We start from the raw sequence: 57,671 nt of genomic DNA on the forward strand, positions 1-57,671 counted from the left end.
GTGGATCGCAGCCGCACAACGTGTGCCGTACTCGGTGTGTTCGTTGTGATTTCCTTGATCGGGCTCATCCATCTGGCGCCGCTTGATCCTTACTATGCGCAGACGCTGCAGGCCTGGGAGAACGGGCGCTTCATCCGTTTCCATGGCCTGGCGCGTTGGTTCGGCATCCTGTGGCCCTATGTGGCCTTGGTCTGGTTGATCGGTCGTTTGTGGGGGCATGAAGCCCAGGAGCCTGCTGCGGCAGTGTGAATTTTCTAGAATGCAGACATGAGTTATTACCAGCGCCACATCTTTTTCTGCCTGAACCAGCGCATCAATGGCGAGGCCTGCTGTGCCGACCATGCCGCCAAGGATGGGTTTGACCACTGCAAGCGCCGCATTGCCGATGCCGGTGAGAACGGGCCGGGCAAGGTGCGCGTCAACAAGGCGGGGTGCCTGGACCGCTGTGCCGGTGGGCCTGTGGCGGTGGTCTATCCGGAAGGGACTTGGTACACCTTTGTCGACAAGGCTGACATCGACGAGATCGTGGACCGCCACCTCATCAAGGGTGAAGTGGTCGAGCGCCTGGTGTTGCCGCCTGACGTGGGGCGCTGAGCATCATGCTGGGACGCCCCGCCTCCAGCACCATCGACGGGCCGGCCGGCCTGCTTGAGGTGGTGGTTGAAGCCCCCGCGCACAGGCCGCCCCTCGGCCTGGCCGTGATTGCCCATCCGCATCCCTTGATGGGCGGCACGATGGACAACAAGGTGGTGCACACCCTGGTGCGCGCCTTTGTGCTGGCGGGCTGGCGGGCGGTGCGTTTCAATTTCCGCGGTGTCGGCAAGTCTGAGGCCAGTTGGGACGAGGGGCGCGGCGAGTCGGTCGATATGATGGCGGTGCTGGGGCATTTCCAGAGCGATCCGGCCTTGCGTGGCCTGCCCGTGGCGCTGGCTGGTTTTTCGTTTGGCGGTTATGTGGCGGCTCAGGTGTATGCCCGCCTGGCCCAGGCTGCGGCCAACCAGCCTGCCATCCAGGTGCCGGCCCAACTGGTGCTGATCAGCCCTGCTGTGTCCCGTTTCGATGTGCCGCATGTGCCGCCTCACACCCTGGTTGTCGAAGGCGAGCAGGACGATGTCGTGCCCCTGAGCAGTGTGCTGGAGTGGGCCCGGCCGCAGGCGCTGCCGGTGACCGTCGTGCCGGGGACGGGGCATTTCTATCATGGTCAGTTGTCGCGCTTGCGCGAGATCGTGCTGCGCCATTTGCTGGCCGATGCGGCCGTTCGTGCACAGGGCGGGGCCCAGGCGGTCAGCGCGGCCGGGAGCGAGTAAGCTCGCGGTTTTTCTGCCGTCCTTGCCCGCCCCGGGCGCCTTGTATTTGGTCCTGACGGCACCATATCGCTTCCATGACTCCTGTCCTGATGTCTCGCCGGTTGACGCTGGCCGTATCGATGCTGGCGCTTGCCGGCGGTTTGTCGTCGGGCGCGCAGTCTGCGCAGTCCGTCGATGCCCGCGCGGCCGTGGCCGCGCCTGCGGGTGGCTTTTTCGCCGCGCCCGCCGCGGCCATGCCCTTGCCGCCGGAAGTGGCCGCCCGAGCCTTCATCCTGCAAGACATGGGCAGCCGCCAGACGCTGGCTGCTCGCAACGCCGATGCGGCGGTCGAGCCAGCCTCCATGACCAAGCTGATGACGGCCTACATGGTCTTGCAGGCAGTGCAGGCGGGCAAGTTGCGGTTGGATCAACCGCTGGCGATTTCAGATCGCGCCTGGCGCACCGGGATGACGGGCGCTTCGCGTTCTTTTCTGGATGTGGGCAGCAAGGTTCGGGTGGATGAGTTGCTCAAGGGCATGTTGGTCCAGAACGGCAACGATGCGGCCGTGGCCCTGGCCGAAGGCGTGGCGGGCTCGGTGGATGCCTTTGTGGGCATGATGAACCGCCAGGCGCAGGTGATGGGCTTGAAGGCAACGCATTTCCTCAACCCGGAAGGCCTGAGTGCCAGGGGGCATGTCAGCACGGCGCGCGAGTTGTCACTCATCGCGGCGCACCTGATCACCGACTTCCCTCAGATCATGGGCTATGCCAGCCTCAAGGAATACAGCCACAACGGGTATCGCCAGGTCAGCCGCAACCTGCTGCTGTTTCGGGATCCTTCTGTGGACGGCTTGATGACGGGCTACACCGAGGCCGCCGGCTATGGACTGATCGCCACGTCCCGCCGGACGGTGCAGGGCGCCGAACGGCGTCTGCTGAGCGTGGTGGTGGGGGCGGCATCGCCCGAGTCGCGTGCCATCGAAAGCCAGAAGCTGCTCAACTGGGGCTACAGCGCCTTTGATGTCGTCAAACTGTTTGACGCCAACCAGAGTGTGACCAGCGCCCAGGTGTGGAAGGGGCAGGCCTCAACCGTGCGGCTGGGGCGTCCAACACCCCTGATGGTGGTCGTGCCGCGCGGCCAGGCCGGCGCCATCCAGACCAGCCTGACGCGCAACGACCCCTTGCTGGCCCCCCTGGCTCAAGGGCAGACTGTGGGCACGCTGACCATCAAGCTGGGCACGCAGGCCTGGCAGAACGTGCCCCTGCAGACGCTCGAAGCCGTGCCCAGTGCGGGCTGGCTGGGCCGCGCCTGGGATGCCATTCGCCTGGGTATCAAGTAAGCTCGCCCCCGTTTTGACCGGATTTCGCAGAAGAAGGAGGCCGACATGAGTCAGCCAGATCACACGCCCGCCAACCCCTACATCCCGCCGGAGCAGTCGCTCATCGAGTACCCGTGCGCCTTTCCCATCAAGGTGATGGGCGCCCACCACGAAGCCTTCGTGGACGCGGTGGTGGCCATCGTGCGCGAACACGATCCGGCGTTCGATGCGGCCACCATCCAGCGTCGGCCCAGCAGCAGCGGCAATTACCTGGGGCTGACCATCACGGTCACCGCCACGAGTCGCCCTCAACTGGACAATATCTACCGCAGCCTGACCTCCCACCCGATGGTCAAGTACGTGCTGTAAAGACCGGCTGAGCCGCCGCTCTAACGGCTGGCGGTAAGCCCCCGTGCGGGATGTCACGCCCGCCGCATACAATCGATTGGTTTTGGCCGGCGCGCCTGTCGCTTTTGTTGAGCGAGGTGCCTCGGCCCTTTGTTTGAAGGAACTTGCCGTGTTTATTTCCGAAGCCTATGCCCAGGCCGCCGCTCCCGCCGCAGGCGCACAGGGTGGTTTGATGAGTTTTCTGCCGCTGGTGCTCATGTTCGTCGTCTTGTACTTCGTCATGATTCGCCCGCAGATGAAGCGCCAGAAAGAAACCAAAGCCATGCTCGATGCCCTGGCCAAGGGTGATGAAGTGGTCACCCAGGGCGGCGTGATCGGCAAGATCACCAAGATCGGTGAAACCTTTGTCAGCGTGGAAGTGTCCAACGGCGTCGAACTGCAACTGCAGCGCGTGGCCATCGTTCAGGTCCTGCCCAAGGGCACCTACAAATAAGAACACAGCGCGAGCTGGCTGTCAGTCGAGGATTTCATGAACCGCTATTCCTGGTGGAAGTACCTGATCATTGCCGTGGCCCTGTTCATCGGCCTGATCTACACCTTGCCCAACTTCTTTGGCGAGGCGCCGGCCGTGCAGCTGTCCAGCGGCAAGGCCACGCTCAAGCTCAATGCCGAGTCGGTGGCGAAGGTGGAAGCAGCCCTCAAGGCTGGCGGTCTGACGGCTGACTTTGTCGAGTTCGATGGCAGCTCGGTGCGGGCCCGTTTCAAGGACACCGACACCCAGCTCAAGGCCCGCGACATCATCACGCGCGCCTTCAACCCGGACGCGACCGATCCGCACTACATCGTGGCGCTGAACCTGCTGTCGCGCTCGCCGGCCTGGCTGCGCGCCATGCATGCCCAGCCCATGTACCTGGGCCTGGACTTGCGCGGTGGCGTGCACTTCCTGATGCAGGTGGACATGAAGGCCGCACTGACGCAGAAGCTGGAAAGCCTCAGCGGCGACATGCGCACCCTGTTGCGTGACAAGGACATCCGCCACAGCGGGATCCGACGCGATGACCAGGCTGTGATTGTGCGTTTCCGTGACGACGCGGGGCGCAAGGCAGCCCGAACCCTGCTCACCGACAGTTTGCCGGATCTGCTGTGGATCGATGGCACCGACGACTCCGGTGACGTGACCCTGGTTGGCAAGCTGAACCCGAAGTCCGAGCGGGCTATCCAGGAGCAGGCCCTCAAGCAGAACATCACCACCTTGCACAACCGGATCAACGAGCTGGGCGTGGCCGAGCCCGTGATCCAGCAGCAGGGGCTGGACCGTGTTGTCGTGCAGTTGCCTGGCGTGCAAGATACCGCCAAGGCCAAGGACATCATCGGCCGCACCGCCACACTGGAGGTGCGCATGGTGGATGACGGCACCGAGGCGCAGGCAGCCTTGAGTGGGGCGGGCGCTGTGCCATTCGGGACGGAGCGCTATCTGGAACGTGGCGGCGTGCCCATCATTGTCAAGCGTCAGGTCGTCCTGACGGGGGACAACCTGACCGATGCGCAAGCCGGTTTCGACGAAAACCAGGAGGCTGCTGTTCACCTGACGCTGGACGCCCGTGGTGCCCGCATCTTCCGTGACATCACGCGCGAGAACATCGGCAAGCGCATGGCCATCCTGCTGTTCGAAAAGGGCAAGGGCGAGGTCGTGACGGCCCCGGTGATCCGTGGCGAAATCGGTGGTGGCCGCGTGCAGATCTCCGGTCGCATGAGCACCGAAGAGGCCAGTGACACTGCGCTGCTGCTGCGCGCCGGTTCGCTGGCTGCGCCCATGGAGATCATCGAAGAGCGCACCGTCGGCCCCAGCCTGGGCGCAGAAAACATCGCCCAGGGCTTCAACAGCCTGATCTACGGTTTTGCCGCGATCGCTGTATTCATGGTCTTCTACTACATGCTGTTTGGCGTGTTCTCTACCATCGCGCTGTCGGTCAACCTGCTGTTGCTGGTGGCGGTGCTGTCCATGCTGCAAGCCACGCTGACGCTGCCTGGTATCGCTGCTATCGCGTTGACGCTGGGTATGGCCATTGACTCCAACGTGCTGATCAACGAGCGGGTGCGTGAAGAGTTGCGCAATGGCTCGGCGCCGCAATCGGCCATCGCGGCTGGTTACGAGCACGCCTGGGCCACGATCCTGGACTCCAACGTGACCACGCTGATTGCCGGGCTGTCCCTGCTGGCTTTTGGCTCCGGCCCGGTCAAGGGCTTTGCCGTGGTGCATTGCCTGGGCATCCTCACCTCCATGTTCTCCGCCGTGTTCTTCTCGCGCGGTCTGGTCAACCTCTGGTATGGCCGTCAGAAGAAGCTCAAGAGCGTGTCCATCGGGCAGGTCTGGAAAGCTCAGGAATAAAAGGGAGTACACACCATGGAATTTTTCCGCATCAAGCGCGACATCCCCTTCATGCGCCACGCGTTGATCTTCAACGCGATCTCTTTCCTGACCTTCGCGGCCGCAGTCTTCTTTCTGGTGACGCGAGGTCTGCATCTGTCCATCGAGTTCACCGGTGGTTCGCTGATTGAGGTGCAGTACGCGCAGAGCGCTGACCTGGTCAAGACGCGTACGGCCATCGAGAAGCTCAACTACGGTGAGGTTCAGGTCCAGAACTTCGGCTCGTCGCGTGACGTGCTGATTCGCCTGCCTTTGCGCGGCGGCATGAAGCAGACCGAGGTCGTGACCAAGGTGTTTGGGGCACTGTGCCAGGCTGAGTCTGGCCAGATCGTCAACAAGGACACGGACAAGGGCCCCGCTGAAATCTGTGAAGCCGCAGGTGGCGTGCAGCCCGTGACCAAGCAGCGCAGCGAATTTGTCGGCCCGCAGGTCGGTGACGAACTGGCTCGCGACGGCGCCCTGGCGCTGGCCGTGACCGTGCTGGGCATCATGATCTACCTGGCGCTGCGCTTCGAGTGGAAGTTCTCGGTGGCTGCCATCATCGCCAACTTGCACGACATCATCATCATCCTGGGCTTCTTCGCCTTCTTCCAGTGGGAGTTTTCACTCTCCGTTCTGGCTGCCGTGCTGGCTGTGCTGGGTTACTCGGTGAACGAATCGGTGGTGATCTTTGACCGGATTCGTGAGACTTTCCGGCGGTTCCGCAAGCTGAGCACCGCGGAGGTCATCGACCACGCGATCACCAGCACCATGAGCCGCACCATCATCACGCACGGCAGTACCGAAATGATGGTGCTGGCCATGCTGATTTTTGGTGGCCCCACGCTGCACTACTTCGCGCTGGCCCTGACCATCGGCATTTTGTTCGGCATCTATTCGTCGGTGTTCGTGGCCGCGGCCATTGCGATGTGGCTGGGCGTTAAACGCGATGATCTGATTAAAACGGGCAAAAAAGACCTCGATCCCAACGATCCACACGCTGGTGCCGTGGTGTAGAGTCTTTGGCAGTTAGTTGAATAACCAGATCGGCCGGGGATGGCGAAGTAACCCGGTCGGCTGAACGGCTGCCAATCACATGACTGTTGGTTCACACCGCGCGCTGGCCCTGACAGCTCGCGTCTGCTTTCTGGAGTCCCTGGCCAAAGGCGTTGGTGCTTTGGTGCTGGGCTCTCTTGAGGGCGCCAAGGTGCTGGCCAGTCAGTCGGCGGAGCCTGCATTGAGGTTGCGCCGCCAGGATCTGGTCCTGGATCTGCCTCGCGCCATCTCGGCATGGCAGGGTGACATCGACAAGCGCATTCATGATGCTTTGCGCGAATTGCGCACAGGCCGCACGGTCAGCGCCCGAGCGCCCGATGCCGGCTCGCTGAAAGTCGACATCCCCCTGAGCCTGGTGGATGACTGCGACATGGACCGCGAGCTGACGGCATCCCGCTTGTCTCAGGCCGTGTCGGATCTGACCGGCCAGGAATACACCGACCTCAACGCCCGCCTGCAAGCTGTAGGTGGCCAGGTGGACACCAGCAGTAGCCAGGTCGATGTGCTGGGGCCTGCCTGGATGGCCAAATGCGTGCTGGAGGGGTGGCTGACGTCGGGCATGACGATCGCACACTGGGCCACCTTGCAGACGGTGCTCCAGAACGAGGTGTCGCATTGGGCGCAGGAGGCGTATCACCATGCCAACCGTGTCCTGCTGGACCATGGTGTGAGGCCGGAGATCGATCTTCGGCCCTTCATCAGGCGCAGCCGGGATAGCGGTGTGGCGGGGCAAGCCAGGGTGACCATGCCTGGCGGTCTGGGCGGCCCCATGAGCGGCATCTCTGCTGCTGGGGCAGGGGGCGGGGCAGGCTTACGCCTGGATCCCAATGGCAACAGCGGGCTGCAGCCGCTTGGGCGCGCCTATGACGAAACCCAGATGTTGACCCAGACGCCGGGTATGCGTGCCGCCGCACAGCCACAGGTGGTGCTGAGCAAGCTCAATCAGATCGTGGCACGTCAGGTGCCTGGGTTTGCGCCGACCGCTCCGGTGCAGGCGCCTGTGGCGCTCAGCCCGGGCTTGGGGCAAGCCATTCAATCTGTGGGGCAAGCGGTTCGAAGCCATGCCGATGGTCAGGTGGGCGGCGTGCTGACCTCGCCGGCCGCCGCACTGCAGGAGTTGCAGCACAGCAAGCAGGCCTTGAAGCAGGCGGCGTCTACACCCGTCGAGCGCGCCACGATTGAAATCGTCGCCTTGTTGTTCCAGTCCATCTTGCAGGAAGAGCGTCTGCCCGCCACCATTCGCGTTTGGTTTGCCCGTTTGCAGATGCCGGTGTTGCGCGTGGCGGTCAGTGAGCCCGATTTCTTTGCGACCACCAGCCATCCCGCGCGGGTGCTGATCGACCGCATGGGTGCCTGTGTGATGGGTTTCGTCACGGGCTCGCAAGAGCATGACGACGCCTTGCACAAGGAGATCAAGCGCATCGTGCAGGTGGTCGAGGCCTATCCGGATACGGGCCGGCGCGTGTTCCAGACGGTGCTGACCGAGTTCGAGCGCTTCCTGGAAAGCTATTTCCGCGAGCACAACGAGGCCAGCCGCAAGGGCGTCTCACTGGCGCAGCAGGTCGAGCAGCGCGAAACCTTTGCCATCCAGTACACCATCGAGTTGCGCAAGATGCTGGAAGGCATGCCTGTGCACGAAGGCGTGCGCGAGTTCCTCTTCAAGGTCTGGGCCGATGTGCTGGGCCACAGCGCGGTGCTGACCAGCCAGGCCAGCGATGAAACCCGTGCGCTCAAGAAGGCCGCGGCCGATCTGATCTGGTCGGCCAGCGCCAAGACATCTCGCGAAGAGCGAGCCGATGTGCTCATGCGCCTGCCCCCCTTGCTCAAGGCCGTGCGTGAAGGGATGGCCCAGTCCGGCTTGCCCGTGGACAAACAGGACGAGCACATCCAGTCCCTGAATGCGGCGCTGGCCGCGGCGTTCTCTGCCAGATCGGCGGCCTTGTCTGCCGCACACCTGAAGGCGGTGACCGACCGCCTGGCGGCGCTGGACGACGTGTTGCCCGACATCGGCGAGGTTGAGCTCGACGAGCAGACCTTGCGTGATTTGTCTGGACATGAGAGCGATAGCCTGGAGATCGTGGCGGAAGGCGGCACGATGCCGACGCCAGCGATGTTGGGCTGGGCGCGCGATCTGCACGTCGGCTCCTGGTTCAAGCTGGAGTACCGCAACCAGACCGAATCGGTTCAACTGGCCTGGCTGGGCCTGCAAAAGCAACTGATCCTGTTTGTGTCGCCCAGCGGGCGTGGTGTGCTGTTCCAGTTGCATCGCCTGGCGGCCTTCCTGCAGGCGGGGCTGCTCGTGCCTGTTGAAGAAGAGCCCTTGACCACCCGTGCCACGCGTGAAGCGTTGGCCAAGCTTGACGCCGATCCTGCGCGCCTGTTGAGCTGAGCCTGGCCTGTCGCCCTCGGAGCTGCGCTTCCGAGAATTACGACACGAACTGGCTTCTATTCCTTCCACCTCGTGGAATCCCTTCTGTCAGCATTCCGATGTAAGAGTCTCGGAGTGCGGAATGTTTTTTCGTCGCCAGTCAGCAGAAGGTACGCAGTGGGTCACGGTGATCCAGGACGGATCGACTGTGCATGCCGCGCAAGTGGTGTACACGGCCGACGGCCGCCCACGCGTGGACTGGATGTGGCAACACGATGCGCAAGGCATGGACAGCGCTCTGCGCACGCTGCAGGGCGCCAAGCGACTCAAGGGTTGCGCGTTGGTGGGCGTGCTGGACCGTGCGCACTACCGCATGTTGGCCACGGACACGCCCGATGTGGCCCGCGAAGATTGGCGAGATGCCATGCGCTGGCACCTCAAGGAGCAGGTCGATTTCCCGGTGGAAGACGCCGTGCTGGATGTGCTGGAGGTGCCTCAGGCTACTTCGCGCAGCAGCAGCGCCGTGATGACCTTTCTGGTGCCGCGTCTTGACTACTCCACGGTTGAGCTGGCGGCCGATGATCTGGGCCTGAACTGGACGGCCCTGGATGTGCCCGAGACGGCCTTGCGCAACGTTTGTGCTTTGGCAGAAGACGGTGAGAAGGCTCATGCGTTGATGGTCTTCGGTGACAGCCACGGCATGCTGGTCATCACCTTCAAGGGCGAGCTCTTGATGGCCCGCCACATCGAGGTGACCGTGTCTGCGGTGACCGGTGACGAAGAGGTCCGTGGGGCCGCGTTGAGTCGTGCTTCTCTGGAAATCCTGCGCACGGTGGACACCTTCGAGCGCATGCACAGCCAGGTTCAGCTCTCGGGCATGACGGTGGCCTTGCCGCCGGGTTGCGGCGCGGGCGCGCTGGAGATGCTCGCCGAGCTGATTTATGTGCCGCTGCAGCCGCTGGGCTTGTCGGCCTGGTTTGATCTGGAGTTGCTGGGCGGGGATGCCGTGCCGTTCAGCGAAGGCATCACCTTCAGCGAGCTGTGCGTATTGGGTGCCGCCCTGCGCGCGCATCCGGCCTTGCTGGATCGCCCGCAACTGCAATTGCTCGACCCCAACAGCGTGTTGGGTCAGTCTCCGACTTGGGGCGCGGTGCTGGGTGTTCGCCTGGCTGGCGGTGTGCTGGCCCTGGGTACGGCTGCAGGCATAGGGTTGCACGCTGGCGCCGGTGGCTACAACTTGCAAGCCGGCCAGATCGAGCAGGAGATCAACACTTTGCGTATCACGGCTGCGGCCAATCCCCCGTCTCCGATCGTCAAGGAGCTGGAGTCCTTGAGGCAAAAGGATGCGCAGCAGCGCCAGGTGCAGGATGCCTTGCAAGGCAGCATGGCCTGGGCTTCGCAGGGCTACTCCGACTACCTGATGGCCTTGGGCCGTCAGACCCACCCTTCTGTCTGGATCACGGGTTTGAACGTGCACGGTGACGGGCGCGACATCATCCTGAGCGGCCGCACCGATAACGTGGCGGCCATGCCAGCCTATCTGCAGCGCCTGGGCTTGGAGGAGCGCTTCAAGGGCCGCCGCTTTGCGCAGATGGAGATGTCGGCGCTGGCCGGGCAAGACACGGTGGCGGGCGTGGTGCAGTTCACGCTCAAAGGGGTTCGCAAGGACGAGGGTGACACCACCACGCGTGAAGCCGCTTTGCGCGCGGTGGGCAAGATCCCTCCGGAATCGAACAAGGAGGCACCCAAGAAATGAACAGCACCTTGCTTCGTTCATGGTTGCCGCTGATCATGACGCGCTGGCGTCAAGGGCGTCGAATGTTCGATGCCCGCTTGGTCAACGAGCGCCGGTTGATCATCGTGGCGCTGGTCGCGTTTGTCTGGTTCTTGCTGGACTCCGCACTGGTGACGCCGTCCTTCCAACAGTTCAACCAGGCCGCCAAACGCAACAAGGCCGCCTTCATGGCGCGTGACGCCTTGATCGCAGAAGTCCAGAAGCGCAAGCAGGACATGACCCTGAAAGAGGCGGAGGCCTTGCAGGAAATCAGGCAGATCAAAGAACGCATCGAGCGCAGCAAACAAGCTTTGGCGCAACAGCAGGCGATGCTGGTACCCGCGCGGGACATGCGTGGTCTGCTGGAAGGCTTGTTGTCTCAAAGTGGCCGTGTGCAGTTGTCACTCATGCGGACCCTGCCGCCTGAAGAGGTCAAGTTCGCCCCTGTGCCGGGTGTGGCGATCTCGAACGCCTTGTTGTATCGCCAGAGTATGGAGCTGGCCGTCACCGGCGGGTTCATCGATGTGCTGACCTGGTTGCGCAATGTCGAAGCATTGCCACGCAAGCTGTTGTGGGACGGCATGATCCTCAAGACCAACGACATGGGTGAGCTGACCTTGACCCTGCAGGTTCACACCTTCAGTCCGGATCGTGATGCCCTGGAGATCACGCCATGAACAAGTTGGTGCATGTCCACCTCATGGGCCTGGCGGCGTTGGTGGGGGCTTTGTGGTCCCTGGCGGTCGCTGCCGTCGAGCCCGACCTCAAGGGCGTGATGGACCCAACCAGGCCGCCTGCAGGCGTGATGCTCAAGATGACTGGCGAGAACGCCGGGCGCGCCTTGAAGTCCGTCGTGAGCGATGGTCCTGCGGCTGCGGCCTTGGCCGCCATGCCGGCGGCATCTGGTGCCTCGGCTTCGGCGGGCGCGACATCGTCCCCCAATGATGGGTCGGCAGATCGCTGGGCCGTGACCTCGATTCGCATTGACCGGGCCTCCGGCGAAGGCGTGGCCCTGGTTGGTGACGAGCTGGTGCGCGTGGGTGACACCGTGCATGGCATGAAGGTGCTGGGCATCTCCTCCAGCGAGGTCCAGCTCAATGGGCCAGATGGTGTGCGGAAGTTGGTGCTTCCTGATGTGATCGAGCAGAGCAGGGCGAAGCCCGCCCGAGCCGCCAAGCGCGGACGAAAGGAAAAGCAATGAAGTCCTTGCAGACAATCCAGAAAGCACTGGTGATCGGTCTGAGCATGGCTGGATGGGGTCTTTCGCACGCTGCGGATGTCGATGATCAGGCCGTCGGCCGGATGAGCATGAGCCTGAGCCTGAGGCAGGTTGAATCCGTTCTGCATGCCAATCCACCTGGTGCTGGGGCGATCTCGTCGCGGGCTGCGGACGGCCGCTTTGACATTGCCATGCGCAATGCACCGGCTGCCCAGGTATTTGCACAGCTCGGTGCCGGCAGCCAGTACAACATCCTGGTGCCGCCCGATGTCACGGGCAACCTCAGCCTGAGCTTGAAGAACACAACCATGCATGAAGCACTGGAGACCCTGCGCGACATGTATGGCTATGACTATCGCATCACAGGCAACCGCGTTTTCATTTCGTCCAATGCCGTCCAGACGCGGCTGTATCGCATCAACTATCTGCCAGGGCGGCGCGTGGGTTCTTCGGAGTTGAGCATCGCCTCCGCTGCGACAGCCAACACGGGGGGCGGCAACGCTTCAGGCGCAGCATCTTCGGGCTCTTCCAGCGCGTCTGGCTCTGGGGCCAGCGGTGGTGGTGGCAGCGGTGGCGGCAACGGCGGTTCCAGTGCGACATCATCGGTGCGCACAACCTCGGATACAGATTTCTGGAAAGATGTCAGTGATTCGCTGGTGTCCCTTATTGGCAGCAAGGATGGCCGCAGCGTGACGATCAATCCCGGTGCGGGCGTGATCCTCGTTCGCGCTACACCAGCAGAGCTGAGGCAGGTTTCCGAGTACCTGCGGGCCGTGCAGGTCACGATTGAGCGCCAGGTCATGCTGGAAGCCAAGATCGTCGAAGTGCAATTGACGAAGTCTTCAGAGAGTGGCATCAACTGGGGCTTGTTCCGCAGCGATGGGTTCAATGGCGGGCGCCTGGGTGTGGTCGGCATGGTGCCGGGGGTGACACTGGGCTCCTCATTGACCAATGGCAACGTGACCGTGACACCCGGTACGGGGGTCACCTCCAGTGCCACAGGCAAGGGCTTTTATGGCCTGGCCCTGCAGACGCCCAACTTTGCGGCCTTGCTGTCCTTCCTGGAGACACAGGGCAATGTGCAGGTGCTCTCCAGCCCGCGCATTGCGGCGATGAACAACCAGAAGGCCGTGCTGAAGGTCGGTAGTGACGATACTTTCGTGACATCTGTCACCAACAACGTCACCGTGGTCAACAACACCACCGTGAACTCGCCCACAGTAGCAACCAAGACCTACTTCAGTGGCATATCCCTGGATGTGACGCCACAGATTGATGATTCCGGTACCGTGATGTTGCATGTGCACCCGGCCATCAGCGTGGCCACCACCAAGGATTTGTCGCTCAAGTTGGGCGATTCTGGAACCTATCAGGTGCCCGGTGTGGCGATCTCCATCAATGAGACCGACAGCATGGTGCGTGTGCGTGATGGCCAGATCGTGGCCATTGGTGGCCTGATGCAGCACTCTGGCAGCGATAGCCTGACCGGTGTGCCTGGCCTGGGTGAGGCGCCCGTGGTGGGGCGACTGTTTCGCTACAAGAACAACAGCAGCACCAAGCGTGAACTGGTCATCCTGATCAAGCCGACGGTGCTCAGTGAAGATGGTCTGGGCGCTGCCGCGGCAGAGCCTGCGACGCCCCTGTTGAGTGATGCCAGAAATTGAGGTAAGCCATGTCCCGCCCACAAAAATTCAGGCTGGGTGATCTGCTCGTTCAGGACAAACTCGTCACCGAAGAGCAACTGATGATGGCGCTGGGCGAACAGCGCGGCAGCGGCCGCAAGCTGGGCGAGGTGCTGGTTGATCATGGCTGGATCACGGAAGCGCAGATCGCCAAGGCGGTGGCGCGCCAGTTGCGTGCCCCCTATATCGATCTGGCGCATTTCCCATTGCGCCCGGAGTTGGCGCAGTTGCTGCCAGAAGCCCACGCCCGCCGCATGCACGCCATCGTGCTGGATGACCCTCCAAGCGGTTTGATGGTCGGCATGGCTGACCCGACCGATATCTACGCGTTCGATGAAATTGGCCGTCTGCTCAAACGCAGCATCGATCTGGCCGTGATCACCGAGACGCACTTGCACGCCGCGCTCGACCGGGTCTATCACAGCACCGAAGAAATCGAAGGCCTGGCGCGCGAGCTGACCAGTGAGCTGGCCGGTGCCGAGTCGGATCTGGGTGACCTGCTGGGCATGGACTCGACCAGTAATGAAGACGCCCCCGTGGTGCGCCTGCTGTATTCGGTGTTCGAGCAGGCCTTGCGTGTACGCGCATCCGACATCCACATCGAGCCGCAGGAAAAGCAGCTGCGCATCCGCTTTCGCATTGACGGCGTGCTGCACGTGCAGACCGAAGCCGACGCCAAGATCTCCAGTGCCGTGGCCTTGCGGCTCAAGCTGATGTCCGGTCTGGACATCTCCGAGAAGCGCCTGCCTCAGGACGGCCGTTTTGCTGTGCGCCTGAAAGACGGCACGGTCGATATCCGTATCTCGACGATGCCGGCGCAATACGGGGAATCCGTGGTGATGCGTTTGCTCAGCCAGAGCACCGGCATGCTCGATCTGGAAAAGATGAAGATGCCGCCGCGCATGCTCACCGCCTTGCGCAAGGCCATCGACAAGCCCAGCGGCATGATCCTGGTTACCGGGCCCACCGGTAGCGGCAAGACCACCACCTTGTATGGGGCGCTCAATGCCTTGAACAGCACCGAGCGCAAGATCATCACGGTAGAAGATCCCGTGGAATACCGCCTGCCCGGCCTCAACCAGGTGCAGGTGATGGAGAAGATCGACCTGGGTTTCGACCGTGTGTTGCGCGCAGCCCTGCGTCAGGATCCCGATGTGATCCTGGTGGGTGAAATTCGCGACAAGGCCACGGCCGAAATCGGCTTGCGTGCCGCCATGACGGGCCACCTGGTCTTGTCCACGCTGCACACGAACGATGCGGCTTCGACGCCGGCGCGTCTGATCGACATGGGCGTGCCGCGCTGGATGGTGGCGCTGTCGCTGCAACTGGTGGTGGCGCAGCGTCTGGTGCGCACCTTGTGTAGCGCTTGCGCCGTACCACATGAGCCGTCTCCGCAGGAGCTGGTCTGGTTGCGTGGCCAGTTGGGTGACGACGCGGACAACGCCACCTTCAAGTTCGGCAAGGGCTGCCCCGAGTGCAACCACTCCGGTTTCAGAGGCCGAACCGGTGTGTACGAGTTTCTGGAGATGACGCTGGGCTTGATTGATGCGCTCAACCATCCCGAGCCAGGCGTGTTCTCCAAGGCTGCGCGAGAAGCCATGGGGCGCCATACACTGCGTCGTGACGCTGCGCGGCTGGTGGTGGAGGGTCGCACCACGGTGGATGAGGCCATGCGCGTCAGTGCCGAGGTTGATGAATGAGTCGCTTCAGTTATGTCGCCAAAGGCCCGCATGGCAACATCCAGGGCACGCTGGAAGCAGCCTCTGCCTCGGCGGCTGCTAGCGAGATTCAGGCCAAGGGCCTGGTGCCGTTGACCATCAAGCAGGATGGCCCGGTCGCTGCGGCCGCCGCTGCCAGTGCCCCTGTGAAGATGCCGGAGTTCATGCAGCCCAAGGTCACGCAGATGGATGTGATGCTGTTTGCCAAACAGCTCTACACCCTGTTCAAGGCCGGCGTGCCCATTCTGCGGGCCCTGGCGGGTTTGCAGGAAACCACGCAGAACCCGACGATGAAAGTCGTGCTGCAGGACTTGCGTCGCGCGCTGGAAGGTGGGGTGGACTTGTCCACGGCCATGGCGCAGCATCCCAAATGCTTTGACGGCTTTTTTGTGGCCATGGTCAAGGTGGGCGAGTCTTCAGGTCGCCTGGAAGAGATCTTCCTGCGACTGGCTCAGCATATGGAGTTCGAGATGTTCATGCAGCAGCAGGTCAAGTCTGCGCTGCGCTACCCCAGCTTCGTCATCATGGCCATGACGGCCGCGATCGGTGTGATCAACGTCATGGTGATTCCGGCCTTCTCCGGTGTGTTCAAGGGGCTGGGCGCGGATCTGCCTGTGCCTACCAAGATCCTGATGGCCACGTCGGCGTTTTCCATCGAACACGGGTGGTCGATCCTGATCGCCGCAGTGCTGGCCTTTTTCGTCTGGCGCAAGTGGGTCAAATCGCCACAAGGCAAGCCGGTGTGGGATCGCTTCCTGCTTCGCATGCCCATCGTGGGGCCCATCGTGACCAAGGCTTCGCTGGCCCGTTTCACGCGCGCCTTTGCCTTGTCCTTGCGAAGTGGTGTGCCCCTGGAGCGCGCCCTCATCGGCGTGGCTCAGACTGCCGACAACGCCTATCTCACACAGCAGATTGACTCCATGCGAGAGCGCATCATGCGTGGCGAGTCACTGGCGCACTCCGCGGCAAGTGCCGGCGTGTTCACACCCATGGTGCTGCAGATGATCGCCATTGGCGAAGAGACCGGCATGGTCGATGAGTTGCTCGATGAGGTCGGGGAGCTCTACAGCGAGGACGTGCAGTACCTGCTCAAGACCCTGTCTCAGCAGATCGAACCCATCCTGATTGTTTTCATGGGCGGGTTGGTGCTGGTGCTGGCGCTGGGCGTGTTCCTGCCGATGTGGAACATGGGTGGCGCGGCCATGAAGCATTGAGCCAGTGCATTTGTGCACGAAAGCCCCAAACGTGAGAACTAGTTCCGCTTCAGGGGTGTATTGGATGTTTGCTTGATTTCTGTTTGGGCCACCATCTGGTAACCGCGCGATCCACACCAGGTTGTAACAACCCTAAAGTTTGAATGGGGTGGGTCGAAAAGTGAACAAACGTGCATTTATCTACAAGCCGGGATGCACGACAGGTACCCGGGCCAACGTGAACATGCAAGAGGTAATAGGTATGAAACGCTCGCAAACCGGCTTCACCATGATCGAGCTGATTGTGGTCATTGTCATTCTGGGCATTTTGGCGGCGACGGCGTTGCCCAAGTTTGTGGATCTGCGCAGCGATGCCGTGTCATCGGCTGGCAATGGCATGGCTGGCCAACTGGGTAGCGCCATGTCGATCAACTATGCCGGTTGCCAGGCCAACAACAACGTGGCGGCCGCCAACAAGTGCGTCACCATCAACAACTGCAGCCAGGCCGCAACCTTGCTGACGGGCGGCGCCTTCCCGACCAACGGTACCACCACCTTCTCGGTGGCGGCCGCATCCCTGACAACCACCAACGGTTCGACCGCCAACTGCACCCTGACGGCCACCAACGGTACCACCACTGCCACAGCGACCTTCACAGGCGTGGCAGCAGGCAACTGATGCGTGAGTGTGTGGGCCTGATTGGCGTCGCCAGCCAGGTCTTCGCGTTCGCTACTGAAGCTGCGGCAAGCTCCACCACGATGGCCTGTCGCGATCTTTTACTGACTTTTTAAGGCTCGAGGTGAACACCATGAAAAACAGGCAGACTGGTTTCACCATGATCGAATTGATCGTGGTCATCGTGATTCTTGGCATTCTGGCGGCGACGGCCTTGCCCAAGTTTGTGGACTTGCGCAGCGATGCGGTGGCCTCGGCCGGCGACGGCATGGCCGGACAGTTAGGCAGCGCCATGGCGATCAACTATGCCGGCTGCCAGGCCAACAACAACGTGGCGGCCGCCAACAAGTGCGTCACCATCAACAACTGCAGCCAGGCGGCGACCTTGCTGACTGGCGGCGCTTTCCCGACCAACGGCACGACCACCTTCTCTGTTGCCGCGTCCAGTCTGACGACCACCAACGGGTCTACCGCCAACTGTACGTTGACGGCCACCAACGGCACGACCACCGCCAACTCGACCTTCACTGGCGTGGCAGCGGGCAACTGATCCTCACCGATGTGACGGTGATGCAAAGCCAGGTTCGTCCTGGCTTTGGTCTATCTGGGGAGTGTGTTTCATGAGGCGTGAGCAGACGGGCTTCACCATGATCGAGTTGATCGTGGTCATCGTGATACTGGGCATTCTGGCGGCGACGGCCTTGCCCAAGTTTCTGGACTTGCGCGGTGATGCCATCGCCGCATCGGCGGATGGCGTGGCGGCGCAACTGTCCAGCGCGATGTCGGTCAACTATGCGGGTTGCTCGGCAACAGGGCACGTGGTCACGGCCAACAAGTGCATCGCCGTATCCAACTGCTCTCAAGCCGCCAATCTGCTGGCGGGTGGCGTGTTGCCAACCAATGGCAATGTCACTTACAGCATCACGGCTCAGGCGCTGGGGTCAGGTGCGGCTGGCGCCGATGGTGTGACGGGCGATTGCACGCTGTCGGCCACCAATGGCACCACAACGGCCACGGTCACGTTCACGGGCATTTCGGCTGGGCTGTGATGGTCTGATCAACGCTTAAAGCCTCAAGAAGGCCGCAAAAGCAGGATTAGTTCTGCTTTTGCGGCCTTTGTATGGCGGTGTCTTTCGCGCTTGTTGCAACATGTAAACAATTGGGCGTAGTGACATTTTCAGACACAGGGGCTGACATCAACGCCAGACTGATTGTCATCTTTGCGGAGTTCTTTCATGGCCAACAAACGGATGCTGAGCGGCTTCTTCAAAGCAGCGTTGTCGCTGCTGTGTTTGCTGGCGCTCATCGGCCAGGCTGTGGCGGGCTACTACGTCTATACCAGCGGCGTGTATTCGCCACCTAGCCCCGGCGCGAATCTCTACACCATCGACTTCAGCACGCGCACGCTGGCGAGCGAGCAGACGGCCAGCCGCTTGACCTATGCCAGCGCGGCCGGTGCGTCGCAGTTCCTGAAGTCTGGTGGTTCGATCAGCTACACAGGCACGGTGTCGGAGAGCGGTTTTTCCGGGAACGCGATGAAAATCAGCTCGGGCACCACGAGCAACGCCAGCACCGTCACGGTCAACTTTGCCAACCCTACGCCTTATGTTGGCCTGATGTGGCGCGCCCAATTCAACAGCGAGAACACCCAGATCCTGACCTTGACGCTGACGGACGGTAGCACCAAGGTCCTCAAGAACTGTACGTCGTCCAGCAATGCCCAGTGTGTCGGCATGTATGTGGACGACCCCAGCTGGTTGTCGTCCTTGCTCAACTTTCTGCTGGGCTGGCTGCTGGGGGACAGCATCACCTGGGCACCCATCTACGTGCAGTACACCCCTGACAGCGGCGTGAAGGTCTCCTCCATGCAGTTCAAGCTCTACAACTGCGGCGGTTGCGGCTTTTTGTCAGCGGACACCTCGCAGGATTGGTATGTCGACAGCATCAGCTACATCGATGGATTGGCTACACCTCACCATCTGGAGTTGACCACGGCCTCCAGCAGCGTGTCTGCCAACGCGGCCACCACCTTGCGCATCAAGGCTTGTGGTGATGCCACCTGTGCGACCCCTTACGTCACGGGGGCCAGTGGCACGATCGCCGTGTCAGGCGTGTCAGCCACCTACACGGCTGCCTGGACCATACCGGCCGGGCCTGTCAATTATGTGGATGTCACGGTGACGCCGACCACGGCCGGCACGGCGACCATGAGTCTGCCGACAACGTCACCCACGCCTAGCAATACGCCCAAGGTGTTCTGTGGCATCAGCGTATCTGCGGCCAGCGGCAATGCCTGTGCGATGACGGTGACCGTGCCCTTGCACCACGTGAACATATCGGCCAGCAATGGTCTGACATGCACCCCCAGAACCTATACCGTGCAGGCTTGTGCTGATGCGACATGCGCGACTCCCTATACCTCCGGGCTGTCTGGCACGCTGGCGGTGAGTGGCTCGGGCATGACGGTCAACTATCCCTCAGGGGCGGCCTTCAGCATCCCCAACGGTTCGTCGAGCGCCACCGTGTCCGTGCACGCTACCACCGTCGGCTCGCTCACCACGGCCACGCTGAGTGGCCTGTCTGCTACGCCATCCGGCTCGCCTTCAGTCTATTGCGGGATGAACGGATCCACGCCAGCCAGTGGCGGCAGTTGCACGATCAGCCTGGCCAGTTCGGGTTTGTTCTTTGATGTGCCGAATCATCTTTCAGAGGTTTCGCAGTCCGTGACGATCAGCGCTGTGCAGTCGAGCAACAACGCCACGGCTTGTACCCCGGCTTTTGCCAGCGTCAACAAGAGCGTGACCTTCAAGTGCAGCTACAGCAATCCCGGTTCGGGGACGCGGCCGGTTCGTGTGGGTGGCAGCGCATTGAATACCGGCAACAGCACGGCTGCGGCTTGTGATGCGACAGGGCGTTCGGTGTCACTGAGCTTCGACGCCAACGGTGTGGCCACGACCACCGTGCAGTACGCCGATGTGGGCCAAATGGGGATGACGGCCAGCTACACGGGTTCGGGAACAGATGCCGGCTTGAGCATGACGGGCTCGGATACCTTCATCGCCAGCCCGGCCAGCTTCGCATTCAGTAGCGTGACCGCTGCGCCGGTGGCGGGCAGTGCTTTTTCTGCAACCTTGACGGCCAGGAACAGTGCCGGTGCGGCGGTACCCAATTTTGGCAAGGAGTCTCCAGCTGTGAGTGATTACGTGCGCGTGGCCTGGAGCAAATACAGGCCGACGGGTGCCGGGGCTGTTGCGGGCACCTTGAGTGGTACGGCGACGGGTGCGAGCGGCTCGCCTGCATTGGCTTCGAGCGGCTTCACCAATGGGGTGGTGACCCTGTCCGATCTGAAATGGACCGAGGTGGGTACGGGCGATCTGTCTGCCAGTCTGGTGAGCGGCAGCTATCTGGGCTCCGGTACCGCCGTAACGGGCTCGACGGGCAGCACAGGTGCCGTCGGGCCTTTCGTTCCGCATCACTTTGACGTGAGTCTGACCCAGGCCTGTGGCAGCTTCACCTACAGCGGGCAGCCATTCACGGCCCAGGTCACCGCGCGCAATGCCTTGGGCAATACCACGCTCAACTACGATGGCACGGGCAGCACATCGCCCAATTTTGCCAAGTCGGGTTCTTTCTCGGCGGTGGGGGCGGGTGCGTCGTCCGGCACGCTTGGCAGCACGGGTTTCTCTGCCAGCCAGTTCAGTCAAGGTGTGGGCACGGTGAGCGCGTCGCCAGTGTTCACGTTTGGCAGCAAGTTGACATCAGCCACGGCGGTGACCATTCGTGCGGCAGACAGTGACGCCGTTTCGTCCAGCAGTGGGACGGAGGGCTCATTGAGCCTGCGTAGTGGCCGCATCAGGATCTCTAATGCCTTTGGTTCGGAAAAGTCCAGCCTGTCCGTGCCCGTGCAGGTTCAATTCTGGAATGGCAAGGCCTGGGTCATCAACAGCCAGGACAATTGCACCAGCATTCCCTCCGCATCGGTCGCCCGTAGCAACTACCTGGACAACAAGGGCGCAGCCACTTCGTCATGGAGCACAACGCCCACGTCGGTCACCATCACCGGCGGCAATGGCACCCTCTACCTCAGCGCGCCCACTGGAGGCATGACCGGCAGTGTGGATTTCGCATTTAATCTGGGGGGCAGTGCTACGGACCAGTCCTGTCTGAGCAGCCACCCGGCCAGCACCGGCGCCGCGCTGAGTTGGCTGCGTGCCCAGAACGGCACCTCTGGCAGTTGCGCTGGCTTGACCACTTACGACAGAGACCCCTCCGCGCGAGCTACCTTTGGCGTCTACCAGCCTGAAAGCAAGAGAACTGTGTATCAAAGAGAGTTGTACTGAGTGCACGAATGCTTGGCAATTCCCGTTCTGTTTTGGGTTTTCACCATGTTGAAAAAATCACAGAATTCACAGTAGTTCTGGCTGCTCGCGAACGATCGCGTCCGCAGGCAGTCAAAGGCGTACGGCTTGTGCTTGCGCGCCTTGATGCGTTGGAGTGTCGTCATGGGCAAGGCCAGTTGGAAGTCGATCTTGCAGGTGCTGTCTGGCCTGCTGCTGGTGCTGTGCGGGACCGTTGCACAGGCGGGCTTGTCCGTCTACACCAATGGCACGACCTCGCCCCCTAGCCCTGCCGCAAATCAGCGCACCATTGATTTCGATACCTTGACGCTGGCGAGCGAGCAGACAGCCAGCAAGTTGACCTACAGCTCCGCCAATGGCGATTGCAATCGCTATTACTTGCTGTTCGTGGGCTGGTTGTGTACGTTGGGCTCGGATCCGGGCAGTGTGGCCTACAACGCATCGTCTTCGTTGACCGGGTTTTCCGGCAATGTGATGAGCCTGTATTCCGGGGTCAATGCCAACACCACCTCGGTCACTATCAACTTCGCCAATCACACGCCCTATGTGGGCTTCCTGTGGGGCGTGGAGTTTGCGTCACAGAACTCGATGGTGGTCAACCTGACGCTGGCCGACAACTCCGTGGTGACGCTCAAGAACTGTACGGACAGCAGCAACAGTTTGTGCATGGCCAAGTACGTGGACCAAAACTGGTTCGCGCAGGTCTATAACCTCTTGTTGGGTTGGCTGCTGGGCGACGCGGTCGATTTCTATTCCGTCTACGTTCAGTACCAGCCAGACAGCGGCGTGAAGATCAAGTCGATGCAGTTCGTGGTGTCCCAGTGTGCGAACTGCGGTTTCCTGTCGTCGAACACTTCGCAGCATTTCAAGGTTGACAAGATCACGTATGTGGACGCGTCGGTGGCGCCGGATCACCTGGAGGTCACGACCTCGTCGAGCTCGGTCTCGCAAGGTGCCAGCACCAACGTCACGATCAAGGCCTGTGGCAATGCTGCGTGCTCCGTGCCCTACATCACGGGCGTCACCGGGAACCTATCTATCACCGGCACGGGGCTGACAACGACCTATACGACGGGCGCAGCATTTTCCATCGCCGCTGGCCCAACCAACACGACGACGGAGACGGTCAGCATCTCGCCAGCAGGCACAGCCACGGTGGCCTTGACCGGCTATTCGCCCACACCCACAAACACGACCAAGGTCTTCTGTGGACTGGGTACGACGGCCACCAGCAGTGGCAGTTGCTCTCTTTCAGTGATGGGCTTGCATCACCTGGAGGTGACCACATCGACCGCTTCGGGTTTCATTAATTCTGCTTTGACGTACACGATCAAGGCCTGCTCCGATGCCGCCTGTGCGGTCACGTATACGGGCGGTGTCACGGGTTCACTGTCTTTAACGGGGGTGACCGTCACGCCCGCAGCCAGCCAGGCTTTCACGATCACGGCGGGCAGCGCCTCGACAACGGTGAATGGCACGCCAACGGTGGCGGGCACCCTGACTGCGGCTGTCAGTGGCGTATCGCCGGCGGCTTCTGGGTCGCCGTCCTTGTATTGCGGCATGGGGGTGGCGGCAGCCAGTGGCAATTCCTGCGCCTTCACGGCCAGCCAATCCCTGCACCACGTCGAACTCACGACGGGTAGCGCCAGCAACGTGACCTGCACGCCGATCGTCTACACCGTCAGGGCTTGTGGCGATGCGGCGTGCACCACCAACTTCACGTCCGGCCTGACCGGGACCCTGACGGTGTCCGGCGTGACGGTCAACTATCCTGCCGGGCAAGGCTTCTCCATTGCCAATGGCAGCTACACGACCACGGTGTCTGCGCACGCCACCACTGTGGGCACTGCGACGGCGGCGCTGTCCGGCCTGTCGGTGACGCCAGTCGGCTCGCCTGCGACTTACTGCGGCATGGGTGCGGCGGCTACCAGTGGCGGCTCATGTGCAGCCTCCACCGTCGACTCGGCTTTGTATTTCTCGGTGCCCAACCACCTGTCAGAAGCGTCTCAGTCGGTGACGGTCAGTGCGGTGCGCTCCAGCAATAACGCGACGGTGTGCGCACCTGCATTTGCCAGTACCAGCAAGAACGTCACCTTCAAGTGTGCGTATGCCAACCCGACGACGGGCACCCTGCCCGCGCGTGTGGGAGGCACGGCCGTGAACAGTTCGGGCAGCGCCGCGGCGGCCTGTGATGTAACCGGCAAGGCGGTGAGCCTGAGCTTCAATGCCAGCGGCGTGGCCACCACGACCATGCAATATGCCGACGTGGGGCAAATGACCTTGACGGGCACCTATACCGGCTCTGGTACGGATGCGGGCCTGAGCATGACCGGCAGCAGTACCTTCATTGCCAGCCCGGCATCGTTCGGATTCAGCAGTGTGACCGCTGCGCCCGTGGCCGGCAGCACCTTTGCTGCCACCTTGACGGCCAGGAACAGCGTCGGCACGGCCGCGCCCAACTTTGGCAGAGAAACGGCTGTGACGCAGGACTATGTGCGTCTGGCGTGGGCCAAGTACAGGCCCACAGGGCTGGCTGCAGCGGCAGGTACCTTCACTGGCACAGGTTCAACCGGCGGCTCGCCCTATATTTCGTCGAGCAGCTTCAGCAGCGGCGCGGTGACGCTGAGCGATCTGAAGTGGTCAGAGGTGGGCACCGGCGATCTGACGGCCACCCTGGTCAGTGGCAGCTACCTGGGTACTGGTACGACGGTGACCGGCAACACCGGGGGCACTGGCGGCGTGGGGCCCTTCGTGCCGCATCACCTCACGGCCAGCATCACCCAGGGCTGCGGCAGTGTCTTTACCTACAGCGGCCAACCGTTTTCATTGACGCTGACAGCGGTCAACGCCGATGGTGTGACCACGGCCAACTATGATGGCTCCGGCGATACCTCGCCCAATTTCGCGAAGGCGGTCACGCTGTCCATGCAGGGGGCCGGGGCCAGCACGGGCGCCTTGAACAGCACGGCTGTGTCACTGAGCAGCTTTACCAGTGGCCTTGCCTCGTTCTCCAGCACCGGTGTGTCGCCGTTCAAGTTCACGTTCACGTCGAAGCTGACCTCGGCCACGGCCGTGACCGTGCGGGCCACAGAGAGCGCCAGCAGCATCTCGTCAAGCGGGTGGGATGGCACGCTGACCGTGCGCAGCGGGCGGATCAAGGTCTCCAATGCCTTTGGTTCGGAAAAAAGTTCACTGGACATTCCTGTACAGGCACAGCACTGGAACGGCAAGACCTGGGTGGTCAACAGCGATGACAGTTGCACCTACATTCCCGTTGCGGCTGTCGCGCGCACCAACTACCTGGATTACAAGGGCGGCGCCACCTCGTCATGGAGCACCACGCCAGCGACCAAGGCCACCATCAACAGCATTCCCATGGCCGTGGTGATAGGCGGCGGCAATGGCACCTTGACCTTGGGCGCCCCCAGCCCCGTCTCCACAGGCAGTGTGGACTTCGCCTTCAACCTGGGCGCGACCTCGACCGATCAATCCTGTCTGGCCAGCCATCCGGCCAGCACGGGTGCCAATCTGGACTGGCTTCGTGCGCTCAATGGCAGTGCGAACAGCTGCACCGGGTTGATTAGCTATGACCGTGATCCGAGTGCGAGAGTGACATTCGGCGTCTACAAACCAGAAACCAAGAAGGCGGTGTTCGTCCGTGATCTGTACTGAAGCCCCCGTGCCCGCTCGCCTGCACCAGGCAGGCTTCACGATCGTGGAGCTGATCGTGGTCATGGTGCTGGCCGGTATCCTGGCCGCCTATGCCATCCCCAAGGTTTCAGGGGCCATCGGCGCGCGCGATGACGCCTGGCATGACTCTTTGCAAGGTGCGCTTCGGTTTGCCCAAAAGGGGGCGGTGGCCCGCCGTCGCCTGACCTGTGTCACCATCACGGCGACCACAGTGAGCATCACCTCCGCCGCAGTGAATCCCGCAACGTCCTGCTCGACCAGCGTCAATGGGCCCAATGGCAGCGCGACCTTTGCATCATCGACCAACAGCAGTGCGGGCACGAGCGTGTCACCGGCGGGCACGATCTATTTTCAGCCGGATGGGCGTGTGACCACGGATGGCGCAGGTACCACCTCGGCGGATCGAACCATCACCATGTCGGGTGCCAGCAGCATCACGGTCTACGGGGAGACTGGCTATGTGGAGTAGGCCATCGCGCGGCTTCACGCTCATCGAAATGGTCGTGGCGATCGTGATCATTGGCGTGGCCCTGGCCGGCGTCATGGCGGCGTTCAACCAGAGCGCCAAAAGCAGTGCCGACCCGATGGTGCGCAAACAGATGCTGGTTCTGGCGGAAGAAATTCTGGAAGAGATCGAGCTCAAGCAATATCCGCCTTTGGCCAACACGGCCCCGGCCACGTGCGCGCGCGACACCTACAACGATGTGTCGGACTACAACGGCTATGCCACCACCAACCAGATCTGCAACATCGATGGCACCACGATATCGGCGCTCAGCGCTTACTCCATCAGCGTGAGCGTGGCAGTCTCAACGCTGAGCGGTGTGGCCGCTGCCAAGCTGATCACCGTGACGGTGTCGCGAGGCAGTGACAGCGTGACCCTCAAAGGCTGGCGAACGGACTACGCATCATGATGAAGCCCGTTTCCCATCCTCAACATGGCGTGACGCTGGTCGAGCTGGTGCTGGTCATCATGATCGGCGCGATCATGGCCGCCACGGTGTCGCTCTTCATCCGCCCGGCGATCGACGCCTATACGGGTACACGCTTGCGCGCGGACATGTCAGATCAGGCCGATACGGCCTTGCGGCGCATGCTGCGGGATGTGCGCAGGGCCGTGCCCAACTCCATCCGGGTACCGTCGGCGCAATGTTTCGAGCTGGTGCCTGTGGTCTCCGGCGGGCGCTATCGCATGGCGCCGGACAATGTCAATGACGCAGGCTCATGCAACCCGCAGCCTACGCCGCCTACGGCGCCCTCCGCCGCCTGTTCTGCCTGGGTGGACACGTCACAGACCACGATGGCGTTCGACACCTTGTCGCCACTGTCCACCGACCCGTCGGCAGGGGACTGGGTGGTGATCAACAACCAAAATGGCAACGATGTCTACACCGGCGCCAATCGATCGGCCATCACCTCGGTGACGTCGCCATCGAGTTCGACGCAAGGCTACAAGCGCATCACCATGTCGACGATGCAGGTGTCTCCCGGCTATTCAGGTGGGCGATTCCTGACTGTCGCCAACAGCGAGCAGTCTGTCTTCTACATCTGTTCGGGGGCGGATGGCACCCTCAACGGCAATGGGGATGGCAAAGGCACCTTGTACCGGTTGGTGCGGTCGTTCACTTCAGCCTATCCCACATCGTGCCCCTCCACAGCAGGTGCCGTCGCCCTGGCCACGCGCGTGAAGTCTTGTTCTTTCGTATACGACCCCAATCAGGGCGCCACACAGCAAAGCGGCTTTCTGTGGATGGACGTGGAGCTGGCCCGCAACAACGAAACAGCCCACATGGCAGTTGGTGCCCATGTGATGAACGTGCCATGACGATGCCATCCTCGCTTCATCCCATGCCAATTGGCTTGCGCACTCAGAGGGGCCTGGGCATGATCGCGGCCATCGTGGTGCTCGTGATGATGGCCGTGCTGGCCGCGGCCGTGACCCGGCTGACCTGGACGCAGCAGGTGTCATCGGCGCAGGACGTCATGGGTGCCCGAGCCTTTCAGGCGGCCAACGCAGGCACCGAGTGGGGCATGTATCAGGCGCTCAAGGGTAGCTGGATGGGTTCGAACTGTGCGGGCAGCCAGACTTTAGATCTCACCAGTAGCATGGGTTTCAAGGTGACCGTGTCTTGCACAACCCAGAGCACGGCCTACAACGAAGGCCAGGATGCCAGCGGCACGAACCTGACCACGAGGCTCTATGTGATTGATGCGGTGGCTTGCAATGGCTCGGCGGCCTCCTGCCCGGACAACGCGAACTCGGCTGGCATGAACTACGTTGAACGCAAGCGTCAGGCCATCATTTCCAGCGCGGACCCTGGTTTCTAAGGGCGCACTGATGCAGGCGGTAGCACCGCCCAGGCCACGGCCACCGTGTAGGGCTTGCCCATCCAGCTGGTGTGGATCAGCAAGGTGGGGCGCGCCTGAAGGTTGGGGTAGCGTGCCAGCAGGGCTTGAACCTGCTCTCGGCTGTCTGCGGGGGGGGGTGGCATGGCCGTGTCGCCTCGGCCAATGGGCCAGACGAACAGGGCGCCATCACGGTGAACCTGCTCAGGCTGCAGCCACAAGGATTCACTGAAGTCGGCGTCGTAGAACACCGTGGGGCGGTCGTCACTGTAGTGCGCCACTGTGCCTGATACGAATGGTTCGCCAGCGACGATGCGCAAGGGTTGGCCGGTTTGGGCTCGCCACTGTGCCGTCAGGGTCTGGGCGATCTCTCGGCCCGGGTAGCTGGTGCGATCGAGGCGATGCTTTTTCTGGGGGCCCCACAGTGCGGTGATGGCAAACACCAGTGCCGTCAAGGTCACCCAGACCAGGGTGGCTTTGATGAAGCGAGAGGTATTGAGCACACGCGGTTGGCGCCAGGCGAGGTAGAGGGGGGCCGCGCAAAGGAAGAAGGGCGAGGCCCACATGTGCAGCATCTTGGCTTGCGCCAGCGTGGCGGCCGTCATGATCAGCAGCAGGGGCGCCAGTGCCAGGGTGAACAGCAGCCAGCGCTGTTCCGCCGGGCGGGATGAGGCTGCGGCCGGGCCCAGAGAGCGCAGCAGGGCCCACAGGGGCAGGAGCACCAGGCTTTGCGCTAGCACGAAGTGGACGAACTCCTGCGCCCAACTGCCTGTACGCGCCAGCTCTTCGCTGTGACCGCGCCCCAGCGCGTATTGCAAGGTAGCCCAGTCGTTGTCAATGGCCCAGCTCACATGTGGCGCCAGGATCAGCGCGAACACCGCCGCTGCGGCCCAGGGGCCGGCTGTGGCCCAGCATCGACGTGCAGCGGGGTGGACCAGTGTGTAGATGAACATGCAGGCTGGCAGGAGCAGGAACACATACTTGCCCAGCGTCCCCAGGCCGCAGCACAAGCCCAGCACCAGCCACCAGATCAGGCGGCCACTTTGCGTGGCGCGCCAGAAGCTCAGCGAGGCCCAGGCCCAGAAGGGGAACATCACCACATTGGCGTTGAATTCGGTGCTTGACAGGTTGAAGTAATGAACGCCTTCCGTGGCGATCAGCGCAAGGGTGGCCAGCCGCGTGCCCAGCAAGTCCTTGCCCAGCAGCCACGCACCCGCCAGGCCTGCGGTCACCATGACTTGGGCCAGCAGGAACAGGCTCCAGTTGCTTGTGCCCCAGCGTGCCATTTCGGCGATCCAGCCAGACAAAGGGGGGTGTTTGTAGTAGCCCCATTGCCACTCACGTCCCCATGCCAGCGCTTCGACCACGTCCAGCGGCAGGTTGCGTGACACCAGCAGCGGCAGGGCTGTCCAGATCAGCAAGTGCAGCATCAGCACGAACAAAGCCGTGCGTGGATCCTCAAGTGAGTCGGCGAAGGAGAGGCGAGCGGCTGTCATCGGGGCAGGGGTGGTCGGGCACAAGACAATGCCGCACACGCGGGTGCGGTGCGGCATTGTAGGTATACCCGGCGGTCGGGGCTCGCTCAGACCGTGATGGTTGGATCCTGCACCTCAGGGGGGGGGGCTGTTGCCGGCGCCGCCGAAACGTGGTGCTGGGGCGTTGCGGGGATCCTGGCGGCTTGTTCTCTGCTGTGTTCCATCAACAGCGCCTCGAAGGACTCTTCTTTCATGGGGCGGCCCAGGTAGTAGCCCTGCGCCTCATCGCAACCGTGGGCGACCAGGAAGGCCGCCTGCTCGTTGGTTTCCACGCCTTCGGCCACGATGCCCACTTCCAGCCGATGCCCCATGGCGATCAGGGCGGCCACCAGGCGGCTGTCACCCGGTGACTCAGGCACGGACGACAGGAAGCTGCGATCCAGCTTGAGGCGGTCTACCGGCAGTTCCCGCAGGTAGGCAAAGCTCGAATAGCCCACGCCGAAATCGTCGATGGCGATGCTCACGCCCACGGCGCGCAACTGGGTCAGGATGTCGGCCGCGCGCAGCGATTCACGCACCACGACGCTTTCCGTGATCTCCAGCTCCAGTGCGGTCGGTGGCAGGCCGGTGTCCTTGAGCACTTGTGCGACCAGGGCCGGGATGTCGGCTTGATCCAGCTGAACAGCGGACAGGTTCACGGCCACGCGCAAGGGCCAGCCGCTGCGCTCGCGCCACTGTTGCGCCATGACGCAGGCGCGTCGCAGCACCCATTCGCCCATCGCCACGATGAGGCCGGTCTCCTCGGCCATCGGGATGAAGTCGGACGGCGGGATGAGTTTGCCGCCGTGCTCCCAGCGCAGCAAAGCTTCTGCTCCACTGATGCGACCGCTGGCGCAATCGAATTGCGGCTGGAAGTGCAGGCGCAACTCGTCGCGCTCCAGTGCTTTGTACAGATCGTTTTCCAGCACCAGCGTGTCAGCCGATGGCGACTGCATCTTGTCGCTGTACACCTGCACGCGGTTGCGGCCATCGCTCTTGGCCTGGTACATCGCCAGGTCAGCGTGGCGCATCAGCGTGATGGTGTCGGCACCATGTTCCGGGTAGATGGCCAGGCCGATGCTGGGGGTGATGCGCAACTCGTGCGTACCAATGCGCAGCGGATCGACAAACAGATCGAGCACCTTCTGCGCCACGCGTTCGCCGTCTTCCACCGCCGAGATCTGGGGTAACAGGATCACGAATTCGTCGCCACCCAGGCGGGCCACGATGTCGGAGGTTCGCATGGCGGCACGCAGGCGGCGTGCGATTTCGATGAGCACGCTGTCGCCCACATGGTGGCCCAGGCCATCGTTGATCTTCTTGAAACGGTCGACATCCAGGAACATCATGGCCATGTGGTGGCCCTGACGATCAGCAATGCCCATGCAGGTCTTGAGCTGTTCCTGCAGCATGTTGCGGTTGGGCAGCGAGGTCAGGGCGTCGTGCTGCGCCATGTGCTGCAACTGGTGTTCGGCATCGCGGCGCGAGGTCACGTCGTAGGCCATGGCCAGGTAGCCGCTGAGGTGGCCGAACTCGTTGCGCAGCTCGGTCACGGTGATCTCGGCGATCAGGAAGCTGCCGTCATCGCGGCGCATGGTCCATTCGCTGGGCAGGCCGGGCGACTCGTGCGCAAGGTGGGTCAGCACGTCCAGTTCGCGTACGGGCTCGTTGAGGCGCAGCGCCAACATGCGCGCGCGTTCAGCCACCTGATCGGGGTCGAAGAAGCGGCGCGTCGTGCAGCGGCCCACCAGCTCGTGCGCCTTGGTTCCCACCAGCTTTTCACCAGCGGGGTTCACGGTCTGGATGACGCCTTGGGCATTGAGCACGAAAATGGCGTAAGGCGCGTTGTGCACGATGACTCGGCGCATCTCATCGACTTCGTTGAGCTGGCGCTGGGCTTCGAAGATGGCGCGCTCGGCAGACTCTTGCGCCGTCAGGTCGCGCAGCACCGCGATGTATTGCTTCTGGCCGTTGAGTTCCATGCTGCTGACGGCCATGTCCACGGGGAAGGTCACCCCGTTGGCGCGCAGGCCCTCGGTGCGTCGCCCCACGCCATCGATACCGACCTGCTGGGCTTGCAGGAAGCTGTCCATGCGTTTGTCAGGCGCATGCGTGGCCGTGGCGGGCAGCAGCTTGCTGACATGCTGGCGCACCATGTCGCCTTCTTCGTGGCCGAACATCAGGCAAACGGCGTGGTTCACGCTGAGGATGTCGCCAGCCGTCGACAAGGTCGCGATGCCATCCACCGTGTTGTCCAGCACGGAGCGCAAACGGCGTTCGCTGTCGCGCGCTTGTTGGCTCAGGTCCAGCGCCATGGAGGCCGCCTGCTCCTGGCGGTCGCCCGCGCTGCGAATGGCCCACCACAGTCCGACCGAGGCAAAGATGCCGCCGAGCAGCAAGGCCAAAGGGTAAGCCTGGGTCATGGCCCGCACAGGCTCGCGGACGAATCGCATCTGCCAGTGGCGGCCGCCCACGTCGAACTTGACGACGCGCACATCGGTATCGTCCTGCCGTGCGGTGCTGGTGTAGCCCTTGTCCATGTGCGCTGCACTGTTGAACAGCAACTGTGGCGTGGCTTCTTCTGGGTCCAGGTCTGACCCGACGTCGTAGACCGTCCAGTGGAGGTGCTGCCAGTCCTTGAGTTGCGCGGCCTGCTTCATCAAGTCTGCTGCGCGTACGCTCCCGCTGACCAGCCCGATGAAGGCGGCACGGCGATTGCCGGTGGTGTCGATGGGGGCGTTCGGTTTGAAAATGGGCAACCGGATCACGATGCCCAGCTGGTCGCCAGCGGTTTGCCCCAGTTGCAGGGGTGCAGAGACTTGGGGACGCCCCGTATCACGGGCGCGTTCCATGACCTCGCGTCGTGCCGGTTCATAGGCCATGTCATGGCCCAGGATCGCCCCGCCGAGTTGTTCTGGCTCATTGAACAGCACCGGCAAATACTCGGCGCGTTCACCTGGCGGAGTCACCTGGTAGCGCGGGTAGCCATCTGCTTTCATGCTCCGGTCGTTGCGGACAGCCGCTTCGAGCGCGGCTTTGTGATCGTGGGGGATCCACTGCGCGTACTGGATGCCCTGGAAGGCGGGGTACTCCCTGGCGATGTCCAGGTTCTGATAATTTCGATGGAAGGCCTTGCGGTCAACGTCGCCGGTGACCAGGAACATACCCTGGAAGCTGCGCAGTACGTCGAGGTAGTGATCCGTGATCTGAGTCAGGTGCTCGGTGATGTCTGCCGTCTGCTGAGCAAAGGAGGCATCAGCCGCCTTCTGGAGATTGCGGCTCGCTTGCCACCATGCCACGCCGCTGAGCATCAGGCCGGCAAGCAGCACGGCCCACGCACAGCGGTGCAGCCAGCGTGATTCTTCCTCGGTCTTGCGAATGTCGATCAGCATCCAGGGTCCTTGACATGCCGTCGCCCGCCTTGGAGACGGAGCGCGTTGTCGGTGTATCGGACTGGTGCTGGCAGGCTTGACCCTCGAATGAGGGGGCGACGCCCCGAAAGTGCCTCAGACTGCTTCGGGGCGTGAAGAGATTCACATCATGACCATGTAGGCCGATCGCTACGAGTTCAACGGACCATGGCCATCAGGCGGGCCACGCGCTCTTCAGTGGCCGGGTGCGTCGAGAACAAACTGCGCAGCCCGTCGCCAGACAAGGGGTTCATGATCATCATCTGGGCCGTCTCGGGGTGCGCCTCGGCGGCCTGCAGGGGGATGCCTTGCGCGTAACGGTGAATCTTTTCCAGGGCGCTGGCCAGGGCTTGAGGGTCGCCGCTGATTTCGGCGCCACCCCGATCGGCTTCGAACTCACGCGCGCGGCTGATGGCCATCTGGATCAGGCTGGCGGCCAGTGGCGCCAGGATGGCCACGGCGATGCCGGCGATCGGATTGGACGGCCGCCCTTCGGAGTCTCGCCCGCCAAAAAACACGGCGAAGTTGGCCAGCATGGAGATGGCACCAGCCATGGTGGCGCTGATGGTGCTGATGAGGATGTCGCGGTGCTTGACGTGGGCGAGTTCGTGCGCCATGACGCCGCGCAATTCACGCTCGGTCAGCACATTGAGGATGCCGGTGGTGGCGGCCACGGCCGCATGCTCGGGGTTGCGCCCTGTGGCAAACGCGTTGGGGGCCGATTCGTCGATCAGGTAGACGCGTGGCATGGGCAACTGGGCACGTTGGGCCAGTTCCTTGACCATGGCGTAAAAACGCGGCGCAGAGGTTTCATCCACCTCGCGGGCGTTGTACATCTTCAGCACCATCTGGTCTGAGAACCAGTAGCTGAAGAAGTTCATGCCGACGGCCACGACCAGCGCCAGCATCATGCCGGTACGGCCACCTATCATCCCGCCAATGGCCATGAAGAGGGCGGTGATGGCCGCCATGAGAATGGCGGTTTTCATCATGTTGAACATGTGGTCGGGCCTCCTGACCCGCAAAATGAAGCACACCACCTTATGGTGGCAGGCAGTTAGATGAGGTGCAAACCAAAAGGTTCAAGCCAGGGATGCGGGCAGGGTCGGGCAACTTTGCAGAAATTCACGTACCGAGATGCGCTTGCCACCCGGCTTTTGCAAGGTGTGCAAAGCCAGTGCCTGTTCTCCGCAGGCCACCACCAGCGTGTCGCCTTGCGCGTGCAGGATCACGCCGGGCTGACCACCCGTTGGCACGACACTCGCCGCCCACAGTTTGATGGTGTCCGTGCCCTTTTCTCCTGCCAGCTGGAAGGTGGTGCCCGGGAAGGGGTCAAAGGCTCGCACGCGGCGCTCGATCGTGGTGGCCGGCAAGCGCCAATCAATGGCGGCTTCTGCCTTCTCGATCTTGTGCGCGTAGTTCACGCCCTCTTCGGGCTGGGGCGTGGCCGTCAGGCCACCGCAGGCAGCCATTTCCAGCGCTTCGACGATCAGACGCCCGCCCAGCGCAGCCAACCGGTCATGCAGCGCGGCGGTGGTGTCATCGGGGCGAATGGCGTCCTTCTCGATCACGAGCATGTCGCCCGTGTCCAGCCCGATGTCCATCTGCATGATGGTGATGCCGGTTTCGGCATCGCCGGCTTCGATCGCGCGGTGAATCGGCGCCGCACCACGCCAGCGCGGCAGCAGCGAGCCGTGGATATTGAGGCAGCCCAGGCGGGGCAGGTTCAGCGCCCACTGCGGCAGGATCAGGCCATAGGCGGCTACCACCATCACATCGGGTGCGGCGGTTTGCAGGGCGGCTTGAGCGGCCTTGGCCTCATTCGGGTACTTGCCATCCAGCTTCAGGCTGTGAGGCTGCGCCACGGTGATGCCATGCTGCTGTGCCAGTTGTTTGACGGGCGAGGCCTGCAGCTTCATGCCACGACCTGCGGGGCGATCCGGCTGGGTCAGCACCAGCGGCACCTCGAAGCCGGCGGCCAGAATGGCGCGCAGGGCCTCGCTGGCGAACTCGGGCGTGCCGGCGAAGGCGACTTTCAGCTTGCTCATGCGTCGCGCTCGTCGCGGGCTTTTTTCTGCAACTTGGTCTTGATGCGGTTGCGCTTGAGTGGCGACAGGTATTCCACAAACACCTTGCCCAGCAGGTGGTCGAGCTCGTGCTGCACGCACACGGACAGCAGGTCGTCGTCGGTCTCGAATTCAAAGGTCTTGCCGTTGCGATCCAGCGCGCGCACCTTCACGCGCACATGGCGCTCGACCTTGTCGTAAATCGCAGGTACCGACAGGCAGCCCTCTTCCCACACCAGCATCTCGTTGCTGGCCCAGGTGATTTCGGGGTTGATCAACACCAGCGGCTTGTTGCGCTCTTCGCTCGTGTCGATCACGACCAAGCGTTCGTGCACGTTGACCTGCGTGGCAGCCAGCCCCACGCCCTTGGCTTCGTACATGGTCTCAAGCATGTCATCGACCAGCTGGCGGATGCGGTCATCCACCTGCGCGACGGGTTTGGCGACCGTGTTCAGGCGGGTATCGGGGTACTGGAGGATGGGCAGCAGGGCCATGGTGCGAATGTCGAGGAGAGGGAAATCAACAATAACGTTGTGGATGTGGCGCAACGTCAACCGGGCTGACGAGGCCGCAACCGCTGGTAACACGGGGCAATTTTGATTGCGACTGTGTCGGTTTTACGGGCAGAATCAAATGATCATTGACCAGATTTTGCCGAATATGAGCCAACCCTGCCTGGGTGAATCTATTCGGCCGGTAATTGGAGACTGTTTTCATGACCCAGCGATCGCTGTTCCACGCGGCTCGTCAGACCCGTGCCCTGAGTGTATCGGCACTGACCGCGCTGGGCGTGCTGGCCGGTAGTTTGACCACCGCTCACGCTGAGGGTGTTCCCAACTATCCCATCACCCCGCAACAAAAAGCGACGGCCGCCAAGGTGGCCGAAGCCGGCGTGCCGCTGTCCGAGCTGTCGCCCAATGCGCCCGATACCTATACCGTCAAGCGCGGCGACACGCTGTGGGATATCTCCAGCCTGTTTCTGAAAAACGCCTGGCGCTGGCCGGAACTGTGGGGCATGAACATGCAGCAGATCCGCAACCCGCACCTGATTTTCCCGGGCCAGATGCTGTATCTGGACAAGAGCAATGGCCGCGCGCGCCTGCGCGTGGGCGAGCCAGTGGTGGGGGCCAATGGCACCGTGAAGCTGTCGCCGCGCGTGCGCGCTGGCAGCCTGGATGACGCCATCAGCAGCGTGCGCGTGCACCTGCTGGAGCCCTTCTTCAACGAGGCGGTGGTGTTCGACACCAGTGAGGAGTTGCTGGCTGCACCTCGCATCGTGGCCACGCAAGAAGGGCGTGTGGTGCTCTCACGTGGCGAAACGGCGTATGTCCGTGGTGACCTGCAAGGCCGCCGCGAATTCCGCCTGTTCCGTGAGCCCCGTCCCCTGCGCGATCCCTCCACCCGTGAGGTGCTGGGCTTTGAGGCTCAGTTTGTCGGCACGGCCAACGTGACCCGCGAAGGGGCTGAAGGCACGGGGGCCGATGGTGGCCCGGTGGTGATTCCGTCCACCTTCATGCTCACCAGCCTGCGCCAGGAAGCCGGCGTGGGTGATCGCCTCTCGCCCGTGCCACCGCGTGAGTACACCAACATGGTGCCGCATGCCCCAGCGCAGGATCTGGCCGGGCAGATCGTCTCCATCTATGGTGAAGGCTTGGCTGCCGGACAGAATCAGATCGTGACCATCAACAGGGGCGCGCGTGATGGCGTCGAGCGAGGCCATGTTCTGGCCTTGTGGCGTGCCGGAGCCACCGTGACCGACAAGACCAGCGACGACAAGGCCACGCTCAAGCTGCCTGACGAACGTCATGGCCTGTTGTTCGTGTTCCGCGTGTTTGATCGTGTGTCCTACGCCTTGATCCTCAACGTGCAGGAGCCCGTCAAGGCGGGCGATCGCTTTACGCAACCCTGAGCGGGTTGACCGCGTCGGTGGCCGTGTGGCCGCCGGGATGCGGGCAGACCCAAGGGCAGACATGAGGGCAGTGCGGTCCATGCCGCGCTGCCCTTTTTTCATTGAAGTGCGGCATTCAGAAAGAAAGACAAGAAGACATGGAACGGGAGGAATTGCGAGCCTGGTTGCGCCTGTTGCTGACGCCCCGAATCGGGCCAGGAACTGCCCGCAAGCTGCTCGCGGCATTGGGCTCGCCGCAGGCCATTTTTGATGCGCCAGCACAGACGTTGGCTGCGCTGGTGGCCAAGCGCGAAGCAACTGAGCTTGGGCGTGAGCCTTCAGGGCTGGATGAGCAGGTTCTGGCCACCCAGACTTGGCTGGCAGAAAGCTTGCCTTTGGCCAGTGGGCGCCCATCGCGCTTTGTGCTGAGTCTGGCCGATCCCGCCTACCCGGCGGCCTTGCTGGATGCCGCTGATCCGCCCTTGTTGCTGTTCGCCCAGGGGCAACTGGACTTGCTGGGCCGCCCGGCTGTCGCCGTGGTGGGCAGTCGCCACCCGACGCCGCAAGGGCAGGAGAATGCCTATGCCTTTGCCAAGGCGCTCAGCGAGGCAGGCGTCACCGTGGTGTCCGGTCTGGCCTTGGGGGTGGACGGCGCCGCCCATGCAGGGGCGCTGGATGGCTGGCGCGATGCCTCCTCTGGCAGCACGATCGCCGTGGTGGGGACGGGGCTCGATGTGGTCTACCCCAAGGCGCACCAGGCCTTGGCGCAGCGGCTGAGCACGCAAGGGCTGCTGCTCAGCGAGTTTGCGCTGGGCACGGCACCGCTGGCCGGCAACTTCCCCAAGCGCAACCGCATCGTGGCGGCACTGTCTCGCGGCACCTTGGTCATCGAGGCTGCTTTGCAGTCTGGCTCCTTGATCACCGCGCGGCTGGCCGGCGAAATCGGCCGGGAAGTGCTGGCCATTCCCGGCTCGATTCACTCGCCGCAGGCCCGGGGGTGTCATGCGCTGATCAAGCAGGGCGCCAAGCTGGTGGAGACGGCGCAAGACGTGCTGGAAGAGTTGCAGTTGGGCGTGATTGTCTCCGCGGGTTTGCCAGCATGTTCGGCGCAGTCTGGCGACGACGGCGGTGTGTCCGCCGCTGCGGATGACGCTAGGGATGTGGACCCGGTGCTGTCCGCCATGGGCTATGACCCGGTCAGCCAGGAGGCCTTGAGCGCGCGCACTGGCTGGGGCGCAGCCGATCTGGGAGCCAGGCTGCTGGAGCTGGAGTTGATGGGCCAGGTGGCTCGCCTGCCCGGGGCCTTGTTTCAGCGCGTGGGCGCTGCCTGACGGGGCGGAGTGGGATCGGTGATACAAACACGGGCGTGAACCAGACCATTCTCAAGAACCTGGGCCAGGTCGATTACCTGCCCACCATGGAGGCCATGCAGGCCTTCACCGACACCCGCACCGACGACACCCCCGATGAAATCTGGGTGTGCCAGCACCCGCCCACCTTCACGCAGGGCCTGGCCGGCAAGGCTGACCACGTGCTGTTCAACCCCCCTGGGCCCGATCACATCCCCGTGGTGCAGACCAACCGGGGCGGGCAGGTCACGTATCACGGGCCGGGGCAGGTGGTGGCGTATCCCTTGCTCAACCTCAAGCGGCGCGGCTACTTCGTCAAGGAGTATGTGTACCGCCTGGAAGAGGCCATCATCCGCACGCTGGCACATTTTGGTGTCACCGGGCACCGGGTGGCGGGCGCCCCGGGTATCTACGTGCGCCTGGATGATCCCTTTGCCCATGCTGCGCTCACCGAGCCGCGAGATCCTCGCGATCCCTTCAAAGGTCTGGGCAAGATCGCCGCCCTGGGCATCAAGGTATCGCGCCACTGCACTTATCACGGCATGGCGCTGAACGTGGCCATGGACCTGAGCCCGTACGGGCGCATCAACCCCTGCGGTTACAACGGCCTGCGCACCGTGGACCTGGCCAGCATCGGCGTGCAGGTGGGGTGGGGCGAGGTCGCGGCGGTGCAGGCGCATCAACTCGACGTGCGACTAGCCCCTTGAGCGATGGCCTTGCGCGGGGTTTTTGCCGTCGCCAGCGCCAATCGGCTACATTGGCAGATGGCCTGTCAAGCACGCAAAGCGCGTGGTTTGGCCTTGAAGTGAAGCACCGTCATGTCCTCTGAAAACACCCCCGCTGATCCGAATCAGGCTGCGCCCGCGGCTTACGACCCCACTGCCAAGCAGAAGGCGCAAGCCAAGACGGCGCGCATTCCCATCAAGGTGGTGCCGGCCGACGAGGTGCTGCGCAAACCCGAGTGGATCCGCGTCAAGGCCGGTTCACCCAGCACGCGCTTCTACGAGATCAAGAACATCCTGCGCGAGCACAAGCTGCATACGGTGTGCGAAGAAGCCTCTTGCCCCAATATCGGCGAGTGCTTTGGCCACGGCACGGCCACCTTCATGATCATGGGTGACAAGTGCACGCGCCGCTGCCCCTTCTGTGATGTGGGCCATGGCCGCCCGGATCCGCTGGATGTGAACGAGCCGGCCAACCTGGCCAAGACGATCGCGGCGCTCAAGCTCAAGTACGTGGTGATCACCAGCGTGGACCGCGATGACCTGCGTGACGGCGGCGCCGGCCACTTCGTGGAATGCATCCGGCAGATCCGCGAGCAGTCGCCTGCCACGCGCATCGAGATCCTCGTGCCTGACTTCCGTGGCCGCGATGACCGCGCCCTGGAGATCCTCAAGGCCGCGCCGCCCGATGTGATGAACCACAACCTGGAAACCGCGCAGCGCCTGTACAAGGAAGCGCGCCCGGGCAGCGATTACCAGGTCAGCCTGAACCTGCTCAAGAAATTCAAGGCCCTGCACCCGGACATCCCCACCAAGAGCGGCATCATGGTCGGCCTGGGCGAGACCGATGAAGAGATCCTGCAGGTGATGCGCGACATGCGTGCGCACGACATCGACATGATCACCATTGGGCAGTACCTGGCGCCATCAGGCCACCATCTGCCGGTGCGCCGCTATGTGCACCCGGACACCTTCAAGATGTTCGAAGAAGAGGCCCGCAAGATGGGCTTCACGCACGCGGCCGTGGGCGCCATGGTGCGCTCCAGCTACCACGCGGATCAGCAGGCAGCGCAGGCTGGTGTTGGCGCTTGAGGCCTCCGCGTTTGCATGTCTTCAACGATTGACCCGGACGACTTCGTCAAACCCTTCATCTCCGAGACGCTGGGCTCGAAGTCCCTGTACTTTTCGATATCGGCCATCCAGAGCAGCATGAACCTCATGCAGCCGGATGCGCTGGCGCTGGAGTACTCGCGCACGATGATGGGCTTCCTGCTGTTCAACCCGGCGCCCTCTCGCATCGCCATGATCGGCCTGGGTGGTGGCTCGCTGGCCAAGTTCTGCTACCGGCACCTGCCGCAGTCCCGCATGGACGTGGTGGAGATCAATCCCCACGTCGTGGCGCTGCGTGATGCCTTCCTCATCCCCAAGGACGATCGCCGCTTCAAGGTGATTCTGGGTGATGGGGCGCAGTTCGTGCAGCAGCCGCCGCATCGCTATGACGTGCTCTTGCTCGATGGCTTTGATCTGCGCGGCTTGCCATCCAGCCTGTCATCCCGGCGTTTTTTCGAGCATTGTCTGGACGCCCTTCAGCCAGGTGGCATTCTGGTGGCCAACCTCCACTACAAGCACGCGCACTTCGAGACCTGCGTGACGCGTATCCGTTCGGTGTTCAAGGATGGCGTACAGGTCGTGGTGGAGCCCGACGAAGACAACGCGACAGTGTTTGCCTGCAAGGATGCGGTCCTGCCGGCGCCTGCCAAAGGGCCCAAAGGTCAGGCGCTTCGTCCGGCCAGGTTGCCTGATGTGGCATGGGCTCAACTGGATGAGGCGTTTGCGCACATCGTCCGCAGTTGGCGTTGAGCCTGCTGCGCACCGCAGCGTATCTGATCCCGTATCAAAACAGCGCATCCCGGTCACTTGTGTAACGGGTTGGTTCGACCTGTCCTGCTGACCGCACCTCTTGTCGTGGCCATTTGCGCGATGCCGCCTGTGCATTGACGGGGTCTGGCGGGGATGAGGGGGGTGACGGGGATATGCATGTGGTTACAGCCTCGGTGGCTTGGCCCATAGCATCCGCCGGCGTCGAGTCAAGAGGGCTCGGCGCACCCACTGCGGCCGTGCGGCCGCCACTTCCCTTACACAGGAGAGAGAGATGACATTCCAAGCAATCGCTGGCAAGGCTGGTGCCGCTTTGGCACTGACCGCAGTCGCCCTGTCTGCGCAGGCCGCCAACACCATGTGCGTGTTCGACATCATTGGCGCCAGTGGTGACGCTTTCAACATGGCCAAGGACTATGCCGTGGCCATGCAGAAAGCCGGTGTGACGGTGGAGCTCAAAGGCTTCACCAATGAGACCGCTGCCGTGGAAGACTTCCGCGCAGGCAAGTGTGATGCCCTGATGGCTACCGCCTTCCGTACCCGCCAGTTCAACGGCGTGGCCGGTTCGATCGACACCCTGGGCGCGACCACCGTGGTGCGCGATGGCAAGGTGGACATGCCCGCCAGCTACGAAGTCGTGCGCAAGGTTGTGCAGACCTTCTCCTCACCGCAGGCCGCCAAGATGATGGTGGAAGGTGCGTATGAAATCGGCGGCATCGTGCCTTTTGGCGCGGCCTATCCGATGGTCAACAGCCGTGCCATCGATTCGGTGGAAGCGCTGGCAGGCAAGAAGATCGCCGCGCTGGAATACGACCAGGCGCAGGCCATGATGGTGCAGCGCGTGGGCGGCAAGCCCGTGTCGGTGGACATCAACAACCTGTCGGCCAAGTTCAATGGCGGCGAGGTGGACATGATCGCTGCGCCCACGCTGGCCTACAAGCCGCTGGAGCTGAACAAGGGCATCGGCGCCAAGGGCGGCATCGCACGCTTCCCGCTGTTGATCCTGACCTACCAGGTCGTGCTCAACCAGTCGAAGTTCCCCGCCGGTTTTGGCGAGAAGTCGCGTGACCACTGGGTGGGCGAGTTCGATCGCGCCATGAAGCTGGTGCAGAACGCCGATGCCAGCATCCCGGCTGCCACCTGGATGGAGGTGTCGCCAGACCACGTGAAGAAGTACACCACCATCCTGCGCGAATCGCGCATTGCGATCACCAACCAGGGCGTCTACAACAAGCAGGGCCTGAAGGTCATCAAGAAGGTGCGCTGCGCTGCCAGCCCGACTGAGGCCGATTGCGCTTCGCCTTCCGAAGAAGGCTGATGCTCAGCGCTGGTCTGCGGGTGCCGCAACCAGCGCTTTTTCCTGCTCGCGTGCAAAGGCGATGCAGGCTCGAAAGAGGGTCAAGGTGTTGATCAGGACATCGTCCAGCGGCGCCTTGCACCGCTCGGCCACCCATTGCGTGGCGATGCGTGTGTTGGCGCCCACCAGGCCATTGGCCAGCATCTTGAAGTTCAATTTCCCTTGCGCGTCCAGCGTGGGGAACATCTGATGCATGAAGCCGGCGATCAAGTGCGCGAAATCCTGTGAGGCCTTGTCGGCCAGCATGGCCATGCCTTCGCCCACGTTCAACGCATCGATCAGGGCCACGCGAGCACGGTGGGGGTCCTGGCGGATGAATTCCAGGAAATTGCGCAAGGCCGCCTCGGCCAGCTTTTCCGGATCAGGCTGGCAACTGGCCAGGGCCATCACGGTGGTCTGCATCAGTTCGCGGCTGACCTGGGTGTAGACCGCCTTGAACAGCGCTTCCATGCTGTCGAAGTTCTCGTAGAAGTAGCGCGAGGTGAGTTGCGCCTGCTTGCACACGTCCCGCACGGTGGACTGGTGGTAGCCCTGTTCGCCAAACACAGCCAGACCGGCTTCGATCAGCTTGGCTTTGCGTTGGCGCTGGCGTTCTTCAGGGTCGACACCGCCGTAACGCCGTCCGGGCGTCCCCGGAGTGGAGGGGGTGTCAGGGTTAACCCTATTTCTGGAAACGGACATTGTCAAATATGATTTTGAAATTGACTATTGTCAAATTGGGTGTGACGGTGTGCGTGTGCTGGCAAGCGATGTGAACACTGTCAACGCCCTGTATTGTCCCGCAAGTTGTGATGCAGGGTTGCAGATGCACCAAGGCCTGACCCCGGAATCCGGGTGGTGGCAGCCCCTTTTTTCAGCTGTGGGATGGGTAGATGGCCTGGGTAAGTACGCCGTCCCGACGGGGTAAGCTTCAGGTTTTCATCGCAGACAACAACGCGGACCGAGCAGAGACAACATGAAGAACTTCAAGAACAAGGTGGCAGCCATCACGGGTGCCGCTTCCGGAATGGGGCGCACGCTGGCACTCGAGCTGGCGCGTCGCGGCTGCCATCTGGCTCTGAGTGATGTCAATGAGGTCGGCCTGGCGGAAACCGCCCAGATGGCCGGCAAGCTGGGTGTCAAGGTCACCACGGCCAAGGTCAATGTGGCCGATCGTGAAGCCATGGATGCCTGGGCGGCCCAGGTTGTGGCCGATCATGGCAAGGTCAACCTGATCTTCAACAACGCTGGCGTGGCGCTGGGCGCCTTCCTGGACACCGTGAGCCCGAAGGACTTCGAGTGGATCATGGGCATCAACTTCTGGGGTGTGGTGTGGGGCTCGCAGGCCTTCCTGCCGCATCTGAAGAAGTCGGGCGAAGGGCACATCATCAACACGTCCAGCCTGTTCGGCCTGCTGTCGCTGCCCACCCAGGGCACCTACAACGCCAGCAAGTTCGCCGTGCGGGGCTTCACCGAATCGCTGCGCCAGGAGCTCGACATCGAGAACTGCGGCGTCAGCGCCACCTGTGTGCACCCGGGTGGCATCCGCACCAACATCGCGCGTGATGCCAAGATGGACCACAGCATCGCCGCCAAGACGGGTGGCAGTGCCCAGGCCGCCAAGGACAAGTTCGACAAGCTGCTCAACACCACCACCGCGGAAAGCGCGGCCCTGCAGATCCTGCGGGCGGTGGAGGGCAACAAGCGCCGTGTGGTCGTGGGCCCAGACGCCAAGTTCCTGGACCTGTTCGTGCGTGTGCTCGGATCCTGGTACCAGCCCGTCACGACGTTCTTTGCCAAGAAGACCATGCTGGGCTGATTGCCCCTGCTTTGTTGCTGAGACAGGAGTCCATCAATGTCGGCTGTTCATATCGATACAGGGGCCCAGCAGGCGCAGGCCCATCCGGTCATCCGCCGTTACCAACCGCCGGCTGGGCTGCAGGAGTCGCTGATGGCGGCGATCATGCGCATGGCTTTGCGCGTCGGCCTCAAGCCCTTTCTGGGCCCGCCCTTTCCTTTTGTGGTGCAGCGTGTGGCGCTGGCCGTGGGTTCGTCCCTGATGCCGCAGGATGGTCGGGCGCAAGTGCAGACTGACAAGGTCGATCACATTCCGGTGGACCGCGTCACCCCCAAGGGCGCATCGAAGAAGCCGCGTCATGCCATCTTGTACCTGCACGGTGGGGCTTTCGTGGCGGGCAGCCCCCGCACGCACCGCAGCATCACGCGCCGCCTGTCGGCCATCACCGGCGCGCTGGTGCTGGCACCGCATTACCGCCTGGCACCTGAGGCGCCCTTTCCAGCTCAGTTGGACGATTGCGTCGCGTGCTATCGGCAGTTGCTCAAGGAGGGTTTCTCGCCCGATCGCATCGCCATCGCGGGCGATTCTGCTGGTGGCAACCTGACCTTCATGACGGCCATCGCTGCCATGAAGGCAGGCATGCCGGGGCCTTCGTCCATCGTGATGATGTCGCCGGCGTTCAGCCTGCATCCGCTGCCCAACACCACGGCTTATGAGCGCGAGCCACGCGATCCCATGATCCGTCTGGCCTGGGCCGAGCAAGTGGAAGGGGCGTTGAAGGCTCCGAAGGACCACCCGCTGGCCAATCCGATGGCGCAAGACCTGTCGAAGTTGCCGCCGTCGTTGATTCAGGTTGGCGAAGACGAGGTGCTGTACGACAACTCGACCTGGCTGGTCGAGGCGGCCACCGCGGCGGGCCGCACATCCGAGCTGGAGGTCTACCTCAAGCGCTGGCACGTGTTCCAGGTGCATGCGGCGCTGATGCCCAGTTCCGTTAAGGCGCTGGATCGTCAGGCTGAATTCATGACGCGCCACTGGTCGAACTGATTGGCCGGCTGAGGCGCATCAGCCGTGAAAAAAGGCTCCCTTCGCAGGGAGCCTTTCTTTTTGGGCTGAAGGTGCCGCAAGCGAGGCCAAAGCCCCGCTCGGAATCAGCTGAAGTTGAAGTGGTCGTTGTTCATCTGCATGATGGAGCTGGTGGGCGCCATCATGGTCTTCTTGTGGCCATCGGCGCGAGGCAGCAGGCGTTCGAAGTAGAACTCGGCGGTCTGGATCTTGGCCTTGTAGAACTCGGCCGAATCCTTGCCACCCTTGGCCAGCTTCTCGTTGGCCACGATGGCTTGCTTCAACCAGAAGTGACCCATCATCACGAAGCCCGAGTACATCAGGTAGTCGTAGCAGGCGGCGCTGACCACGTCGCGGTCCTTGGCGGCGCGCAGCATGATGCGCAGGGTCATGGCCTTCCACTGTACGGCACGCTTGAAGCAGGCGCGGGCCATCATGCCGATGGGGCCGCCATCCAGCAGGTGGGGCTTGGCCTGGGCAATCATCTCGTTGGTGAATTCCTTGATGCACTTGCCGCGGGTCTGCAGCAGCACCTTGCGGCCCAGCAGGTCGAGCGCCTGGATGCCGGTGGTGCCTTCGTACAGCGTGGAGATGCGCGCGTCACGGGCGATCTGCTCCATGCCGTGCTCCTTGATGTAGCCGTGGCCACCGAAAACCTGCATGCCCAGGTTGGCGCACTCCAGGCCCATCTCGGTGATGAAGCCCTTGAGGATGGGCGTGAAGAAGCCCAGGCGGTCGTCGTACTCTTCGTACTTGGCCTTGTTGCCTTCGGCCACGCCAGCCACCATGTTGTCGGCCAGCTTGGCCGCGTTGTAGATCATGGCGCGGGCACCTTCGGCCACGGCACGTTGCGTCAGCAGCATGCGACGCACGTCGGCGTGCCAGATCAGGGCGTCGGCCGTGTGGTCGGCATCCTTCTTGCCCGACAGGGCGCGCATGGAGCGGCGCTCCTTGGCGTAGGGCAGCGAGCCCTGGTACGACAGCTCGGCGTGAGCCAGACCTTGCACGGCGGTACCGATACGGGCCGTGTTCATGAAGGTGAACATGGCCTCCAGGCCCTTGTTGGGCTCGGCGATCATGAAGCCGGTGGCGCCGTCGAAGTTCAGCACGGCGGTGGCCGATGCGCGAATGCCCATCTTGTGTTCGATGGCGCCGCAGACCACAGGGTTGCGTGCACCAACGGAGCCGTCGGCGTTGACCATGAACTTGGGCACGATGAACAGCGAGATGCCGCGGGTGCCCTTGGGGGCATCGGGCAGGCGGGCCAGCACGATGTGGATGATGTTGGCCGACATGTCGTGTTCGCCGGCCGAGATGAAGATCTTGGTGCCGGTGATCTTGTAGGTGCCATCCGGCTGGGGTTCCGCCTTGGTCTTGACCTGGCCCAGGTCGGTGCCGCACTGGGGTTCGGTCAGGCACATGGTGCCGGTCCACTCGCCGCTGACCAGGGGCGGCATATAGGTGTTCTTCTGGGCTTCGGTGCCGAACTGGAAGATGGTGTTCATGCAACCCAGGCTCAGGCCGGGGTACATGGTGAACGACCAGTTGGCCGTGCCCATCATTTCCGATTTCAGCAGGTTCAGCGACATCGGCAGTTCCTGGCCACCGTATTGCTTGGGGTGCGAAATACCCTGCCAGCCGCCCGCCACGTACTCGGCGTAGGCTTCCTTGAAGCCCTTGGGGGTGGTGACTTCACCGTTGTTGAAGGTGCAGCCTTCCTGGTCGCCGGACAGGTTCAGCGGGGCCAGCACTTCTTCGCAGAAGGTGGCTGCGCCTTCCAGGATGGCATCGACCATGTCAGGCGTCGCATCTTCGGCGTTGGGTTGCTGGGCGTAGTGCGCGCTGTAGTCAAAGACTTCGTTGAGCAGGAAGCGCATGTCGCGCAAAGGGGCCTTGTACTGCGGCATATGTCACCTCGGTTCGGGTCTGCGCCAGACACGAGTGGCGCTGTTGGAAGAAAGGGTTGCGTTTTCGAACGATCGTTCATTTCAAACGGTCGTTCGAATCAGGGCGCATTTATACCCCAGAGTCGGGCACTTGTGGCAACTGTTTCCGCACGATCGTGCGAGTTTTGGCGTCATCTCTGGTGCATTCCCCCGGATTGGAGGGGCTGCACCGAAAAAAAACCCCGCCAGGTGGCGGGGTTGTGAACGGGGGGCCTTTGGTGTCGCGGGAGAACGCGACAGACCGGTCCCGACAGGGAGAGATTCCTTGCTGGCAGATCTGCACATGCCATACGAGGCACAACAGGATGCCAAAAGCGTCACGACTGTATGGCGCAGCAAGCCGTCTGGCGATGCGGATATGACCTTTTCGGGTTAATGCCCAGACTGTCAGGCACCCGGCAGTTGCGTGGTGAGCACTGTGTTAGCCCATTTGTGGTGGGCGCATGGATATCGCACCAATCAGGGGCCAGGTGCGACTAAGCTGGTGTCATTCACGCCGTTTGTCCGCTTCGGTAACCGGGAGCCACCCATGTACGACTTGCACATCGCCAACAAGAACTATTCGTCCTGGTCTTTGCGGCCCTGGATCCTGCTGCGGCAGTTGGGCCTGCCGTTCAACGAGCACATCCACACCTTCGGGCCGGGTTCCAACTGGCAGGCCTTCCGGCCCGTTTCGCCTACCGGCAAAGTGCCTTGCCTGCATGCTGATGGCGAGGTGGTCTGGGATTCGCTGGCGATTGCCGAATACCTGGCCGAGCGCCATTCGGGCGTGTGGCCAGCCGATGCCGCGGCGCGTACCTGGGCGCGATGCGCTTCGGCCGAGATGCACTCGGGCTTTGCCACGCTGCGGGTGGTTTGCTCGATGAATTGCGGGTTGCGCATTCAGTTGCATGAGGCTGAGAGCGCGCGTATCCAGGCCGATCTGCATAGGCTGGATGAACTGTGGTGCGATGGCCTGTCACGCTTTGGCGGTCCGTTTCTGGCTGGTGCGGCCTTCACGGCTGTGGACGCCTTCTTTGCCCCTGTGGCCTTTCGCATCCAGACCTATGGCCTGATTCTGTCTTCTCCGGCCATGGCCTATGCGGATCAGTTGTTGGCGTTGCCCGCGATGAAGCATTGGAACGAAGAGGCCCTGAAAGAGCCCTGGCGCGAGCAGGAGCACGAGGCGTGGTCACTCAAGCATGGGCGCCTGCTCGCGGATCTGCGTTGAAGATTTTTTCCGTATCGGTGTAAGGACTGGGCATCGAGCCCGACTACTCGGTGTCCCGAGCGAAATCCGCCGGGTTCCTTTGACCTCAACACCTCACTGATCGGAGAAATCACATGACTTCAAGCAACACCGCATCCCTGGCCACCGCTGCCGCACTGATGGCCTTGAGCTCGGCGGTCTTTGCTGCCGAGGCGCCTGCGGGCAGCATGGGGGCCGCCGTTGCCGCCAGCGACAAGGTGCATTGCTACGGCGTGCACAGCTGCAAGGGCAACAGCGACTGCAAGACCGCCGAGCATGCCTGCAAGGGCCAGAACGCCTGCAAGGGCCACGGCTTCAAGGCCATGGACGCGAAGGCCTGCCTGACCAAGGGCGGCACCATTGGCGACATCGACGCCAAGTAAGCGGCAGGGGGCGTCAACATGAGCAAGCACCATCCGGCTCACGGTGGCCCTGTGCGCCTGACGCAGCCCTCGCCCGGCTTTGGCCTGGGGCTGCGCACGGCGCACTACGCGGACTTTCTGGCGGCGCCGCAGCGTGTGGACTGGCTGGAGATCATCAGCGACAACTACCTGGTGCCGGGTGGCAAACCCTTGCGCATGCTGGACGCCATCCGTGAGCGCTATCCCGTGGCCATGCATGGCGTGGCCTTGTCGATCGGCTCGGTGGCCGGGCCCGATCGCGCTTATTTGAATCAACTCCAGCAACTGATCGCGCGCGTGCAACCCTTGTGGGTGTCCGATCACTTGTGCTGGACGGGCGTGCATGGTCGGCAACTGCATGACCTGATGCCGCTGCCCTATACCGACGAGGCGCTGGATGTGGTCGTGCGCCATGTGCGGCAAGTCCAGGATGCGCTGGGGCGTCGCCTCGTGCTGGAGAACGTGTCGAGCTACGTAAACTTTAAACAGTCGCACATGAGCGAGTGGGACTTTGTCTCTGCAGTGTGTGAACAGGCCGATTGCCTCTTGCTGCTGGATGTCAACAACATCTACGTGAGCAGCGTGAACCATGGCTTTGATGCGTGTGCCTACTTGAACAGCATGCCGGCCCACCGCGTGCAGCAGATTCACCTGGCCGGCCATTCACACAACGGTGATCACATCATCGACACGCATGATCACCCAGTGGCCGAGCCCGTGTGGGCGCTGTATGCACATGCCTGTCGTCGCTTCGGGCATGTGGCCACGATGATCGAGCGCGACGACCATATCCCGCCCCTGGCGGAACTGATTCAAGAGCTGGACCATGCCCGTGATGTGGCGGCCGGTGCCTGGCTGGAGGCCGCATGACGATGCACGCTTCCACCATGAGCTTGAGCGAGTTGCAGGCACGTATGCAGGCGCACGTGCTGAGCCACGACGACGCCGCCTTGCTGGATGTGTGTGATGAGCATGGCCTCAGTGCGCAACGGCGCCTGGGCATCTATCACTACGCTTACCGGGCGCGTTTGCTGGAGACCATGCGCGATACCTTTGCACATACCTGGCGCTATCTGGGCGACGAGTGGTTTGACCGTTTGGCACTGGCCTTCATCGAAGAGCACCCCTCCACGCATGCCAACCTCCGCTGGTATGGCCAGGCATGGCCGGCCTGGCTGGATGGCAGCCGCCTGGTGCAGATGGAGGCGGGCTTGCATCCGGAGGTGACCGAACTGGCGCAGCTGGACTGGGCCTTGCGTCGGGCCTTTGATGCGGCTGATGCCGTCTCTGTAACCGCGGCAGACCTGGCTGTCATGCCCGTGGATGATTGGACCCAGGCGCCATTGCACGCACATGCCAGCGTGGCCTTGGTGGTGCTTCAGTGCAATGCCCTGGCGTTGTGGCATGCCCTGGATCGAGATGAGACCGTGCCCGAGCTTGAGTCATTGCTTCAGCCTGTGACAGTGCTGGTCTGGCGCCATGAAGAGCGCCCCCACTTTCGTAGCGTGCCGGAGCAGGAGGTGCAGGCTCTGACCCTGTTGCTGCTGGGCCGCAGCTTCGCGGATATCTGCGCGCTGCTGCAAGATCAGCAGGGCGAACAAGTTGATGCGGTTGCGTGCGGAGCTTCTCTGCTCAGGCAGTGGCTGAAAGATGGGCTGTTGATCCAGTCTGCTTCAATGGGTGCAGGCGAGTCGGCGACCTTCCCCCTTGCTGAGCACCATGCGTGAGGCCGACAGTTCCTCCACCAAGAAGCTGTTGCCCATCAGATTCAGTAGCCTGTTGTTCAGCGCGTACCTCCCCCCAATGGGCTGCCCGTCGTATGTGCCGCGGGCATTGCCTTGCTCGTCGAGGGTGACATCCATGCCACGCCCGGTCAGCGGACCGAAGCAATGCCAGGTGCCCACGATGTAGGGGCTGGGTGGCGCGCTGCGGCCACGAGGGTCATGGCGAGCAACCGGGGCACTGGTCTGCATGCGCTCGATCCAGTCGGCGGGCAGTGCAAAGTTCAGGTTCTGTCCGGTGCGCATCTGGAACGTGACGATCCCGATCAGCACGCCTTGCTCATCGAACAGCCCGCCGCCGCTGGACCCTGGCGAGATGGGGGCTGTGGTCTGGATGTAGGTGCCTTCCTCGCTGTCGCGCAAGGAGGAGACCATGCCATCGCTGAGCGTGAGGTCCAGCCCTTGCGGTGAGCCGATGGCGTAAACCTTCTGGCCGACGTGCACGCTCGCCACTCTGCCGATGGGCACGGGTGGTGCATCCAGGCCGATGACCGACAGCTTGCACAGGTCATGCCGCTCGTCGTTGATCAGAATGCTGGCGTCATATTGTTTGCCCTGATGCCGGACCCTCAGTCGGGGGCCCGCCTTGGCAACATGGCAGTTGGTGATGGCTTCGCCCTGGCCGATGACCACGCCACTACCGTGCCCCATCTCGACTCCGCGATCGTTGACCACGTTGATGCGCACGATGCTGGGGGAGGCCTGCGCGAACAACTGTTCGGGCGTCAGCGCGACCCCTGTTGGTGGGGGCATGGTCGGAGCTTGCGCGGGGGGCGGCGTCGGGATGATGGGGCTGGGCACGTCGGCCTGAGCAGGCGGGTCCAGTTGCACGGCCAGTTGGCTGGTGTGGTCAACCTTGGGCGCGCTGGCCCGGCCATGTCGGCTCATCATCCATCCGATGGCGATCAACATCGCCAGCCCGATCGCCCACCACATCTTGCCCTTGCCTTCTGCGTGCACAGGGGACCGCACCGATGGCTGCTGCTTTCTGGCCTGGTCGTGCAGCGAGGCGTCATAGACAGCTCGGCGCTGTGCGTTGCCGAGCACGTGCCAGGCTTCTTTCAGGGCCAGTCGCGTGATGGCATCGTCCGGTCGTGTCTCAGCCAGGCGCCTTTCGTAGGCGGCGCGGATATCTCCTTCGCTGGCCTTGGGGTCCATGCCCAAAGTGGCGTAGAGGCTTTTCTTCATGTTGGCAATCCCTGTTGCAATCGTGCTCATTCCGGCTGGGACGACGAGGTGCTGTCGATCTTATTCGGCCATGGCATGGCGAACTTGAGCACGGGCAGGCATGGGCGTTGCTTGTATACAAGCCTGTACATCACCCGGTATGGCAGATCGCCTCAAGGCGGTGCGCGGGTGGTGGGTTGTGCAACAGATTGGTGCAAGGAGATACGCATGTCGTCAATGGATCAATGGAATCGTCGGACGTGGATCAAGGGTGTCGGGGCTGCAGGTGCCGGCTTGGCGCTGGGTGGGCTGTCCGATCTGGTGATGGCCCAGAAACCGCTGACGATCGGCATGATCTATGTCGGCCCGAAGGATGACTTCGGCTACAACCAGTCGCACTACGAGGCCGCCTCCGAGATCAAGAAGTTGCCTGGCATCAAGATCGTGGGCGAAGAAAACGTGCCAGAGACTCAGTCCGTGCAAAAGACCATGCAGGGCATGATCTCGCAGGATGGCGCCACGCTGCTGTTCCCGACCTCGTTTGGTTACTTCAATCCGCACATCCTGGATGTGGCCAAGAAGAACCCGGACGTTCGCTTTGCCCACTGCGGCGGCATGTGGGATGCGGCCAAGCACCCCAAGACCGTGGGCAGCTTCTTCGGCTACATCGACGAGTGCCAGTACCTCAATGGCGTGATCGCTGGCCACATGACGAAGTCCAAGAAGATTGGCTTCATCGCGGCCAAGCCCATCCCGCAGGTGCTGCGCAACATCAACGCCTTCACGCTGGGGGCGCGTTCGGTGCACCCGGACATCACCTGCTCGGTCATCTTCACGGGTGACTGGTCCATGCCGGTGAAAGAGGCCGAGGCCACGAACAGCCTGGCCGACCAGGGCGTGGACGTGTTCACCATGCACGTGGACGGCCCCAAGGTCATCGTGGAAACCGCTGCCAAGCGCGGCAAGTTCGTGTGTGGCTACCACGCTTCGCAAGCCAAGCTGGCGCCCAACGCCTACCTCACTGGTGCCGAGTGGAACTGGGTCACGCCATACAAGCAGATCGTCGAAGCCGCGCGCACCGGCAAGCCTCACCCCAACTTCCTGCGCGGCGGTTTGAAGGAAGGCTTCGTCAAGACCTCGCCTTATGGCGCCATGGTGCCCGAAGGCGCCCGCAAGCAGGCCGATGCCATCAAGGCCGCCATGCTCAAGGACGAGTTCGAGATCTTCAAGGGTGAGATCAAGGACAACACGGGCAAGGTTGTGATTGCCAAGGGCACCACGATGAAACAGATCGACCCCGCACTGGAAGGCATGAACTACCTCGTGGAAGGTGTGATCGGCAAGGTCTGATCCGCCTTGGGTCCTGTCTGACGGTTGGGAAAGGAGTGCCCATGAGCGATTCGCGCGTGGCCGTGGTGTTTGACAGCGTGGTGTTGCCGGTGCTGGCTCTGGCTGGCGCGGTACTGCTGTTTGGCGGCTTTGTGTGGCTTGGTGGCACCAGCCCGACCGAGACCTGGGTGTTGCTGTTCAAGGGGGCATTCGGTGATGCCTTCTCCTGGCAGAACACCCTGCAGCGGGCCGCCCCGCTGATGCTGACGGCCTTGTGCGTGGCGATCCCGCAGCGCGCTGGCTTGATGGTCATTGGCGGGGAGGGCGCGCTGGTGCTGGGCGGGCTGGCCTGTGCCGGCCTGCCCTATTTGCTGACGCCGCCTTCTGGCCTGACGGGCACCGTGCTCGTGCTCCTGGCCAGTGCCTTGGCGGGCGGCGCGTGGATCGCGCTGGCTGGCGTGCTGCGCCAGTATCGAGGCGTGAATGAAACCATCAGCTCCTTGCTGATGAGCTATCTGGCCATCGGCTTGTTCAAGCATTTTGTGGAAGGCCCGATGAGGGACCCCAGCAGCCTGAACAAGCCGTCGACCTTGCCTTTGACTGAGAGCAATCTGCTGGGCCTGATGCCCGGCTATGAAGTGCATTGGGGCCTGGTGTGGGGCGCTTTGGCTTGCCTGGTTGCGGGCTTCTGGTTGTTCGGTTCCACGCACGGCTTTGCCACGCGGGTGGTGGGCGGCAATGCCCGTGCGGCGCGCCTGGTGGGCTTGCCCAGTCACCGTTTGATCATCACTGCCTGCGCCTTGGGTGGGGGCTGCGCCGGCCTGGCCGGTGGTGTCGAAGTGGCAGCGGTGCACACCAACGCCAATGCCTCCTTGATTGCGGGCTTGGGCTACACGGGGATCCTGGTGTCCTTCGTGGCGCGCCACAACCCCTTTGCCGTGATCCCCGTGGCCATTCTCTTTGGCGGCTTCGGCTCGGCAGGCAGTTTGCTGCAGCGCCGGCTTGATCTGCCCGATGCCTCCGTGCTGGTGTTGCAGGGCTTTGCCTTCGTGTTGATTCTGGCCAGCGAAGCTTTGCGTGGCCGCATGGGCGAGTGGATGACGATGCGAGGCGTGCGCCGGGCTGAGAAGGCTGCGCATGAAACCAGCCGGGCTCGTCTGGCGCGTGAACAGGCGGCCTTGGGTGCCGAAGCGAAGGAGGCGGCATGAGCGACGTGTCCATGTGGTCCGACGTGGCCATTGCCGTGCTGGGTGGTGCCATCCGTGTCGGCACGCCGTTTCTGTTCGTGAGCCTGGGCGAGTGTCTGACTGAAAAATCCGGCCGCATCAACCTGGGCCTCGAAGGCGTGCTGGTGCTGTCGGCCATGGCGGGCTTTGCGGGCAGCTACCTCACGGGTTCGCCCTGGGCCGGTGTCATGCTGGCGGGTGTGGCGGGCGCCTTGCTGGCCATGTTGCACGGGCTCTTGTGTTCCCTGCCGCGTGTCAATGACATCGCCACCGGCATTGCCTTGATGCTGCTGGGGGCCGGACTGGCCTTCTACCTGGGCAAGTCCTTGATTCAGCCACAGGCTGCGCAGATCCCTTCGTTGGAACTCGGCATGTGGAGTGACTCGTCGCAGGTGCAGGCGGCCTTGCGCATCAATGCCTTGTTCCCGATTGGCGTGGTGCTGGCCGTGCTCTTGTCGTGGGCGCTGGCTGACACACGCTGGGGCCTGATCGTGCGGATGGCCGGAGACAGCAGCGATGCCGCGCGTGCCCTGGGCTACTCGGTCAACACGGTGCGCGTGCTGGCCACGATGGCGGGGGGCTTCATCGCTGGGTTGGGTGGCGCGTCCTTGTCGCTGTACTACCCGGGCAGCTGGAATGAAGGTTTGTCCAGCGGGCAAGGCCTGATCGCGGTGGCCCTGGTCATTTTCGCGCGATGGCGGCCACTGGCCTGTCTGGGGGCGGCCTTGTTGTTTGGCGGCGCTGGCGCCCTTGGCCCGGCGCTGCAGTCCGTGGGCATCGGCTGGGGCTATCACCTCTTCAACGCCATGCCCTATGCCCTGACCTTGCTGATTCTGGTGTGGACCTGCAGCCCCAAGCGTTCCCTGCAAGGTGCGCCGATGGAGCTGGGTGTGTCCCGTTGAAGGAGTGTTCATGAATACCTACGTTGATGCCCAACCTTACGCTTGGCCTTACAACGGCGACCTGCGTCCGTCCAATACGGCGCTGATCATCATCGACATGCAGACGGATTTCTGCGGCGTGGGTGGTTATGTGGACAAGATGGGGTACGACATCTCGGCCACGCGGGCGCCGATCGAGCCGATCAAGGCCTTGCTGGCTGTGGCTCGCCAAGTGGGCGTGCTGGTGATCCACACGCGTGAAGGCCATCGGCCTGATCTGAGTGACCTGCCGGCCAACAAGCGCTGGCGTTCGCGTCAGATCGGCACCAACGGTGTGGGCATCGGCGATGCAGGGCCTTGTGGTCGCATCCTGGTGAGGGGGGAGCCGGGCTGGGACATCATTCCTGAGCTCTATCCGATTGAGGGTGAGCCCATCGTGGACAAGCCAGGTAAGGGTTCGTTCTACGCGACCGATCTGGAGCTGATTCTGCGCACCAAGGGGATCGAGAACATCATCCTCACGGGCATCACGACCGACGTGTGTGTGCACACCACGATGCGTGATGCGAATGACCGCGGCTTCGAGTGCGTGATGCTGGCAGACTGCACGGGGGCCACCGATCCGAACAACCATGCGGCTGCGTTTTCGATGATCAAGATGCAGGGTGGGGTGTTTGGTGCAGTGTCGGATTCCAAGGCCGTGATCAAGGCTTTGCAGTCGCTTTGATGTTGGCTGGAGTGCGTGGACATGATCTGTTTTGAACGCTCCGCTCAGGGGGCTTTGGCGGTCGAGCAGGCCGTGAGGCTTGGCTGGACAGCTCCGCTCATGTCCTCCGGCCGGGCTGCGCCTGACCTCCCCCTTTACTTCGCTGCGCTATCCAGCCAAGCCTCACGGCAGCGAGACGCTCTGGCAGCGCCTTCGCTACGCGAAGGCTTGGGAAATTGCAGCGGCGCTAGCCGCTGCAATTTCCCCTCTTCCCTCCAGCGCGGTGCAAGGAAGGGGCAGCAAGGGGGCATGGCGGAGCGAAGTAAAGGGGGAGGCATGGGCGCAGCCCATGACGGAGGAGCGAGCCCCGACACAAACAGTCCTGAGGACTGTTTGTGCGTGGCGAGCGCCAGGGGCTCTGCCCCCTGGCATGAGCGCAGCCGTGCCCCCTTGCTGTTCTTTCCGGTTTCACCGCACACCCCTTCCCATCCCCCATCCATCCGCGTCAAACGCGCTGCACCAGGAGTCAGCCACCCATGACCGCCCCGCTCGACCCCAGCCTGCAGCCACCACCTAAAACAGGTGCCCTGGCCCTGTCCACCTACCAACTCACCAAGCGCTTCGGCAGCTTCACCGCCCTGGACAACGTCTCCATCGACGTGCGCCCCGGTACCGTGCATGCCCTGCTCGGTGAAAACGGCGCCGGCAAGAGCACCCTGGTCAAGGCCATCGTCGGCTATCACCAACCCGACGACGGTGCCGTGCTGATCGACGGTCGCGAGCATGCCATCACCTCGCCTGTCGTGGCCCGTCACCTCGGCATCGGCATGGTCTACCAGCACTTCACCGTCGTACCCGGCATGACCGTGGCCGAGAACCTGCTGCTGGCCAAGGGCGAGCTGCCCGCCATCGTGCCCTGGCGCAAGGTCCGTCAGGAGCTGGAAGCCTTCATGGCCACCACGCCCTTCAAGCTCGATCTGGATGCCCGCCCCATGGACCTGTCCGCTGGCGAGAAACAGAAGCTCGAGATCCTCAAGCAGCTCTTCCTCAAGCCGCGCCTGCTCATCCTTGATGAGCCCACCTCCGTCCTGACGCCACAGGAAGCAGACGAGGTGCTGGGCGCCCTGCGTGACCGCGCCCATGCCGGTGAGGTCAGCGTCATCATGATCTCGCACAAGTTCCGCGAGGTCATGGAAGTGGCCGACGACGTCAGCGTGTTGCGCCGAGGGCAGCTTATGGGCAGCCACCGCGTGGCCGATACCTCGCCAGCCTTGCTGGGCGCCGAGATGATGGGGCTCAGCGCTGGCGCGGCCACACCAGCGGCCGTGTCTTCCGAAGAAATGCCCCGCGAACCCTTTCCTGCCGCACCCATTCGCTTGCGTGTCGACAAGCTCAGTGTGGCCGGTGACCGCGGCGAGCGCGCCGTGCACGAGTTGTCGCTCAACGTTCGCGGTGGCGAGATCGTGGGCATCGCTGGCGTGTCCGGCAACGGCCAGCGTGAACTGATGGAGGCCCTGGTGGGCCAGCGTGACCGTGAGTCCGGCGAAGTCTGGATGGCCGATGAGCGCTACCACGCCAGGCGCGAGCAGAACCAGCGCCTGAACGTGCGCAGCCTGCCCGAGGAGCCTCTGCGCAATGCCTGTGTGGGCGATTTGAGCGTGGCGCTCAACATGGGCCTGCGTCGATTCGATCAGGCACCGGTGGCCTGCTTCGGCTGGATGCGCGGCAGCCTGCTGCGAGACAAGGCCAAGGAGCTGATTGCCAGCTACAAGGTCAAGACACAGGGCGAGAACGCGCCCATTCGTTCCCTGTCAGGTGGCAATGTGCAGCGCGCCGTGCTGGCCCGGGAGTTCGATGGGCAGGTCGATGTGCTGCTGGTGTCCAACCCGGTCTTCGGTCTGGACTTTGCCGCCGTGGCCGAGATCCACAGCCGCATCATGGCGGTGCGCAACAAGGGTGGGGCAGTGCTGCTGGTCAGTGAAGATCTGGACGAGCTGCTCAAGCTGGCTGACCGCATCGTGGTCATGAGCGAAGGGCGCATCGTGCACGAGTGCGATGCGCGTGATGCCGATCGCCACGTGCTGGGCGCCTTCATGGGCGGTGCGCACCACCATCATCCCGTCAAGGAGGCCGCATGATCAAGACCGTTCACGCTCAGCCCTTCGATTACCCGTTCGACATCCGGCATACGGCGCTGCTCATCATCGACATGCAACGTGACTTTGTCGAGCCCGGCGGTTTCGGGGCCTCTCTGGGCAACGATGTGAGCCTGCTGCAGGCCATCGTGCCCACCTGCCAGCGTGTCCTGCAGGCCTGGCGTGAGATGGGCGGCTGGGTGGTGCACACCCGTGAGGCTCACAAGGCCGATCTGTCTGATTGCCCACCTGCCAAACTCAACCGCGGCTCGCCCACCTTGCGCATCGGCGATGTGGGGCCGATGGGCCGCATCCTCATTCGCGGTGAACCCGGTCACGCCATCATCCCCGAACTCGCGCCCATCGAAGGCGAACTGGTCATCGACAAACCAGGCAAGGGCGCCT

At 62.9% G+C, this 57,671-nt stretch carries 50 protein-coding genes (2 of these 50 only partly in view); 42 read left to right on the top strand and 8 right to left on the bottom strand.

Annotated elements, in window-relative coordinates; translation table 11 throughout:
- The 24 genes from HY836_RS18325 to HY836_RS18440 form a co-directional block, all read left to right on the top strand.
- Nucleotides 1-249: the 3' end of a VanZ family protein gene (locus HY836_RS18325; RefSeq protein WP_290679233.1), read on the top strand. It extends 900 nt beyond the left edge of the window; the window shows 249 of its 1,149 coding nt (coding positions 901-1,149); its start codon lies off the left edge, out of view; its stop codon occupies nucleotides 247-249.
- 18 nt (nucleotides 250-267) lie between these two features.
- Entirely contained in the window at nucleotides 268-594 is a 327-nt protein-coding gene (locus HY836_RS18330) for a (2Fe-2S) ferredoxin domain-containing protein (protein ID WP_290679236.1), read from the top strand.
- A gap of 5 nt (nucleotides 595-599) precedes the next feature.
- Entirely contained in the window at nucleotides 600-1,307 is a 708-nt protein-coding gene (locus HY836_RS18335) for an alpha/beta hydrolase (RefSeq protein ID WP_290679239.1), read from the top strand.
- Between the two features lie 74 nt (nucleotides 1,308-1,381).
- Nucleotides 1,382-2,626, top strand: coding sequence for a D-alanyl-D-alanine carboxypeptidase family protein (locus HY836_RS18340; RefSeq protein ID WP_290679241.1), 1,245 nt, complete (start codon nucleotides 1,382-1,384; stop codon nucleotides 2,624-2,626).
- Between the two features lie 45 nt (nucleotides 2,627-2,671).
- Nucleotides 2,672-2,974 carry a DUF493 family protein gene (locus HY836_RS18345; protein ID WP_290679244.1) on the top strand — a complete coding sequence of 101 codons (303 nt, stop codon included), beginning with the start codon at nucleotides 2,672-2,674 and terminating at the stop codon, nucleotides 2,972-2,974.
- A 148-nt stretch (nucleotides 2,975-3,122) separates the two neighbouring features.
- Nucleotides 3,123-3,446, top strand: coding sequence for a preprotein translocase subunit YajC (gene yajC / locus HY836_RS18350; RefSeq protein WP_290679402.1), 324 nt, complete (start codon nucleotides 3,123-3,125; stop codon nucleotides 3,444-3,446).
- A 36-nt stretch (nucleotides 3,447-3,482) separates the two neighbouring features.
- Entirely contained in the window at nucleotides 3,483-5,342 is a 1,860-nt protein-coding gene (secD, locus tag HY836_RS18355; RefSeq protein WP_290679247.1) for a protein translocase subunit SecD, read from the top strand.
- Nucleotides 5,343-5,357: 15 nt separating this feature from the next.
- Nucleotides 5,358-6,377 (top strand): protein translocase subunit SecF, encoded by a 1,020-nt coding sequence (secF, locus tag HY836_RS18360; RefSeq protein ID WP_290679250.1) that lies wholly within the window; start codon nucleotides 5,358-5,360, stop codon nucleotides 6,375-6,377.
- A gap of 79 nt (nucleotides 6,378-6,456) precedes the next feature.
- Nucleotides 6,457-8,805, top strand: coding sequence for a DUF1631 family protein (locus HY836_RS18365; RefSeq protein ID WP_290679253.1), 2,349 nt, complete (start codon nucleotides 6,457-6,459; stop codon nucleotides 8,803-8,805).
- 121 nt (nucleotides 8,806-8,926) lie between these two features.
- Entirely contained in the window at nucleotides 8,927-10,540 is a 1,614-nt protein-coding gene (locus HY836_RS18370; RefSeq protein ID WP_290679256.1) for a hypothetical protein, read from the top strand.
- Nucleotides 10,537-11,235, top strand: a complete 699-nt coding sequence (locus HY836_RS18375) for a hypothetical protein (RefSeq protein ID WP_290679259.1) — start codon at nucleotides 10,537-10,539, stop codon at nucleotides 11,233-11,235. The genes HY836_RS18370 and HY836_RS18375 overlap by 4 nt, the downstream gene beginning before the upstream one ends.
- Nucleotides 11,232-11,759 carry a hypothetical protein gene (locus HY836_RS18380; RefSeq protein ID WP_290679261.1) on the top strand — a complete coding sequence of 176 codons (528 nt, stop codon included), beginning with the start codon at nucleotides 11,232-11,234 and terminating at the stop codon, nucleotides 11,757-11,759. Before HY836_RS18375 ends, HY836_RS18380 begins: the two co-directional genes overlap by 4 nt.
- Nucleotides 11,756-13,441 (top strand): pilus (MSHA type) biogenesis protein MshL, encoded by a 1,686-nt coding sequence (mshL, locus tag HY836_RS18385; protein WP_290679264.1) that lies wholly within the window; start codon nucleotides 11,756-11,758, stop codon nucleotides 13,439-13,441. The genes HY836_RS18380 and mshL overlap by 4 nt, the downstream gene beginning before the upstream one ends.
- Before the next feature lie 8 nt (nucleotides 13,442-13,449).
- Nucleotides 13,450-15,159: a GspE/PulE family protein gene (locus HY836_RS18390; protein ID WP_290679267.1), complete on the top strand. Its 1,710-nt coding sequence runs from the start codon at nucleotides 13,450-13,452 to the stop codon at nucleotides 15,157-15,159.
- Nucleotides 15,156-16,391: a type II secretion system F family protein gene (locus HY836_RS18395; protein ID WP_290679270.1), complete on the top strand. Its 1,236-nt coding sequence runs from the start codon at nucleotides 15,156-15,158 to the stop codon at nucleotides 16,389-16,391. Before HY836_RS18390 ends, HY836_RS18395 begins: the two co-directional genes overlap by 4 nt.
- A 241-nt stretch (nucleotides 16,392-16,632) precedes the next feature.
- Nucleotides 16,633-17,049 carry a type II secretion system protein gene (locus HY836_RS18400; RefSeq protein ID WP_290679273.1) on the top strand — a complete coding sequence of 139 codons (417 nt, stop codon included), beginning with the start codon at nucleotides 16,633-16,635 and terminating at the stop codon, nucleotides 17,047-17,049.
- 130 nt (nucleotides 17,050-17,179) lie between these two features.
- Nucleotides 17,180-17,596 carry a type II secretion system protein gene (locus HY836_RS18405; protein WP_290679276.1) on the top strand — a complete coding sequence of 139 codons (417 nt, stop codon included), beginning with the start codon at nucleotides 17,180-17,182 and terminating at the stop codon, nucleotides 17,594-17,596.
- A 70-nt stretch (nucleotides 17,597-17,666) separates the two neighbouring features.
- A complete protein-coding gene (locus HY836_RS18410; protein WP_290679280.1) occupies nucleotides 17,667-18,095 on the top strand; it encodes a type II secretion system protein in 429 nt (142 codons plus the stop codon).
- Between the two features lie 186 nt (nucleotides 18,096-18,281).
- Nucleotides 18,282-21,386 carry a DUF6701 domain-containing protein gene (locus HY836_RS18415; protein ID WP_290679283.1) on the top strand — a complete coding sequence of 1,035 codons (3,105 nt, stop codon included), beginning with the start codon at nucleotides 18,282-18,284 and terminating at the stop codon, nucleotides 21,384-21,386.
- 162 nt (nucleotides 21,387-21,548) lie between these two features.
- Nucleotides 21,549-25,076: a DUF6701 domain-containing protein gene (locus HY836_RS18420; RefSeq protein WP_290679286.1), complete on the top strand. Its 3,528-nt coding sequence runs from the start codon at nucleotides 21,549-21,551 to the stop codon at nucleotides 25,074-25,076.
- 7 nt (nucleotides 25,077-25,083) lie between these two features.
- Nucleotides 25,084-25,563, top strand: a complete 480-nt coding sequence (locus HY836_RS18425) for a Tfp pilus assembly protein FimT/FimU (RefSeq protein WP_290679289.1) — start codon at nucleotides 25,084-25,086, stop codon at nucleotides 25,561-25,563.
- The gene (locus HY836_RS18430) at nucleotides 25,553-26,008 is read left to right on the top strand and encodes a type II secretion system protein (RefSeq protein ID WP_290679292.1); all 456 of its coding nucleotides are present in this window, start codon (nucleotides 25,553-25,555) and stop codon (nucleotides 26,006-26,008) included. The genes HY836_RS18425 and HY836_RS18430 overlap by 11 nt, the downstream gene beginning before the upstream one ends.
- Nucleotides 26,005-26,919, top strand: a complete 915-nt coding sequence (locus HY836_RS18435; RefSeq protein WP_290679294.1) for a prepilin-type N-terminal cleavage/methylation domain-containing protein — start codon at nucleotides 26,005-26,007, stop codon at nucleotides 26,917-26,919. The genes HY836_RS18430 and HY836_RS18435 overlap by 4 nt, the downstream gene beginning before the upstream one ends.
- Nucleotides 26,916-27,422: an MSHA biogenesis protein MshP gene (locus HY836_RS18440; protein ID WP_290679296.1), complete on the top strand. Its 507-nt coding sequence runs from the start codon at nucleotides 26,916-26,918 to the stop codon at nucleotides 27,420-27,422. Before HY836_RS18435 ends, HY836_RS18440 begins: the two co-directional genes overlap by 4 nt.
- On the opposite strand, the gene HY836_RS18445 is transcribed toward HY836_RS18440, so the two are convergent.
- The 5 genes from HY836_RS18445 to def form a co-directional block, all read right to left on the bottom strand.
- Nucleotides 27,419-28,936: a glycosyltransferase family 39 protein gene (locus HY836_RS18445; protein WP_290679299.1), complete on the bottom strand. Its 1,518-nt coding sequence runs from the start codon at nucleotides 28,934-28,936 to the stop codon at nucleotides 27,419-27,421. The genes HY836_RS18440 and HY836_RS18445 overlap by 4 nt on opposite strands.
- Before the next feature lie 86 nt (nucleotides 28,937-29,022).
- Entirely contained in the window at nucleotides 29,023-32,346 is a 3,324-nt protein-coding gene (locus HY836_RS18450) for an EAL domain-containing protein (protein WP_290679302.1), read from the bottom strand.
- Nucleotides 32,347-32,522: 176 nt separating this feature from the next.
- Nucleotides 32,523-33,365, bottom strand: a complete 843-nt coding sequence (htpX, locus tag HY836_RS18455; protein ID WP_290679305.1) for a zinc metalloprotease HtpX — start codon at nucleotides 33,363-33,365, stop codon at nucleotides 32,523-32,525.
- Nucleotides 33,366-33,446: 81 nt separating this feature from the next.
- Nucleotides 33,447-34,403 carry a methionyl-tRNA formyltransferase gene (fmt, locus tag HY836_RS18460; RefSeq protein WP_290679405.1) on the bottom strand — a complete coding sequence of 319 codons (957 nt, stop codon included), beginning with the start codon at nucleotides 34,401-34,403 and terminating at the stop codon, nucleotides 33,447-33,449.
- Nucleotides 34,404-34,408: 5 nt separating this feature from the next.
- Entirely contained in the window at nucleotides 34,409-34,924 is a 516-nt protein-coding gene (gene def / locus HY836_RS18465) for a peptide deformylase (protein WP_290679308.1), read from the bottom strand.
- A 221-nt stretch (nucleotides 34,925-35,145) separates the two neighbouring features.
- Between def and HY836_RS18470 the strand changes: the two genes are divergently transcribed.
- The 6 genes from HY836_RS18470 (at nucleotide 35,146) to HY836_RS18495 (ending at nucleotide 41,585) form a co-directional block, all read left to right on the top strand.
- Nucleotides 35,146-36,339, top strand: coding sequence for a LysM peptidoglycan-binding domain-containing protein (locus HY836_RS18470; RefSeq protein ID WP_290679311.1), 1,194 nt, complete (start codon nucleotides 35,146-35,148; stop codon nucleotides 36,337-36,339).
- Nucleotides 36,340-36,476: 137 nt separating this feature from the next.
- Nucleotides 36,477-37,649: a DNA-processing protein DprA gene (gene dprA, locus HY836_RS18475; protein ID WP_290679314.1), complete on the top strand. Its 1,173-nt coding sequence runs from the start codon at nucleotides 36,477-36,479 to the stop codon at nucleotides 37,647-37,649.
- A gap of 35 nt (nucleotides 37,650-37,684) precedes the next feature.
- Nucleotides 37,685-38,374, top strand: coding sequence for a lipoyl(octanoyl) transferase LipB (gene lipB, locus HY836_RS18480; RefSeq protein WP_290679316.1), 690 nt, complete (start codon nucleotides 37,685-37,687; stop codon nucleotides 38,372-38,374).
- Between the two features lie 111 nt (nucleotides 38,375-38,485).
- Nucleotides 38,486-39,481 (top strand): lipoyl synthase, encoded by a 996-nt coding sequence (lipA, locus tag HY836_RS18485; RefSeq protein ID WP_290679320.1) that lies wholly within the window; start codon nucleotides 38,486-38,488, stop codon nucleotides 39,479-39,481.
- A gap of 15 nt (nucleotides 39,482-39,496) precedes the next feature.
- Nucleotides 39,497-40,249 (top strand): fused MFS/spermidine synthase, encoded by a 753-nt coding sequence (locus HY836_RS18490; protein WP_290679323.1) that lies wholly within the window; start codon nucleotides 39,497-39,499, stop codon nucleotides 40,247-40,249.
- 292 nt (nucleotides 40,250-40,541) lie between these two features.
- Nucleotides 40,542-41,585 carry a putative solute-binding protein gene (locus tag HY836_RS18495; RefSeq protein WP_290679326.1) on the top strand — a complete coding sequence of 348 codons (1,044 nt, stop codon included), beginning with the start codon at nucleotides 40,542-40,544 and terminating at the stop codon, nucleotides 41,583-41,585.
- Nucleotides 41,586-41,588: 3 nt separating this feature from the next.
- On the opposite strand, the gene HY836_RS18500 is transcribed toward HY836_RS18495, so the two are convergent.
- Nucleotides 41,589-42,305: a TetR/AcrR family transcriptional regulator gene (locus HY836_RS18500; protein WP_290679329.1), complete on the bottom strand. Its 717-nt coding sequence runs from the start codon at nucleotides 42,303-42,305 to the stop codon at nucleotides 41,589-41,591.
- A 274-nt stretch (nucleotides 42,306-42,579) separates the two neighbouring features.
- Between HY836_RS18500 and HY836_RS18505 the strand changes: the two genes are divergently transcribed.
- A complete protein-coding gene (locus HY836_RS18505) occupies nucleotides 42,580-43,422 on the top strand; it encodes an SDR family oxidoreductase (RefSeq protein WP_290679332.1) in 843 nt (280 codons plus the stop codon).
- Nucleotides 43,423-43,458: 36 nt separating this feature from the next.
- Complete coding sequence (locus tag HY836_RS18510; RefSeq protein ID WP_290679335.1) at nucleotides 43,459-44,448, top strand: alpha/beta hydrolase; 990 nt, start codon at nucleotides 43,459-43,461, stop codon at nucleotides 44,446-44,448.
- A 104-nt stretch (nucleotides 44,449-44,552) separates the two neighbouring features.
- Here the strand turns inward: HY836_RS18510 and HY836_RS18515 are convergent, their stop codons facing one another.
- On the bottom strand, nucleotides 44,553-46,373 hold the full coding sequence (locus HY836_RS18515; RefSeq protein ID WP_290679338.1) for an acyl-CoA dehydrogenase C-terminal domain-containing protein: 1,821 nt from the start codon (nucleotides 46,371-46,373) through the stop codon (nucleotides 44,553-44,555).
- A 568-nt stretch (nucleotides 46,374-46,941) separates the two neighbouring features.
- Here HY836_RS18515 and HY836_RS18520 point away from each other — a divergent pair.
- The 4 genes from HY836_RS18520 (at nucleotide 46,942) to HY836_RS18535 (ending at nucleotide 49,768) form a co-directional block, all read left to right on the top strand.
- Nucleotides 46,942-47,622: a glutathione S-transferase family protein gene (locus HY836_RS18520; RefSeq protein ID WP_290679341.1), complete on the top strand. Its 681-nt coding sequence runs from the start codon at nucleotides 46,942-46,944 to the stop codon at nucleotides 47,620-47,622.
- Between the two features lie 113 nt (nucleotides 47,623-47,735).
- Nucleotides 47,736-48,023, top strand: a complete 288-nt coding sequence (locus HY836_RS18525; RefSeq protein ID WP_290679344.1) for a hypothetical protein — start codon at nucleotides 47,736-47,738, stop codon at nucleotides 48,021-48,023.
- An 18-nt stretch (nucleotides 48,024-48,041) separates the two neighbouring features.
- Nucleotides 48,042-48,911, top strand: a complete 870-nt coding sequence (locus HY836_RS18530; RefSeq protein WP_290679347.1) for a DUF692 domain-containing protein — start codon at nucleotides 48,042-48,044, stop codon at nucleotides 48,909-48,911.
- Nucleotides 48,908-49,768 carry a DNA-binding domain-containing protein gene (locus tag HY836_RS18535; RefSeq protein ID WP_290679350.1) on the top strand — a complete coding sequence of 287 codons (861 nt, stop codon included), beginning with the start codon at nucleotides 48,908-48,910 and terminating at the stop codon, nucleotides 49,766-49,768. The genes HY836_RS18530 and HY836_RS18535 overlap by 4 nt, the downstream gene beginning before the upstream one ends.
- Here the strand turns inward: HY836_RS18535 and HY836_RS18540 are convergent.
- On the bottom strand, nucleotides 49,715-51,010 hold the full coding sequence (locus HY836_RS18540; RefSeq protein ID WP_290679354.1) for a trypsin-like peptidase domain-containing protein: 1,296 nt from the start codon (nucleotides 51,008-51,010) through the stop codon (nucleotides 49,715-49,717). The genes HY836_RS18535 and HY836_RS18540 overlap by 54 nt on opposite strands.
- Before the next feature lie 207 nt (nucleotides 51,011-51,217).
- Between HY836_RS18540 and HY836_RS18545 the strand changes: the two genes are divergently transcribed.
- From HY836_RS18545 to HY836_RS18570, 6 genes are all read left to right on the top strand, one after another.
- A complete protein-coding gene (locus tag HY836_RS18545) occupies nucleotides 51,218-52,339 on the top strand; it encodes a BMP family ABC transporter substrate-binding protein (protein ID WP_290679357.1) in 1,122 nt (373 codons plus the stop codon).
- Between the two features lie 41 nt (nucleotides 52,340-52,380).
- Complete coding sequence (locus tag HY836_RS18550) at nucleotides 52,381-53,526, top strand: ABC transporter permease (protein WP_290679360.1); 1,146 nt, start codon at nucleotides 52,381-52,383, stop codon at nucleotides 53,524-53,526.
- A complete protein-coding gene (locus HY836_RS18555; RefSeq protein WP_290679363.1) occupies nucleotides 53,523-54,446 on the top strand; it encodes an ABC transporter permease in 924 nt (307 codons plus the stop codon). Before HY836_RS18550 ends, HY836_RS18555 begins: the two co-directional genes overlap by 4 nt.
- A 10-nt stretch (nucleotides 54,447-54,456) precedes the next feature.
- Entirely contained in the window at nucleotides 54,457-55,152 is a 696-nt protein-coding gene (locus tag HY836_RS18560) for a cysteine hydrolase family protein (RefSeq protein WP_290679366.1), read from the top strand.
- A 515-nt stretch (nucleotides 55,153-55,667) separates the two neighbouring features.
- Nucleotides 55,668-57,269: an ABC transporter ATP-binding protein gene (locus HY836_RS18565; protein WP_290679368.1), complete on the top strand. Its 1,602-nt coding sequence runs from the start codon at nucleotides 55,668-55,670 to the stop codon at nucleotides 57,267-57,269.
- Nucleotides 57,266-57,671: the 5' portion of a cysteine hydrolase family protein gene (locus HY836_RS18570; RefSeq protein WP_290679371.1), read on the top strand. The gene runs 263 nt beyond the window's last position; the window shows 406 of its 669 coding nt (coding positions 1-406); it begins with the start codon at nucleotides 57,266-57,268; its stop codon lies beyond the right edge, outside the window. Before HY836_RS18565 ends, HY836_RS18570 begins: the two co-directional genes overlap by 4 nt.

The organism is Aquabacterium sp., from assembly GCF_016234775.1.
In the GTDB taxonomy this organism is placed as follows: Bacteria; Pseudomonadota; Gammaproteobacteria; order Burkholderiales; family Burkholderiaceae_C; genus Aquabacterium.

Bases quoted from the DNA above. Each gene is read 5' to 3' on its own strand.
- HY836_RS18330 (WP_290679236.1), top strand. From the start codon at position 268: ATGAGTTATTACCAGCGCCACATCTTTTTCTGCCTGAACCAGCGCATC.
- HY836_RS18335 (WP_290679239.1), top strand. From the start codon at position 600: ATGCTGGGACGCCCCGCCTCCAGCACCATCGACGGGCCGGCCGGCCTG.
- HY836_RS18340 (WP_290679241.1), top strand. From the start codon at position 1,382: ATGACTCCTGTCCTGATGTCTCGCCGGTTGACGCTGGCCGTATCGATG.
- HY836_RS18345 (WP_290679244.1), top strand. From the start codon at position 2,672: ATGAGTCAGCCAGATCACACGCCCGCCAACCCCTACATCCCGCCGGAG.
- secD (WP_290679247.1), top strand. From the start codon at position 3,483: ATGAACCGCTATTCCTGGTGGAAGTACCTGATCATTGCCGTGGCCCTG.
- secF (WP_290679250.1), top strand. From the start codon at position 5,358: ATGGAATTTTTCCGCATCAAGCGCGACATCCCCTTCATGCGCCACGCG.
- HY836_RS18365 (WP_290679253.1), top strand. From the start codon at position 6,457: ATGACTGTTGGTTCACACCGCGCGCTGGCCCTGACAGCTCGCGTCTGC.
- HY836_RS18370 (WP_290679256.1), top strand. From the start codon at position 8,927: ATGTTTTTTCGTCGCCAGTCAGCAGAAGGTACGCAGTGGGTCACGGTG.
- HY836_RS18375 (WP_290679259.1), top strand. From the start codon at position 10,537: ATGAACAGCACCTTGCTTCGTTCATGGTTGCCGCTGATCATGACGCGC.
- HY836_RS18380 (WP_290679261.1), top strand. From the start codon at position 11,232: ATGAACAAGTTGGTGCATGTCCACCTCATGGGCCTGGCGGCGTTGGTG.
- mshL (WP_290679264.1), top strand. From the start codon at position 11,756: ATGAAGTCCTTGCAGACAATCCAGAAAGCACTGGTGATCGGTCTGAGC.
- HY836_RS18390 (WP_290679267.1), top strand. From the start codon at position 13,450: ATGTCCCGCCCACAAAAATTCAGGCTGGGTGATCTGCTCGTTCAGGAC.
- HY836_RS18395 (WP_290679270.1), top strand. From the start codon at position 15,156: ATGAGTCGCTTCAGTTATGTCGCCAAAGGCCCGCATGGCAACATCCAG.
- HY836_RS18400 (WP_290679273.1), top strand. From the start codon at position 16,633: ATGAAACGCTCGCAAACCGGCTTCACCATGATCGAGCTGATTGTGGTC.
- HY836_RS18405 (WP_290679276.1), top strand. From the start codon at position 17,180: ATGAAAAACAGGCAGACTGGTTTCACCATGATCGAATTGATCGTGGTC.
- HY836_RS18410 (WP_290679280.1), top strand. From the start codon at position 17,667: ATGAGGCGTGAGCAGACGGGCTTCACCATGATCGAGTTGATCGTGGTC.
- HY836_RS18415 (WP_290679283.1), top strand. From the start codon at position 18,282: ATGGCCAACAAACGGATGCTGAGCGGCTTCTTCAAAGCAGCGTTGTCG.
- HY836_RS18420 (WP_290679286.1), top strand. From the start codon at position 21,549: ATGGGCAAGGCCAGTTGGAAGTCGATCTTGCAGGTGCTGTCTGGCCTG.
- HY836_RS18430 (WP_290679292.1), top strand. From the start codon at position 25,553: ATGTGGAGTAGGCCATCGCGCGGCTTCACGCTCATCGAAATGGTCGTG.
- HY836_RS18435 (WP_290679294.1), top strand. From the start codon at position 26,005: ATGATGAAGCCCGTTTCCCATCCTCAACATGGCGTGACGCTGGTCGAG.
- HY836_RS18440 (WP_290679296.1), top strand. From the start codon at position 26,916: ATGACGATGCCATCCTCGCTTCATCCCATGCCAATTGGCTTGCGCACT.
- HY836_RS18445 (WP_290679299.1), bottom strand. From the start codon at position 28,936: ATGACAGCCGCTCGCCTCTCCTTCGCCGACTCACTTGAGGATCCACGC.
- HY836_RS18450 (WP_290679302.1), bottom strand. From the start codon at position 32,346: ATGCTGATCGACATTCGCAAGACCGAGGAAGAATCACGCTGGCTGCAC.
- htpX (WP_290679305.1), bottom strand. From the start codon at position 33,365: ATGTTCAACATGATGAAAACCGCCATTCTCATGGCGGCCATCACCGCC.
- def (WP_290679308.1), bottom strand. From the start codon at position 34,924: ATGGCCCTGCTGCCCATCCTCCAGTACCCCGATACCCGCCTGAACACG.
- HY836_RS18470 (WP_290679311.1), top strand. From the start codon at position 35,146: ATGACCCAGCGATCGCTGTTCCACGCGGCTCGTCAGACCCGTGCCCTG.
- dprA (WP_290679314.1), top strand. From the start codon at position 36,477: ATGGAACGGGAGGAATTGCGAGCCTGGTTGCGCCTGTTGCTGACGCCC.
- lipA (WP_290679320.1), top strand. From the start codon at position 38,486: ATGTCCTCTGAAAACACCCCCGCTGATCCGAATCAGGCTGCGCCCGCG.
- HY836_RS18490 (WP_290679323.1), top strand. From the start codon at position 39,497: ATGTCTTCAACGATTGACCCGGACGACTTCGTCAAACCCTTCATCTCC.
- HY836_RS18495 (WP_290679326.1), top strand. From the start codon at position 40,542: ATGACATTCCAAGCAATCGCTGGCAAGGCTGGTGCCGCTTTGGCACTG.
- HY836_RS18500 (WP_290679329.1), bottom strand. From the start codon at position 42,305: ATGTCCGTTTCCAGAAATAGGGTTAACCCTGACACCCCCTCCACTCCG.
- HY836_RS18505 (WP_290679332.1), top strand. From the start codon at position 42,580: ATGAAGAACTTCAAGAACAAGGTGGCAGCCATCACGGGTGCCGCTTCC.
- HY836_RS18510 (WP_290679335.1), top strand. From the start codon at position 43,459: ATGTCGGCTGTTCATATCGATACAGGGGCCCAGCAGGCGCAGGCCCAT.
- HY836_RS18515 (WP_290679338.1), bottom strand. From the start codon at position 46,373: ATGCCGCAGTACAAGGCCCCTTTGCGCGACATGCGCTTCCTGCTCAAC.
- HY836_RS18520 (WP_290679341.1), top strand. From the start codon at position 46,942: ATGTACGACTTGCACATCGCCAACAAGAACTATTCGTCCTGGTCTTTG.
- HY836_RS18525 (WP_290679344.1), top strand. From the start codon at position 47,736: ATGACTTCAAGCAACACCGCATCCCTGGCCACCGCTGCCGCACTGATG.
- HY836_RS18530 (WP_290679347.1), top strand. From the start codon at position 48,042: ATGAGCAAGCACCATCCGGCTCACGGTGGCCCTGTGCGCCTGACGCAG.
- HY836_RS18535 (WP_290679350.1), top strand. From the start codon at position 48,908: ATGACGATGCACGCTTCCACCATGAGCTTGAGCGAGTTGCAGGCACGT.
- HY836_RS18540 (WP_290679354.1), bottom strand. From the start codon at position 51,010: ATGAAGAAAAGCCTCTACGCCACTTTGGGCATGGACCCCAAGGCCAGC.
- HY836_RS18545 (WP_290679357.1), top strand. From the start codon at position 51,218: ATGTCGTCAATGGATCAATGGAATCGTCGGACGTGGATCAAGGGTGTC.
- HY836_RS18550 (WP_290679360.1), top strand. From the start codon at position 52,381: ATGAGCGATTCGCGCGTGGCCGTGGTGTTTGACAGCGTGGTGTTGCCG.
- HY836_RS18555 (WP_290679363.1), top strand. From the start codon at position 53,523: ATGAGCGACGTGTCCATGTGGTCCGACGTGGCCATTGCCGTGCTGGGT.
- HY836_RS18560 (WP_290679366.1), top strand. From the start codon at position 54,457: ATGAATACCTACGTTGATGCCCAACCTTACGCTTGGCCTTACAACGGC.
- HY836_RS18565 (WP_290679368.1), top strand. From the start codon at position 55,668: ATGACCGCCCCGCTCGACCCCAGCCTGCAGCCACCACCTAAAACAGGT.